The following is a 53,166-nucleotide window of genomic DNA, read 5'->3' as shown; positions in this document are numbered from 1 at the left end:
GATGGGTAACGGTTCAGGATGCCTCGGCTCAAGGCAGTGTTGATCTGCTGGATCCGCAAGACGGCGAAGCGATCCTCGATCTTTGCTGTGCGCCAGGCGGAAAAACCACACATATTCTCGAGGCTGCCCCTAAGGCTCACGTTTTAGCGGTAGATGTCGACAAGCAGCGTTTGCAACGTGTTCATGAAAACCTGCAACGCCTCGGCCTACATGCCGAAGTGAAACAGGGCGATGGTCGAGAGCCTCACGTTTGGGCTACCGGCAAGGTCTTCGACAAGATCCTGCTCGATGCACCTTGCTCGGCAACCGGCGTTATTCGCCGTCATCCTGATATTAAATGGCTGCGCAGAGACAGCGACATTACCGAGCTGGCGAGCCTGCAGGCGGAGATTCTAGAAGCAATTTGGCCTACGCTTAAACCACAAGGCACATTAGTGTATGCCACCTGTTCCATCCTCCCCGAAGAGAATAGCGAACAGATTACTGCCTTCCTTGCCCGTCATCCGGAGGCTAGACTGGTAGAAACCGGGGATATTGAGCGACCAGGCAAACAAAATCTCCCTGATGCAAACAGTGGTGATGGTTTCTATTACGCCAAGCTGATCAAAGGCTAACGTCATCTTGTTAAGTCGGCGGCCCTTGACGACATTTTAAGCAATACAGAGAGTGCTATGAAAATAATAATTCTCGGTGCTGGCCAGGTTGGCGGCACGCTGGCAGAAAATCTGGTCGGTGAGAACAATGATATTACTATCGTTGATACCAATACCTCTCGCCTGCGACAGTTGCAGGACAAGTTCGATCTGCGTGTCGTTCAGGGCCACGGTTCACATCCTCGTGTTCTACGTGAAGCCGGAGCAGAAGATGCCGACATGCTGGTTGCCGTGACCAGCTCTGACGAAACCAACATGGTAGCTTGCCAGATAGCCTACTCATTATTCAATACGCCTAACCGAATTGCCCGGATACGCTCGCCTGAATACATTCGTGAGTCCGAGAAGTTATTCCAGCCAGAAGCCGTGCCAATTGACCACCTAATCTCTCCCGAGCAGCTGGTCATCGACTACATCTACAAGCTGATTGAGTATCCTGGCGCATTACAGGTAGTGAACTTTGCCGAAGGTAAAGTCAGCATCGCGGCGGTAAAAGCCTATTACGGTGGCCCGTTAGTTGGCAGCGCGTTGTCAGCCATGCGTGAGCATATGCCGCATATTGATACCCGCGTGGCCGCGATATTTCGTCAAGATCGCCCAATTCGACCGCAGGGCTCTACCATTATCGAAGCCGGTGATGAAGTATTCTTCGTAGCGGCCTCTCAGCATATTCGTGCAGTGATGAGCGAATTACAGCGTCTGGAAAAACCCTACAAGCGCATTATGATTGTGGGCGGCGGCAATGTCGGTGCAGGTTTGGCCATGCGTCTTGAGAAAAACTATAGCGTCAAGCTAATCGAACGCGATCAGCAGCGTGCCGCAGAATTAGCTGAGTTGTTGCAAGATACCATCGTGTTTTATGGTGATGCTTCTGACCAGGAATTACTGGCAGAAGAACATATTGAGCAGGTCGACGTGTTTATTGCCATCACTAACGATGATGAAGCGAATATTATGTCCGCTATGTTGGCAAAGCGCATGGGCGCTAAAAAGGCGATGGTGCTTATCCAGCGTAGCGCCTACGTTGACCTGGTTCAGGGAAGCGTAATTGATATCGCCATCTCTCCACAGCAGGCAACAATTTCTGCCCTGCTGGGTCACGTACGTAAAGCGGATATAGTTAGCGTTTCCTCCCTTCGTCGCGGAGTTGCCGAAGCAATCGAGGCGATTGCACACGGTGATGAAAGTACTTCGAAAGTTGTCGGACGCACCGTTGAGCAGATAAAACTGCCACCGGGTACCACGATTGGTGCTGTTGTGCGCGGTAATGAAGTGATCATCGCAAACGGCATGACGCGCATTCAGCAAGGCGATCACGTAGTGATGTTTATTACCGACAAAAAATTCGTTCGCGATGTGGAAAGATTGTTCCAACCGAGCCCGTTCTTCCTTTAAAAATCAACTTAAGTTAAATTTAACACGAATTTAGGCAAATATTAATAACACCAGTAGCGCATCTGCTACAAATGGTCTTTACTTTGTTTGACATAATTAGTGGATTTGCCAAGGAGTTACATTATGAGTTTTGTGAAGGATTTTCGCGACTTTGCCATGCGCGGCAACGTGGTTGACCTAGCGGTTGGTGTGATCATCGGTGCAGCATTTGGTAAAATAGTTTCATCTTTGGTAGCCGATATTATTATGCCTCCACTGGGTTTGTTAATTGGCGGCGTAGATTTTAAATCTTTCCAATGGGTACTACGTGATGCTGTCGGAACAGCGCCTGCCGTAGTGATGCATTATGGTGTTTTCATTCAGAACATTTTTGATTTCGTCATCGTTGCCTTGGCTATTTTCTGTGCTATTACGTTAATAAGTAAATTGCGCAGGAAAGAAGAGGCCGCCCCGGCAGCCCCTCCAAAGCCAACTGCTGAAGAAATATTATTGACCGAGATCCGCGATCTGCTGAAAGAACAGCAAACCCCGCGTCTATAACCAAGAATTTAGATTAAAAAAGCCATCGGAGACGATGGCTTTTTTATTGTAGGAAATTAACTGACGAATTAGAGAGTTATCAGGAAAGCAGTGTTAAATGTTTTATACAATCATCAAATTAAAACGTTTAAGACTGCCTTCCCAATTTGCTCCTTTACCTTTTTTATCTTTGCGGCGATAGCTGCCTTTACCTTTCAAACTTTTTTCTACCCGTTGGCGGAACAGTGGATCATGCAGCAATGCTTGAATTGCATTGTCCTGAATCACACCTTTATTGTGTTTATACTGACTCATAGTCACCTCATTATATTGGCGTTTAGCAGCAATTATCGCTGCGGAGATAAATCTAGACCCTATTTTGTTAATTTGCAATATCGCCACTGGCACCGTTTTCCAGTGCCTCAATGATTGAGCAACTGCGACTGGTATGTGCCCCGCCACAACAAGCTGCACTAAGTCGTTGTAATGAATCACGCATGCGCAACAGCTCGCTCAACTTATGCTCAACCTCAGACAAGCGGCGGTCGACGATCGATTTTGACTCTTGGCAGGTGTGCTGTGCCGGATCGATGCGGATCGATAGTAATTCACTGATGGCTTCCAGCGTAAAACCCGTCGTTTTTGCATAGCGTATAAACCGCAGCCGCTGAAGATCATTCTCAGTGTAAAGACGGTAACCGGATTCACTCCGCACTCCCAATGACATCATGCCCTGCTTTTCATAATAACGGATGGTATCCGGCGTCACGTCGGCGAGTTTGGCTAATTCACCAATCTTAAACATTTTGTTCTCCAATGAACTGTTTTTGTAATCTGGCCTGATAATTAACCTCATTGAGGAAGTCAGTGCTCATGCCAGCCTGATGAAGACGAAGTCTTAGAATAGTTAACCGTTTCTCTGCCTTGAGGTAATCTTCAGAATCTGCGGCAATCTGTTTCAACAGTATCTGTAAATCAACCGCCTCTTTACGGTCCTGTATTTCAGGCGGCACATAACCGGCATTTTTGAGTATCCGATAAGCTACGCGCAGCTCTGGAGGGACACCACTATCGTCATCCATTACTAGCGGTGAACCTGCTCCAGGAAGGTTGTCGAACTCACCTTTAGCCTGTGCATCAAGAATATGTCTTTCGGCCCATTGATCACTCAGAAACATAGCGTCTCCTGCAGAATAAAATGAAAACTGATGGTTAGCATAGCGCGGTGAAAGATAAAAGCGTAGAGCGGGGCAATATCTACAAAGCTTGTCAGAAGTTAACTGACTGATATTGTTTAGATAGGCTATTGAAAGGGTAATAGAAGAAACTGTGGCGGAAAACAATTAATGAATAGGGCAAAATTTAAATGTAAAAAAACCGGGCTTTTGGCCCGGTCTTTTCATGCATCTACAGATTATTCAGCAGTTGCTACTTCTGCGCTTGACTCTGCACGATCAACGAGCTCGATGTATGCCATCGGCGCATTGTCGCCTGCACGGAAACCACACTTAAGAATACGAGTGTAACCACCGGCACGGCTCGCGAAACGCGGGCCCAGTTCATTAAACAGTTTTGCCACGATCTCGTTATCACGAGTACGGGCGAATGCCAGACGACGATTTGCAACGTTGTCGGTCTTGGCAAGAGTAATCAGCGGCTCAACAACGCGACGCAGCTCTTTCGCTTTCGGCAGGGTCGTCTTGATTATTTCATGACGAACCAAAGAGCCGGCCATGTTACGGAACATAGCCGTACGGTGGCTGCTGTTACGGTTCAGTTGACGACCACTCTTACGATGGCGCATGACCTTATCCTTCTCAGTAAAACCTTAACCTGTGATCCGGTTACTCGTCAGCAATACTTGCAGGTGGCCAGTTTTCCAGGCGCATGCCCAGAGACAAACCACGGGAAGCAAGTACGTCTTTAATCTCGGTAAGAGATTTTTTACCTAAGTTAGGCGTCTTAAGAAGCTCAACTTCGGTACGCTGTACCAGATCACCGATGTAGTGGATTGCTTCTGCTTTGAGGCAGTTAGCAGAGCGGACAGTCAATTCCAGATCGTCAACAGGGCGCAGCAGGATTGGATCGAACTCCGGCTTCTCTTCTTTGACTTCTGGTTGACGTACATCACGTAAATCAACAAAAGCTTCAAGTTGTTCAGCAAGAATGGTTGCCGCACGACGGATCGCCTCTTCAGGATCGATCGTACCGTTGGTTTCCATTTCGATAACCAGCTTGTCCAAATCAGTACGCTGTTCTACACGCGCTGCTTCAACATTGTAGGCAATTCGCTCTACAGGGCTGTAGCATGCATCTACTAACAGACGACCAATTGGGCGCTCATCTTCTTCCGAATGAATTCGGGCAGACGCCGGCACATAACCCCTACCGCGCTGAACTTTGATACGCATACTGATAGCAGCGTTTTCATCGGTCAGGTGGCAGATAACGTGTTGCGGCTTGACGATTTCGACATCACCATCATGGGTAATGTCGGCTGCAGTCACAGGGCCAATGCCAGACTTATTCAGGGTAAGAATAACTTCATCTTTCCCTTGAACTCTCACCGCCAGCCCTTTCAGGTTGAGCAGGATTTCCAGGATGTCTTCCTGTACGCCTTCTTTGGTGCTGTACTCATGCAGTACACCATCAATCTCAACCTCGGTCACCGCGCAACCCGGCATGGATGAAAGCAGAATACGGCGCAGTGCGTTGCCTAAAGTATGGCCAAAGCCACGTTCTAAAGGCTCAAGGGTCACCTTGGCGTGCGTCGAACTGACTTGCTCGATATCTACCAGGCGCGGTTTTAGAAACTCTGTCACAGAACCCTGCATTGTGTCCTCTCTTTGGTACTAAGCTTTACTTAGAGTAAAGCTCGACGATCAGGTGTTCGTTAATGTCAGCTGACAGATCGGCGCGTTCAGGATTACGTTTGAACTGACCTTCCATCTTAGCAGCATCAACTTCAAGCCAAGTCGGCTTTTCACGCTGTTCAGCCAACTCCAAAGCGGCCTTCACGCGAGATTGCTTTTTAGCTTTCTCACGGATGCTGACAACGTCATTCGGAGATACCTGATAAGAAGCGATGTTGACAACGCGACCGTTTACCATAACTGCTTTGTGGCTAACCAGCTGGCGTGACTCTGCACGCGTAGCGCCGAAGCCCATACGGTAAACAACGTTATCCAGACGACCTTCCAGAAGTTGCAACAGGTTTTCACCGGTGTTGCCCTTCAGGCGGGCTGCTTCTTGGTAGTAGTTACGGAACTGGCGCTCCAGAACACCGTAGGTACGGCGAACTTTTTGCTTTTCACGTAACTGCACGCCATAGTCAGACAGACGCGGTTTACGCGCACCGTGCTGACCAGGAGCTTGATCAATCTTACACTTGGTATCGATCGCGCGAACACCAGATTTAAGGAATAAATCTGTGCCCTCACGACGGCTAAGCTTGAGCTTAGGACCCAAATATCTTGCCATTTTCTCTCTCCAACAATCCTAAAAGCAGCGTTATACGCGACGCTTTTTCGGCGGACGACAACCGTTATGAGGGATAGGAGTCACATCAGTAATATTAGTGATGCGGAAACCAGCCGCGTTTAATGCGCGGATAGTAGACTCACGACCAGGACCAGGTCCTTTAACCATAACTTCCAGATTCTTGATACCGTACTCTTTCACTGCATCTGCACAGCGCTCTGCTGCAACCTGAGCTGCGAACGGAGTGGATTTACGAGAACCACGGAAACCGGAACCACCAGCTGTTGCCCAACCCAAAGCATTACCCTGACGATCGGTAATAGTCACAATGGTGTTGTTGAAAGACGCATGGATATGAGCCACGCCGTCAGAGACTTGTTTTCTTACACGCTTACGTGTACGAACAGGTGCCTTTGCCATTTATTCTATCACCCCGATTATTTCTTGATCGGTTTGCGCGGACCCTTACGGGTACGTGCGTTAGTCTTGGTACGCTGACCGCGTACTGGAAGACCACGACGATGACGCAAACCACGATAAGTTCCAAGGTCCATAAGACGCTTGATGCTCAGGGTGACTTCACGACGCAGATCACCTTCAACAATGAACTTGGCGACTTCGTCACGCAGCAATTCGATTTGCTCTTCAGACAGCTCTCTGATCTTAACATTTTCAGCAATACCAGACGCAGCACAGATAGCCTGTGAGCGGGTTTTACCGATACCGTAGATCGAAGTTAATGCGATCACGGTATGTTTCTGATCAGGAATGTTAATGCCTGCTATACGGGCCACTATGCACTCCTACTATTTATATACGGCAACACCATTCTGAAAAGCCCGTTTTCAGGATACTCAAATAGTGATGCAGCTTACATACAAAAGATTGGCTGGCTAATCTAGCCAGCTCAACCCAACTTTGCAAGAAAAATATGCGAGATAATCAGCCTTGACGCTGTTTATGCTTCGGCTCGGCGCTGCAGATTACGCGAACGACACCGTTACGCTTAACAATTTTGCAGTTACGACATAATTTCTTGACGGAAGCACGAACTTTCATTTTTACTCTCCGTTACTTCGCAAACACACCAGATTAGCGATTATTGCCTTTCAGGTTTGCTTTCTTCAGCGCAGACTCATACTGACTTGACATCATCAGAGTTTGCACTTGAGCCATAAAGTCCATGATGACCACAACTACGATGAGCAGCGATGTGCCACCGAAGTAGAATGGAACATTCATTGCGTCACGCATGAACTCCGGGATAAGGCAGATAAAAGTAATGTACAACGCGCCGACTAAAGTCAGGCGGGTCATTACTTTATCAATATACTTCGCCGTTTGCTCTCCCGGACGAATTCCTGGTACAAATGCACCGGACTTCTTCAGGTTATCTGCTGTCTCACGCGGGTTGAACACCAACGCAGTATAAAAGAAACAGAAGAAGATGATTGCAGTAGCATAGAGTAACACATAAAGCGGTTGCCCAGGCTGCAAATACAGCGAAATTGTTGTCAGCCAGTTCCAACCAGTTCCGCCACCGAACCATGATGCAATCGTGGCCGGGAACAGAATGATGCTGGAAGCAAAAATAGCAGGAATTACGCCGGCCATATTCACTTTCAACGGTAAGTGTGTGCTCTGTGCTGCATAAACACGACGACCTTGTTGACGTTTGGCGTAGTTAACGACGATACGACGTTGACCACGTTCCATAAAGATAACAAAGAACGTCACTGCAAACACTAATACTGCAACCAACAGCAACAGGAGGAAGTGCAGGTCGCCTTGTCTAGCCTGTTCGATAGTATGGCCAACAGCTGTCGGGAGACCCGCTACAATACCAGCAAAGATTATGATTGAAATACCGTTACCGATACCACGTTCAGTAATCTGTTCACCCAGCCACATCAGGAACATTGTCCCGGTAACCAGACTCACAACTGCAGTAAAGTAGAATGAAAGGCCTGGGTTTAACACCAGACCTTGCATACCAGGCATATTCGGTAAACCGGTAGCAATACCGATCGACTGGAATACGGCCAAAACCAGCGTACCGTAGCGGGTGTACTGGCTAATCTTACGACGGCCAGCCTCCCCTTCTTTCTTTATTTCTGCTAACGCTGGATGAACCACCGTTAACAGCTGGATAATAATCGATGCCGAAATATACGGCATGATTCCCAGAGCAAAGATCGAAGCACGGCTAAGAGCACCACCAGAGAACATGTTAAACATTTCAATGATGGTGCCTCTTTGCTGCTCGAGCATTTTAGCAAGTACAGTGGCATCAATACCAGGGATCGGAATAAAAGAGCCGATACGGAAAACAATCAGCGCACCGATAACAAACAAAAGTCTGCGCTTCAGCTCACCAAGTCCACCTTTAGCACTTTGAAAATCTAATCCCGGTTGCTTAGCCATCTGCTACTTATTCCTCTATTTTACCGCCAGCAGCTTCGATAGCAACACGAGCGCCTTTGGTGACACGCAGACCACGTACGGTTACCGGACGAGCAACTTCGCCTGAAAGGATTACTTTCGCGAACTCGATCTGGATACCAATTACGTTAGCGGCTTTCAGCGTGTTTAGGTCGATAACGTCGCCTTCAACAAGAGCCAGTTCAGACAGACGAACTTCTGCCGTGATCATAGCTTTGCGAGAGGTGAAGCCGAATTTCGGCAAACGACGATATAAAGGCATCTGACCACCTTCAAAACCACGACGTACGCCACCGCCAGAACGTGAGTTCTGACCTTTGTGACCACGGCCGCCGGTTTTACCCAGGCCAGAACCAATACCACGACCTACACGCCTTGGCGCCTGCTTGGCACCGTCAGCCGGAGACAGAGTATTTAAACGCATCTCTTACTCCTCAACCTTAACCATGTAGGAAACCAGATTGATCATGCCGCGAACAGAAGGTGTATCTTCACGTTCTACAGTGTGACCAATACGACGCAGACCTAAACCAGTCAAAGTTTGCTTGTGTTTCGGCAAACGACCGATGCTGCTTTTTGTTTGAGTTACTTTAATAGTCTTTGCCATGGTTATTTCCCTAGAATTTCTTCGACGGACTTACCACGCTTGGCAGCGACCATTTCTGGGGACTTCATATCTTCCAAAGCTGCGATAGTTGCACGAACCACGTTGATCGGGTTAGTGGAACCATAAGCTTTAGCCAATACGTTGTGTACCCCTGCGACTTCCAGGACGGCGCGCATTGCACCACCGGCGATAATACCGGTACCTTCAGAAGCCGGCTGCATGAACACGCGAGAACCCGTGTGAGCACCTTTAACAGGGTGCTGCAGGGTGCCGCTGTTCAGCGCGACGTTCAACATGTTGCGACGGGCTTTCTCCATCGCTTTCTGGATCGCTGCCGGAACTTCGCGTGCTTTGCCGTAGCCAAAACCAACGCGACCGTTACCATCACCAACTACTGTCAGTGCGGTAAAGCTGAAAATACGGCCACCTTTTACGGTTTTGGATACGCGGTTTACCGCGATCAGCTTTTCCTGCAGTTCGCCAGCTTGTTTTTCGATGTGTGACATCTTACACCTCTACCTTAGAACTGAAGGCCAGCTTCACGGGCAGCATCTGCCAGTGCCTGGACTCGACCATGATATTGGAAACCGGAACGGTCAAAGGATACTTTCGAAATCCCTTTTTCCAATGCGCGTTCTGCAATTGCTTTACCTACAGCAGTTGCGGCATCTTTGTTACCGGTATACTTCAATTGCTCAGTAATAGTTTTTTCTACTGTAGAAGCAGCAACTAATACTTCAGAACCGTTAGGTGCAATCACCTGTGCGTAAATATGACGCGGGGTACGATGTACCACCAGACGTGTCGCACCCAGTTCTTTGAGCTTGCGGCGTGCGCGGGTCGCACGACGGATACGAGCAGATTTCTTATCCATAGTGTTACCTTACTTCTTCTTAGCCTCTTTGGTACGCACGACTTCGTCGGCGTAACGGACACCCTTGCCTTTATAAGGCTCAGGACGACGGTAGGCACGTAAATCTGCAGCAACTTGACCAATCACCTGCTTATCAGCGCCTTTCAGCACGATTTCAGTTTGAGTTGGACATTCTGCAGTAATGCCTGCCGGCAGCTGGTGTTCGACCGGATGGGAAAAACCCAGGGCCAAACTCACCGCGTTGCCTTTGATAGCAGCACGGTAACCAACACCAACCAATTGAAGCTTTTTAGTGAAGCCGTCGGTAACACCTATAACCATTGAGTTCAACAGTGCACGAGTGGTACCCGCTTGGGCCCATGCGTTTGCGAAGCCTTCGCGCGGACCAAAGGTCAGAGCGTTATCTTCCTGTTTAACTTCAACGGCGTCATGGATAGTACGAGACAGCTCGCCGTTTTTACCCTTAATCGTAATAACCTGACCGTTGAGTTTTACCTCTACGCCGGTAGGAATGACGACGGGTGCTTTTGCAACACGAGACATGCTTTCCTCCCGATTAAGCTACGTAGCAGATAATCTCGCCACCAAGACCAGCCTGGCGAGCTGCACGATCAGTCATAACACCTTTAGAGGTAGAAATAACAGCGATACCCAAACCGGCCATAACCTTTGGCAGCTCATCTTTTTTCTTGTAGATGCGCAGGCCAGGACGGCTGATTCGTTGAATGCTCTCTACCACTGCCTTGCCCTGGAAGTACTTCAGTACTAATTCCAGTTCAGGTTTGGCGTCGCCTTCGATTTTAAATTCTTCAATGTAGCCTTCTTCTTTAAGCACGTTGGCAATAGCCAGTTTCAGCTTAGAGGAAGGCATGGTGACCGCAACTTTGTTCGCGGCCTGACCGTTACGGATACGGGTCAGCATATCCGCGATCGGATCTTGCATGCTCATCTGTCATTACTCCCGTGATTCAATTGGTGACAATTACCAGCTAGCCTTTTTAAGACCCGGAATTTCACCGCGCATAGCGGCTTCACGGACCTTAATACGGCTCAACCCGAACTTCCGCAAGAAAGCGTGCGGACGACCAGTTTGACGGCAGCGATTACGCTGACGAGACGGGCTGGAATCACGCGGCAGAGTCTGCAGCTTAAGAACGGCATCCCAACGATCTTCGTCGGAAGCGTTCACGTCAGAGATAGTTGCTTTCAATTCAACGCGTTTAGCGAAGAATTTATCTGCCAGTTTCACGCGCTTGACTTCGCGTGCTTTCATGGATTGCTTAGCCATTAGTAACCCTACCTTACTTACGGAACGGGAAGTTAAAGGCAGCCAGCAGAGCGCGGCCTTCATCATCGGATTTCGCAGTAGTGGTGATGGTAATATCCAAACCACGAACGCGATCGACTTTGTCATAGTCGACTTCCGGGAAGATGATCTGTTCACGCACGCCCATGCTGTAGTTACCACGGCCGTCGAATGACTTAGCGGACAAGCCACGGAAGTCACGGATACGTGGTACAGCAATAGTGATCAGACGCTCAAAGAATTCCCACATGCGTTCGCCACGCAGGGTTACTTTACAGCCGATCGGATAGCCCTGACGGATTTTGAAGCCTGCAACTGATTTGCGTGCTTTGGTGATGAACGGCTTTTGACCAGAGATAGCTGCTAAATCAGCTGCTGCGTTATCCAGCAGTTTCTTATCAGCGATCGCTTCACCAACACCCATGTTCAGGGTGATCTTCTCGACCCGAGGGACTTGCATGACAGAATTGTAATTAAACTCAGACATGAGTTTCTTTACGACATCGTCTTTGTAGTAATCATGCAGTTTCGCCATCGTACTACTCCAAATTACTTGATAGTTACGCTGTTAGACTTGAAGAAACGGACTTTTTTGCCGTCTTCGAATCTAAAGCCTACACGGTCAGCCTTACCGGTTGCCGTGTTGAAGATTGCAACGTTAGAAACTTGAACAGCAGCTTCTTTTTCAACGATGCCGCCTGGTTGGTTCAGAGCCGGTTGAGGCTTCTGATGTTTCTTAACCAGGTTGATACCTTCAACAATGACCTTGCCAGAAGACAGGACATTTTTTACTTTACCACGCTTACCTTTATCTTTGCCGGTAAGCAGGATAACTTCGTCATCACGACGGATTTTCGCTGCCATGGTTCGCTCCTTAGAGTACTTCTGGTGCCAGAGAGATAATTTTCATGAACTTCTCATTACGCAGTTCACGAGTTACCGGCCCAAAAATACGCGTGCCGATTGGCTGCTCGCTGTTATTATTTAAAATAACGCATGCATTGCCATCGAAGCGAATGACAGAACCGTCCGGGCGACGAACACCCTTCTTGGTGCGCACCACTACCGCCTTCAGCACGTCGCCTTTTTTCACCTTACCGCGAGGAATTGCTTCCTTGATGGTAATTTTGATGATATCGCCAACGCCTGCGTAGCGACGGTGCGAGCCACCCAGAACCTTGATACACATTACGCGACGTGCACCGGAGTTGTCGGCCACGGTCAGCATAGTCTGTTCTTGGATCATGTTAGTGCTCCGCTAATGTCAACTACAACTTATAAGACCTAACAATAGGCCATATAGAAATCCCCACAAATGAGGGCGCAGCATTATAACACTGCTTATTCATTATGGGTAGAAAAAATAAACGGCCCAGGTCTCCATGAGCCGTTTATTCATTTTCGAGAACGCGATTCTATTACAGAATTGCTTTCTCTACAACGCGAACCAGTGTCCAAGACTTAGTCTTTGACAGCGGACGGCATTCGCTAATTTCAACGACGTCGCCGATACCGCATTCGTTGTTCTCGTCATGTACGTGCAGCTTAGTCGTACGCTTGATGAATTTACCGTAGATTGGGTGCTTCACGAAACGCTCAATCGCAACAACGATAGATTTTTCCATCTTGTCACTGATCACACGACCTTGCAGAGTACGGATCTTGTCACTCATTACGCGCCCGCCTTCTCAGTCAGTAAAGTCTTAACACGTGCAACATCACGACGCACTTGCTTCAACGTGTGTGTTTGCTGCAGCTGGCCGCTGGCCGTTTGCATGCGCAGGTTAAACTGCTCACGCAACAGGTTCAGAAGCTCAACGTTCAGCTCTTCCACGCTCTTTTCACGCAGCTCTTTTGCTTTCATTACATCACCGTCTTAGTTACAAAGGTGGTTTTAATAGGCAGTTTCGCTGCTGCAAGCTGGAATGCTTCACGCGCCAGCTCTTCAGGCACACCGTCCATTTCGTACAGGACTTTACCAGGCTGGATCAGGGCAACCCAATACTCCACGTTACCCTTACCTTTACCCATACGAACTTCAAGTGGCTTCTCGGTGATTGGTTTGTCCGGGAATACACGGATCCAAATCTTACCTTGACGCTTAACTGCACGGGTCATCGCACGACGTGCTGCTTCAATTTGACGAGCAGTCAGGCGACCACGGCCAACAGCTTTCAGACCGTAAGTGCCGAAGCTCACATCCGTACCTTGCGCAAGGCCACGGTTGCGGCCCTTGTGCACCTTACGGAATTTTGTACGCTTTGGTTGTAACATCAGCGACTCTCCTTACTTGCGGCCTTTACGCTGCTGCTTTTTAGGTTGAGCAGCCGGTTCCGGTTGTTCAACTGCAGCCATACCACCCAGGATCTCACCTTTGAAGATCCATACCTTAACGCCGATTACACCATAAGTGGTGTGCGCTTCAGATGTGTTGTAATCGATATCCGCACGCAGAGTATGCAGTGGAACACGACCTTCACGGTACCATTCGGTACGCGCGATTTCAGCACCGCCAAGACGGCCGCTTACTTCAACTTTGATACCTTTAGCGCCAAGACGCATTGCGTTCTGAACTGCACGCTTCATAGCACGACGGAACATAACGCGACGTTCCAGCTGTGAAGTGATGCTGTCAGCAACCAATTTTGCGTCAAGTTCCGGTTTACGGATTTCGGCGATGTTAATCTGTGCAGGAACGCCAGCGATATCCGCTACGACCTTACGCAGTTTTTCGACATCTTCACCTTTCTTGCCGATAACGATGCCAGGACGAGCGGTGTGAATAGTCACACGGATGCTCTTCGCTGGACGCTCGATAACGATGCGAGAAACGGAAGCTTTCGCCAATTCTTTAGTCAAGAACTGACGAACTTTAAAGTCGCTGTCCAGGTTGTCAGCGAATTCTTTGGTATTTGCGTACCAGGTAGAATTCCAAGGTTTGACAATACCTAGGCGAATACCATTAGGATGTACTTTCTGACCCATTGCTAGTCTCCAGAGTCTCAGCGATCGGACACAACCACAGTAATGTGGCTGGTGCGCTTCAGAATGCGATCTGCACGACCTTTAGCACGCGGCATAATACGCTTCATGCTTGGGCCTTCGTCTACGAAAATCTTCGAGACTTTCAGATCATCGATGTCAGCGCCATCGTTGTGTTCTGCGTTAGCAATGGCAGACTCCAGCACCTTCTTAACCAGACCAGCAGCTTTCTTGTTGGTGTAGGCCAGAGTTTCCAGAGCTTGCGACACTTTCTTACCGCGGATCAGGTCTGCAACAAGGCGAACCTTCTGAGCAGAAGAACGAGCGTGGCGATGTTTAGCTATAGTTTCCATCTCTTCCTCCTACCTTAGCGCTTTTTAGCTTTTTTATCAGCCGCATGGCCGCGATAAGTACGAGTCGGCGCGAATTCACCCAGCTTGTGACCGACCATTTCATCGGAAACAAACACTGGTACGTGCTGACGACCATTATGGACAGCGATGGTCAAACCGATCATGTTAGGAAAGATCGTTGAACGACGGGACCAAGTGCGCAAAGGCTTCTTGTCTCCGCTTTCCACCGCTTTCTCTACCTTCTTCAGCAAGTGCAGGTCAATAAAAGGACCTTTCTTGAGAGAACGTGGCATGGCTTATCCTCTAATTATTTTTTGCTACGGCGACGTACAATGAACTTGTCAGTACGCTTGTTGCTACGGGTTTTCTTACCTTTGGTCTGAACGCCCCATGGTGTTACTGGGTGTTTACCAAAGTTTTTACCCTCACCACCACCGTGTGGGTGATCGACTGGGTTCATCGCAGTACCGCGAACGGTAGGACGAATACCACGCCAACGTGCAGCACCTGCTTTACCCAGAACGCGAAGCATATGTTCAGAGTTACCAACTTCGCCCATGGTAGCGCGGCAGTCGATCTGAACTTTACGCATTTCGCCAGAGCGCAGACGCAGAGTTACGTAGGAACCATCACGAGCAACGATCTGAACGTAGGCACCAGCAGAACGAGCCAGCTGGCCGCCTTTACCTGGTTTCATTTCTACGTTATGAACCGTTGAACCAACTGGGATGTTGCGCATCGGCAGGGTGTTACCCACTTTGATTGCAGCATCAACGCCAGATTGGATCTGGTCACCCACTTTCAGGCCTTTCGGCGCCAGGATGTAACGGCGTTCGCCGTCTTTGTACAGAACCAGCGCGATGTTCGCGGAACGGTTCGGATCGTACTCCAGACGCTCAACCACTGCAGCTAAACCGTCTTTGTTGCGTTTGAAGTCAACCAGACGATAATGTTGCTTGTGGCCACCACCGATATGACGGGTGGTGATTCGGCCATTGTTGTTACGGCCACCGCTTTTGCTCAATTTCTCAAGCAGCGGAGCAAAAGGTTTACCCTTGTGCAGCTCAGGGTTAACCACTTTAACAACGTGGCGACGGCCCGGAGATGTAGGTTTACATTTAACAATTGCCATTGTGCTTACTCCTCCGACTTACTCTGCGCCGCTGATGAAGTCCAGATTCTGGCCTTCTTTCAGGGTGACGTAAGCTTTTTTCCAGTCGCTACGACGACCAACACGCTGACCGTGACGTTTAGACTTGCCTTTAACCAGCAAGGTGTTAACGTCTTCGACTTCGACTTCAAACAGTTTCTTAACCGCAGCTTTGATTTCTGCTTTAGTCGCGTCGAGGGCAACTTTGAGTACGATGGTGTTGTTCTTTTCCATCGCGGCGGATGCTTTTTCAGAAACGTGCGGCGCGCGCAGCACTTTCAGCAGACGTTCTTCACGAATCATGCCAGCATCTCCTCAACTTGCTTAACTGCGTCAGCAGTCATAACGACTTTGTCGAAGGCGATCAGGCTTACTGGATCGATACCTGCTACGTCGCGAACGTCAACCTTGTACAGGTTACGCGCGGCCAGGAACAGATTCTCGTCGACTTCGCCAGTTACAATCAGCACGTCTTCCAGAGCCATGTCTTTCAGTTTCTGTGCCAGCAGCTTAGTTTTAGGCGCTTCTACAGAGAACGTCTCGACAACGATCAAACGATCTTGACGTACCAGTTCGGACAGGATGCTTTTCAGCGCGCCGCGGTACATCTTTTTATTTACTTTTTGACTGTGGTCCTGTGGCTTGGCAGCAAAGGTCACACCACCCGAACGCCAGATTGGGCTCTTTACAGAACCTGCACGCGCACGGCCAGTACCTTTCTGACGCCATGGTTTTTTACCGGAACCAGTTACTTCAGCACGGGTCTTCTGAGCGCGAGTACCTTGACGGGCACCTGCTGCATAAGCAACAACAACCTGGTGTACCAGCGCTTCATTGAAATCACGCCCGAAGGTAGTTTCGGAAACAGTCAGCGCGCTCTGCGCGTCTTTCACTACTAATTCCATTCCTATCTCCTCGACGTTAAGCCTTAACAGCAGGTTTAACGATCAGGTTGCCACCGGTAGCACCCGGAACAGCACCCTTGACCAGCAGCAGGTTGCGCTCAGCGTCAACACGTACTACGTCCAGGCTTTGAACGGTTACACGCTCGTTACCCAGTTGGCCTGCCATTTTCTTGCCTTTGAACACTTTGCCCGGAGTCTGGTTCTGACCGATAGAACCCGGAACGCGGTGAGACAAGGAGTTACCGTGTGTAGCATCTTGAGTACGGAAGTTCCAGCGTTTAACAGTACCCGCGAAACCTTTACCTTTAGATGTACCAGTAACGTCTACTTTCTTAACGTCTGCGAAGATCTCAACGCTAATTTCTTGACCTGCAGTGAACTCTTCGCCTTCTGCAAGACGGAATTCCCACAGACCACGGCCAGCTTCTACGCCAGCTTTAGCGAAGTGGCCCGCTTCTGGTTTAGTTACACGGTTAGCTTTTTTGCTACCAGTAGTAACCTGCACAGCGCGGTATCCGTCGTTTTCCAGATCTTTGATCTGAGTAACGCGGTTGCCTTCAATCTCGATAACAGTAACTGGAATAGAAACGCCGTCTTCTGTGAAGATACGTGTCATACCCAATTTCTTACCGATTAGGCCAATCTTTTTCTTTTCTAAAGTACTCATCGTTTCAACCTCTCAATCGCTCGATGACCCGATTAACCCAGGCTGATCTGCACGTCTACACCAGCAGCCAGATCCAGACGCATCAGAGCATCAACGGTTTTCTCGGTTGGCTCAACGATGTCAACCAGACGCTTGTGAGTGCGAATCTCATACTGATCACGCGCATCTTTGTTGACGTGCGGAGAAATCAGAATGGTAAAGCGCTCTTTGCGGGTCGGCAGCGGAATTGGACCACGAACTTGCGCACCAGTGCGCTTCGCGGTCTCAACGATTTCCGCGGTTGATTGATCAATCAGACGATGATCAAACGCTTTCAGGCGGATACGGATTCTTTGGTTCTGCATGAGACCAGAGCTCCAATTATTTTAAACGTAAAATGATTACTCCTCGGTCCCATTTCGATTGATGGGAGAGTGTAATCGTTCTTCACATAACCCCCATATCGGGAGTATTGTTTGCCAGGCGGTTACTTTACCTGACAACTAATTCATATCGAATTAGGCTTACCAAGATTAGGTAAGCCCGCGCATTATACGTAACTCAGGAAAGTAAGCAACCCCTGCTGGCAATAAAGTGTGTTTATTTCGTACACGTTCCCCTCCCCCAACATTCGTTGCAAGCCGTTTTGTGCAGCATCACTCAAAGCTAAAAGCTTGTTCCATTGAACTCTTTTTTAGGATTGTTTGCCGCCGCTAAAGCTCTATCCTCGCAGCTAACGATATTTTTCTTTAAGAACATCAGGAAAATTAAATGTTTAACCAGTTTTATCAACTTGGCCTCTTGCATGGCTATTCCATTATTACCTCTGCAATATTTGTGAGTTACTTATTGGCGCTGAGTTATATCGACGTGATTCGCTTTCAGCTGCCCGACTGGCTTACTCTTTCACTGCTTTGGGTTGGTTTGCTGTTGCATGCTATTTTCACCCCGCAATATCTGGTCAGTGGAGTAATTGGCGCGGCTGCGGGTTACCTAGGCTTTTGGGCTATCTATTGGCTGGGAAAATGGCTGTTCAAAAGAGAGGGGCTTGGCTATGGGGATTTCAAACTCATGGCAGCGCTGGGTGCCTGGATGGGCTGGGAGTGCCTGCCTTTTGTAGCAGTATATGCCTCGATTGGTGGAGCGATATTTTATGTTTTAAGATTCTGTTTCTATCGCACCCGGGGGGAGATTCCTTTTGGTCCTTTCCTGGCAACTGTCGGCGGGGTTATCTATGTCAGCCAGCAAATACTCAGCCTGGCTGATCCTAGATGCGTGTTCTGCGTGATCATTAAGATATAGTTTTAGATTAGAGCTAATGTGACGCTTTTTTAGATTCTTCTTTAATCTGGGTCTGGATGTAGTTCTGGATACCAACTCGGCTAATCAGATCGACTTCGGTTTCAATCCAGTCAATGTGATGTTCTTCATCGGCCAGAATAGTGATCATGATATCGCGGCTAACATAGTCGTGGATTGAATCGGCATAGGCGATGGCCTCACGCAAATCCTTAGCGCCGTCGAGCTCGAGCACCAGATCGGACTTAAGCATTTCCTCAACGTCTTCGCCGATATTGAGTTTGCCGAGATCTTGCAGATTAGGGATGCCTTCAAGGAATAGGATACGCTCGATATAGATATCAGCGTGTTTCATTTCATCGATGGATTCGTGGTATTCAATGCCATTGAGCCGCATTAAACCCCAATTTTTGAACATTCTGGCGTGGAGAAAATACTGATTGATGGCAACGAGCTCATTTCCTAGCAGCTTGTTGAGGTGCGAAATCATTTTGGTATCGCCTTTCATAGTAATGCCCTCCGCTATAGGTCCTATGAAGTGTAGAACCACTTAGCAAAGAGTGAAAGGAATAACCTTACTATTTATCAGGCAACTTCAATAATGTAGGTAATGTTATCTTGTTCCTCTACCAGGATCTCCCTGGCCTGTCTGATGCATTTACCACAGTCGGTTCCAATAGGGCAAATTTGGCGAAGCTCTTTCATCGTTTGTGGCTGATGCTGCCGGATGACTTTACGAATCACTTTATCTGTGACCGCATTACACAAACACACGTACATACACGAACTCAATATTTAACCAGTTCATATAACTGTAAATGAGAATAATTTCTATTTCAATTGCGATTTAAAAAATTTACATTGAGCCGTACACAGAAAACAGGCATAAAAAAAGGGTGCCTTAGCACCCTCTTTTATATTCCTAAATTTATCAGCGATTAAGCGATAACTTTAGCAACAACACCAGCACCAACGGTACGGCCGCCTTCACGGATTGCGAAACGCAGACCGTCATCCATCGCGATTGGGTGGATCAGGGTAACAACCATGTTCACGTTGTCACCAGGCATTACCATCTCAACGCCTTCTGGCAGTTCGATAGTACCGGTCACGTCAGTTGTACGGAAGTAGAACTGTGGACGGTAGCCTTTGAAGAACGGAGTATGACGGCCGCCTTCATCTTTGCTCAGGATATACACTTCTGAGTCAAATTTGGTGTGTGGTTTGATTGAACCTGGTTTAGCCAGAACCTGACCACGTTCGATGTCTTCACGTTTGATACCACGCAGCAGAACACCAACGTTCTCGCCTGCACGACCTTCGTCAAGCAGTTTACGGAACATTTCAACGCCAGTACAAGTTGACTTGACAGTGTCCTTGATACCCACGATTTCAACTTCTTCGCCAACTTTAACGATACCGCGCTCTACACGACCGGTAACAACTGTACCACGGCCGGAGATGGAGAATACGTCTTCGATTGGCAGCAGGAATGGCTTGTCAATTGCGCGCTCTGGTTCTGGGATGTAAGAATCCAGGTAGCCAGCCAGCTCAATGATTTTAGCTTCCCACTCAGCTTCGCCTTCCAGTGCTTTCAGCGCTGAACCACGAATAACTGGCAGGTCATCACCAGGGAAGTCATAAGCAGAAAGAAGTTCACGAACTTCCATTTCTACCAGTTCCAGCAGCTCTTCATCATCAACCATGTCACATTTGTTCATGAATACGATGATGAAAGGAACGCCAACCTGACGACCCAGCAGGATGTGCTCACGAGTCTGTGGCATAGGGCCATCAGTCGCAGCAACAACCAGGATAGCGCCGTCCATCTGAGCAGCACCGGTGATCATGTTTTTAACGTAGTCGGCGTGCCCTGGGCAGTCAACGTGCGCGTAGTGACGTGCAGGGGTATCGTATTCAACGTGAGAAGTGTTGATGGTGATACCACGTGCTTTTTCTTCTGGTGCGTTATCGATCTGGTCGAATGCACGAGCAGAACCGCCGTAGGTTTTAGCCAGAACGGTGGTGATAGCAGCAGTCAGGGTAGTTTTACCGTGGTCAACGTGGCCGATAGTACCAACGTTGACGTGCGGTTTGGAACGTTCAAATTTTTCTTTAGACACGGATTTATTCCTTACTATTGTGCTCTCCCCTCAAGGAGAGAGCACGGGATCATTGTGTTAAAACCTAGGCTTATTTACCACGAGCTTCGATTACAGCCTGGGCAACGTTGCTTGGCGCGTCATCATACTTCAGGAATTCCATGGAGTAAGATGCACGACCTTTGGTCAGTGAACGCAGCTGAGTCGCATAACCGAACATTTCGGAAAGCGGAACTTCAGCATGAATCACAACGCCAGTAGCGTTAGATTCTTGGCCTTTCAGCATACCACGACGACGGCTAAGGTCACCGATCACGTCACCAGTGTTCTCTTCTGGAGTTTCTACTTCAACCTTCATGATCGGCTCAAGCAGAACTGGTTTCGCTTTCTTAAAGCCATCTTTGAAGGCGATAGAAGCGGCCAGTTTAAACGCCAGCTCAGAGGAGTCAACGTCATGGTAAGAACCGAAGTGCAGACGCACGCCGAGATCAACCACTGGGTAACCAGCCAACGGACCTGCTTTCAGCTGTTCCTGGATGCCTTTGTCAATCGCACCGATGAATTCACCAGGAATCACACCGCCTTTGATTTCGTTGACAAACTCGTAGCCTTTCGGATTCGAGCCAGGCTCCAACGGATACATGTCGATCACAACGTGACCGTACTGACCACGACCACCAGACTGCTTGGCGTGTTTACCTTCAACGTCGGTAACTTTGGCGCGAATCGCTTCACGGTAGGCTACCTGCGGCTTACCAACGTTAGCTTCAACGTTGAATTCGCGACGCATACGGTCAACCAGGATATCCAGGTGAAGCTCACCCATACCTGCGATGATTGTCTGACCAGATTCTTCATCAGTCCAAACGCGGAATGATGGGTCTTCTTTAGCCAGACGGCCCAGAGCCAGACCCATTTTTTCTTGGTCAGCTTTGGTTTTTGGTTCTACAGCTACGGAGATTACCGGCTCTGGGAATTCCATACGCTCAAGAATGATCACGTTATCCGGATCACACAGGGTATCACCAGTAGTCACGTCTTTCAGACCGATTGCTGCAGCGATATCGCCTGCACGGACTTCTTTAATTTCTTCACGCTTGTTAGCGTGCATCTGAACGATACGGCCCAGACGTTCGCGCTGAGATTTCACTGGGTTAAATACAGTGTCACCTGAGTTGACGAGACCGGAATAAACACGGAAGAACGTCAAGTTACCCACGAATGGGTCAGTAGCGATTTTGAACGCCAGAGCAGAGAACGGCTCTTTGTCGTCAGAATGGCGAACTGCTGGAGTGTCTTTACCGTCATCCAACATACCGTTGATAGCTTCAACGTCAGTTGGTGCTGGCAGATACTCGACAACAGCATCCAGCATTGCCTGTACGCCTTTGTTTTTAAACGCAGAACCACAGGTAACCAGGATAACTTCATTGTTCAGAACGCGCTTACGCAGAGAAGTTTTGATTTCTTCTTCAGTCAGCTCTTCGCCACCAAAGAATTTCTCCATCAGCTCATCAGAACCTTCAGCAGCGGCCTCAATCAGTTTCTGATGCCATTCTTCAGCCAGTTCTTGCATGTCAGCCGGGATCTCTTCGTATTCGAAGGTCACGCCCTGATCTGCTTCGTTCCAGTTGATTGCTTTCATCTTCACCAGGTCAACGATACCGGTGAATTTCTCTTCAGCGCCGATAGCCAGCTGCAGAGGAACCGGAGTTGCACCCAGACGTTGTTCGATCTGACCAACAACTTTCAGGAAGTTAGCACCCATACGGTCCATTTTGTTAACGAACGCGATACGAGGAACTTTATATTTGTTAGCTTGACGCCAAACGGTTTCAGACTGTGGCTGAACACCGCCAACAGCACAGTAAACCATTACAGCGCCATCAAGAACACGCATAGAACGCTCAACTTCGATGGTGAAGTCAACGTGTCCCGGGGTGTCGATGATATTAATGTGGTGTGGTTCGAACTGCTTAGCCATACCAGACCAGAAACAGGTGGTCGCAGCGGACGTGATGGTAATACCACGTTCCTGCTCCTGCTCCATCCAGTCCATGGTAGCTGCGCCGTCGTGAACTTCACCGATTTTGTGGTTTACACCGGTGTAGAACAGAACACGTTCGGTCGTCGTCGTTTTACCGGCGTCGATGTGAGCACTGATACCAATGTTACGGTAACGCTCAATGGGTGTTTTACGAGCCATTTGATTCCTCTATTACTAGGGCGTTCAAGTTCAGTTAATCCAAACGGGCTAACTGTTGCCAGCGCCCGCTTGTTTAGCATATACCCGCAATATTTCAAATCGCAGATGCGTAAGCTGTTTCGCTCACCCCGGTCAATTACCAATGTAAATTCCCGGGGGTCTTTCAACTGCCTTCTTCCGGAGTTGAAATCTTGGGGTATCTACAACTGGTAATTACCAGCGGTAGTGGGCGAACGCCTTGTTGGCTTCGGCCATACGGTGAACGTCTTCACGTTTCTTAACAGCAGTACCTTTGTTGTCTGCTGCATCAGAAAGTTCGTTCGCCAGGCGGAGAGCCATGGATTTATCACCGCGTTTACGAGCAGCTTCAACGATCCAACGCATTGCCAGGGCATTACGACGAACCGGACGTACTTCAACTGGAACCTGATAAGTAGAACCACCAACGCGGCGGGACTTAACTTCCACGGTCGGACGGACGTTGTCCAGAGCGACTTCGAAAGCTTCCAGGCTGTCTTTACCGCTACGTTGAGCCAGGGTCTCAAGTGCGTTGTAGACGATTGCTTCTGCAGTAGATTTTTTACCATCTACCATCAGGATATTTACAAATTTAGCCAGCAGCTCGGACCCGAACTTAGGATCTGGCAGGATTTTACGTTGACCAATGACGCGACGACGTGGCATGGGAATACTCCGTTGTTAATTCAGGATTGTCCAAAACTCAATGAGTTTATTTTGACAGTAATGTAAAAATGTTTGGCCTTACTTAACGGAGAACCATTAAGACTTCGGCTTTTTAACGCCGTATTTAGAACGAGACTGCTTACGGTCTTTAACGCCTGAACAGTCCAGTGCGCCGCGGACGGTGTGGTAACGCACACCTGGCAAGTCTTTTACACGACCGCCACGGATCAGGATCACGGAGTGTTCCTGCAGGTTATGACCTTCACCGCCGATGTAGGAGGTAACTTCAAAACCGTTAGTCAAACGTACGCGACATACTTTACGCAGTGCGGAGTTTGGTTTTTTTGGAGTGGTGGTGTACACACGGGTACAAACGCCACGTTTCTGCGGGCAAGCTTCCAGCGCTGGAACGTTGCTTTTAACAACCTTCGTAGAGCGTGGTTTGCGTACCAGCTGATTAATTGTTGCCATTAAAAAGCTCCTGGATTTTGTTTCGTAAACTACTTTGTAAACACGTGATAAATCGACCCACGATTGGCAGATGCCAATATGGGACGCAGAATTTTATTGCTGACCAGCGAAAGTGTCAAGAAATATACAGCATATCGCGAAATCACCATGCAAGGTGCTGGCTGTGCCGCTCGGTCAAATCAACGAATCCAGTATAGTCGATCAGTGTCATTTTGTGTGAAATTTGACCAACCAACCCTCTGGCCTGTAAATCTTCACTGAGCACATAAACCGGGCAGCTCAGAACTGATAGATGGGACTGCGCCACGCTGTTTTCAAGGGCGGCCAGCACACCGTCCTGCATCAGCAATAACGCATCATTCTGGCCTATCAAACGAATAAGCGCTGAGATATCACATTGTTGAGGTGAATGAGCAAGCGTAAAAAGCATTATCCGTTCTCGATTAAAAGGTCATTACTACGTCATAATTACCGAGTTTCTGGCGCAAGTCTTCAGGCTTTAGAGGCTCGACATCAAGCACCCACTCATTGAATTGTGCCAGTCCCCGCTCATTGACAGACGCTTCACAGATAAAACATTGCTCAATATCGTACAGGGGTAAAATGCCGTAGGTCGCGATATAATTTCGCGCTAAAATTTTTTCTGGCTGTTGCCCTGGCAGCAGTTGTAAAACGCCATCAGAGACAAAAAACACGCCGATATCTTCCGTCAGAGCAGAAGTTGCCAGCAAGGCATCAAGCCCTTCCCGACCCGCAGAAGTGCCATGCGGCCCGTGTGAAAACACAAAGGCGACTCTCTTTGACTGATTTTCTGGCTTCATGATGCTGTCAGTTTCCATCGCTAAAATTGTACCAGGCGATCGCAAGTGAGCGAGGCCTCCGCCAGGCTGCCTAATCCGGTCAGGGAGAATCCTTCCTGAAGGTTGGCCTCCAATTCCTGGCGCTGTGCGGCTTCAACGTTATCAATAACGCCGCGACGTAACGCCGCTGCCACGCAGACATTCAAATTTACCTGATGTGCGACGGAAAGTTGCTGCCACGCGCGGACCAAATCAAACTCGTCCGACGCTGGAGAAGAAAGCTGATTGCCGTTTAGCACGCCTTCGCGATAGAAGAATACGCTCACTAACTGATGCCCACGGGCTAGCAGCGCCAGCGCAAACTGATACGCTGCGCTTGCCTGTTGAGTGCCGTACGGCGCGCCGGTAACCAAAATACTGTATTGCAATGCCAACCTTAATTCCCCAACGGTTCGCCGCTTTTAAACTGACGAATGTACAAATAAACCGTGTGCTTGGAAATATTCAGACGATCCGCAACCTGGTTAATCGCATCTTTAATATCAAAAATGCCTTTCTCGTAAAGGTTAAGCACCACCTGACGATTCTTGGCATTGTTGGTGACATTGCGATCCGCATTCACTTCTTCAATGGTAAATTCCAGCGTTTGCGCGACCAGATCATCAACTGAAGAGGCAAAGTTCACCGAAGGTGACACATCCTGAGTTTCAGGCGGAATAAAGGTTTGCATGATTTGCGAGAAAGGAACGTCGAGGTTCATATTGATACACAATAGACCCACCACGCGCTGATCGCGATTGCGGATAGCAATAGTCACCGATTTCATCAGCACGCCACTTTTCGCCCGGGTAAAATAGGCTTTGGAAACATTGCTGTCGGCGCCGGTCATGTCATGCAGCATGCGCAGGGCTAAATCGGTAATTGGCGAACCAATCTTGCGACCCGTGTGTTCCCCATTGGCGATGCGAATTGCCGAGCATTTCAGATCTTCCAGAGAATGCAGGACAATTTCACAGTGTTGACCAATCAGCATCGCCAATCCGTCAACCACGGCTTCGTATGAAGCCAGGATTTCATGGTCGGTTGCACTAAAAGGACGTTGGTCCAGCAAATCCAGATCACCGGTTTCGCCATTTAGAAGCGAATTAGACATTGAAGCTACCACCCTCTACATCGGGGCCTACTCATCAGCTGGAGTAAGGCTCACCGTTAAATCAATCTCATCAGGCCCTACTGTAACAAAGGCACAGTAAAAAGGTCCCTACGATTATTCAAGGTATTGACGTTAAGCTTGAGCGATAAACTCGTCAAGTTATCATCATAGAGTAACCCCGGTAAAAATGGGGGGGAAGCGATCACAAAGCTGAAGGTAAAAAAAAACCGCCGCATAAGCGACGGTTTTCTAAAGCATTAATCAGACAGTATTATTCTGATTTTGCTGCTGCATCAGCATCTGCTGGCTTGGTTGCATCTTTTGCATCAGCCTTAGGTGCTGGTTTGATGTCCAGCAGCTCTACTTCGAATACCAGAGTAGAGTTGGCAGGGATGCCTGGGACGCCAGTTTTGCCGTAAGCCAGAGCCGGTGGGATCACCAGCTTGATTTTACCGCCTTTCTTAACGTGCTTGAGGCCTTCGGTCCAGCCTGGGATCACGCCATCAAGACGGAAGGACAATGGCTCGCCGCGAGTATAAGAGTTATCAAACTCGGTGCCGTCTACCAGAGTGCCTTTGTAGTTAACGACTACGGTATCACTGTCTTTAGGAGTCGCGCCGGTACCTGGTTTTTCAACCTGATACAGCAGGCCTGATTCGGTTTTCTTCACGCCTTTTTCTTTGGCGAAGTCTGCACGGAACTTGTCGCCTTTCTCATCGTTGGCTTTAGCGTCTGCTTCCATTTTCTGCTGAGCAGAAGCTTTTACTTTAGCTTCGAAAGATTGCAGCGTTTTCTCGATGTCGGCATCAGAAAGCTTACTTTTGTTGGCGAACGCGTCCTGAACACCGGCGATCAGCTGGTCTTTATCCAGTTTGATACCCAGTTTTTCTTGTTCTTTCAGGGAATTGTCCATGTAACGACCTAATGAAGCACCCAGCGCATAGGCGGCTTGCTCATCGTCGTTCTTGAATTGCGCATTGGTGGTTGCTGGTGCTGTAGCCGCTGGTGCAGCCGCAGTAGAATCAGTCGCTTTTGCAGCATCAGCTGCCATGGCCTGAGTTGCACCCAGGGCAAGAGCCATCGTGGTAGCCAACAGCGTTACTTTAAACAATGATTTCATCCATTTCTCCAAGACTTGAGGCTCTTACCTCAAGTAACAATTACGAAAGTTCGCCGGTTAATATAACTGTCCCTGTCAACGCATGACAATCGCTATACTTCCCGAACGCGCATAAATAGGACCTTTTTTGCTTCAATAAGTTTCTGAAGGCGGCAGAAAACGGCTAACTCTGAGTTTTTTCCGACTTTTGCGGGTAGAATATGGCGCAAATTCTGTCGCACCGACAGACAATCCTCACCGAACGGCACTAAAGGCATAAAATATGGAACAAAACCCTTTCGAACAGCGGATTGAAGCTCTGGAAAGCAAACTGGCTTTTCAGGAAGTCACCATTGAAGAGCTGAACCAGATTGTGACGTCGCACCAGCTCGAAATGAGTCGCCTGCACGATCACCTGCGTCTGCTAACCGACAGACTGCGCGCGTCGCAGCCTTCGATGATTGCCGATGCCTCAGAAGAAACGCCGCCTCCGCATTACTAAGTTTCAAGCAAGTCTGCCGCAGCGTGGATTTAACCGCGCAAAATAGTGCTCATCGTTAAGCTTTAACCTCGATGATTGATGCTTTATGCCTACAATAAAATTAAATATGTTTCCCGGAGACCCGCGTATGAAAGAAGGCCCATTAAACGAGAAAGAGCTGGAGTGGCTTGAAGAGATTCTGGAAAAATACGGCAACGAGCGATCTGTTATCGACGTCGCCGAGCTTGATGGCTTACTGACGGCGATCCTTTCCGGCCCGGTGATGATTGAACCAAGCGAATGGCTGGTTGCGCTGTGGGGCGGCCAGGAACATATCCCTAAATGGTCGAACGAGCGCGAACTCAAGCGCTTTATGGATCTGACCTTCCAGCATATGAACGACATCTCAGACCGACTGACAGAGTATCCGGATCAGTTCGAGCCGCTGTTCGGCGTTCAGGACATTGATGACGAGGAATACACCGTCGCCGAAGAGTGGTGCTATGGCTACATGCGCGGATGGTCGTTAAGTGACTGGTCAACATTGCCTCAAGAGCTGGAGCCCGCACTTAAAGCCATTGCTTTGCACGGCAGCGAAGAAAATGTTCCCGTGCTGGAGCAGATGTCTAACGACGAAATTGAAGCAAGCATTGAGAAAATCAAACCTGCGGCGCTGGCCTTGCATGATTATTGGCTGGCAAAGCAGCCAGAAGCAGCCGCGACGCCCTCTTCTATGCCAATTGTTGTAGCGCCAAAAACAGGACGCAACGATCCTTGCCCGTGCGGCAGCGGCAAGAAGTATAAAAACTGCTGTCTGCACTGATTAATAGAGTCCGCCAATAGCAAACGGCCACATCCCCGCTGGCCGATTGCTATTATTTGGGCTGAATCAGCCGTTGCGGAAAATATAGCTATAGGCGCTGAGCGCTGGGGCACCACCAAGATGCGCGTACAGAACCTTTGAACCGTCAGGGAACTCCCCATTGCGCACCATATCAATCAGGCCGTGCATGGATTTTCCCTCGTAAACTGGGTCAGTCAACACGCCTTCCGTGCGTGCACAAAGGCGGATGGCTTCCAGTGTACCTTCACTTGGCAGACCATATTCCGGGCCACCGTAACGAGTATCCAGCACCACATCTTCTTCCGTAATTTCCCGCCCCAGCTCAACAAGATTGGCAGTATTTTGCGCGATACGCAGGATTTGCGCCTTGGTTTGCGCCGCTTTTGCCGAGGCGTCGATGCCGATAACATTGCGTGAACGCCCATCGGCTGCAAATCCGACCACCATGCCAGCCTGGGTACTGCCGGTCACCGAACACACCACGATATAATCAAATTTAAAGCCTAATTCCTGCTCCTGCTGGCGCACTTCTTCTGCAAAGCCGACAAATCCCAGCCCGCCGTAAGGGTGCTCGGAGCATCCCGCTGGAATAGGGAAAGGTTTACCGCCATTTTGTGCAGCCTCTTCCATTGCCTGTTTCCAACTTTCGCGGATACCGATGTCAAAACCGGCGGCATCGAGGCGTACATCTGCGCCCATAATGCGCGACAGCTCAATGTTGCCCACGCGATCGTAAACAGTATCGGAATAGTTGACCCAGTTTTCCTGCACCAGAATACATTTCATTCCCAGATGCGCGGCAACGGCGGCAACCTGGCGGGTCTGGTTCGACTGAATTCCGCCAATCGATACCAATGTATCGCATCCTTGAGCCAATGCCTCGGGGATCAAATATTCCATTTTGCGGGTTTTATTGCCGCCAAATGCCAGCCCGCTGTTGCAGTCTTCTCGTTTGGCGTAAATATCAACCTTTCCTCCAAGCGTGGCGCTCAGACGTTTCATAGGCGTAATTGGGGATGGACCAAAAGTCAGCGGGTAGCGTGGGAATTTTTCCAGGTTCATAATGCCTCTCCAGATAACAGGGTTGCGTCATAAGTTGCTGAGCAAAATAGTGTTTGTGCATACCCTTCAACAATACATCAGACCTGAAAATAATAAATTTCGTTTTATCATGGATAAATTTTATTAAAAAAACATAAAATCATAAAAAACTGATTAAAGTTGCCATTTATTAAATATTTGTGGAATAAAATTAATAAAAAAACTTTATGACTGCACCAGAAGCAAAACGCTTTTAGAAAAAAGTCATTCAATATAGATAGTTAAAAATTAGTGGGCATCATCAGCAGATAATAGAAAATAAAAAACCCGCAAATTGCAGGTTGATTAATTAATTTGAAAATAAAAGCGATGGCAGTGATATGAGTTAATAACGCTTAGAGGGGAATTTGAGTGGTAGAAAATATTTCGCGTAAACCAATAAAAGATCTAATCTGCCTGACGCCAGGCAAAAATAATAACTGCTCGGCATGAAGTTTATTAAAGCTTTGGTTATCTGCCGTGCGAATTAGCATAACAAAATCAAATTCGCCGCTCACCATATGACATTCCATGCAGCCTTTGATTTTCTTTACTGCTGACTCGAAGTCCTTGAAAGAATCGGGGGTAGACCTGTCGAGCACCACACCAATAATAACCACCAGCCCGACATTCAGCGCCTGCGGGTTAAGTAAGGCGACATAGTTTTGGATATACCCAAGCTGTTTCAGGCGTTCAACACGCCGCAGGCTGGCAGGAGGGCTAAGGCTAATTTTGGAAGAAAGCGCCACGTTTGAAATCGAACTGTCTTGCTGCAGGATACGCAGTATGGCGAGGTCATACTTGTCCAGCGCCTTTTCGCTTCCAGCATCCTTATTCGCTCTCTGCTCCATAACAACAGTCCTTATATAATATAAAAAACTTATGGCTATAAAAGAAAATATTATACTTCGGGAAATGTCATTATTTCCCTGCTTGCATCCTGTCATTGCAACTTAAAAAAATCAATAATTACAGAAACAGCTTTCTAAATAAAAGACAATAAAAAAGGCGGCCATTGCCGCCTTTCTCATTTTCTTTATATCGGAAACTACTTAGAGAAACAGTTCCAATTAGTGGCTGCAACCGCAACCGCCGGTACCGCAACCACCTTGACCGTGGTCATGGCCGTGATCGTGGTCATGGTCGTGACCGTGCTCACCGTGAACGTGGCCGTGAGCCAGTTCTTCTTCTGTTGCTTCGCGGATCGCCACAACTTCAACGTTGAAGTTCAGGTTCTGACCAGCCAGCATGTGGTTACCGTCAACCACAACGTGGTCGCCGTCAACTTCAGTAATTTCTACAGGAACTGGACCCTGATCGGTGTCAGCCAGAAAACGCATACCCACTTCCAGCTCGTCAACACCCATGAACACGTCTTTAGGAACGCGCTGTACCAGGTTCTCGTCGTAGTTACCATAAGCTTCGTTAGCGCCTACATGCACGTCAAAACGATCGCCCACCGCATGGCCTTCCAGCGCGCTTTCCAGACCGGAAATCAGCGAACCGTGACCGTGCAGGTAGTCCAGTGGTGCACTTACCGGCGACTCGTCAACCAGCACACCATCTTCAGTACGAACCTGATACGCAACGCTGACAACCACGTCTTTAGATACTTTCATGATAACTCCTACCGTTTGAAAACTGTAATTTCGTCAAATACCGTATTTTGGCGAAGATTGTAGCGGAAAACCGCGCGTCTGTACCCCTAAGCATAAAAAAAGGCACAGCATAACGCTACTCTGGATGAAAGATACCGATCACCTGCTCTTCAGGACGAACATGCTTGGTGACCTGTTCATCGGTCTGGCGCTTGTGATGCCCGCACTTGGCGCACTCCACGACCTCAACCTGGTCTTCTTGCCATAACATCAGTGTATCCAGTGCCTTACACTCAGGGCATACGGCACCGGCGATAAAACGTTTACGAGTTGTAGCCATTCTCAGCCTCTCATTGATTTCAGCCGCGAGCCGCTATTACCTGCTTCGCCGTATGAAATCCTTTACAAAAAAATATTCGGAAACTTCTGTTACCCCGCGCCGTGAGACGCTATTCCTCGTCGTCCCAACCATCGAGCTGGCGACGTTCGTTATGCATTTCGCTTTGGAAGATATCCTCCAGCTCGCGTCGAGCCTCTTTAACACGCGATATTTGCGCCACATCACCTTGCACTTGTGGTACCAGTTCACGCAGCATGCGCATATCCAGACGGCGAAAGTGCTGCTGGGCGCGATAGGCGCTGTGCGGATGCATACCAAGCGTAATCAGTGCTTTTTTACCCAGCTCCAGCGCGCTGGAGAAGGTTTCGCGGGTAAAGTTCTCGACACCAGCCTGCAACAGTTCATGCGCCTCGACGCGGCCGCGCGCGCGCGCCAGGATATTCAGGTGCGGAAAGTTTTCCTGACAAAGCCGCACAATTTCCATCGTGTCTTCCGGCTCATTACAGGTGATTACGATGGATTTGGCCTTTTCTGCCCCGGCAGCGCGCAGCAGTTCCAGCCGCGTTGCATCGCCGTAATACACCTGATAACCATAGCTGCGCATCAGCCCAACGGCGCTGATATCGCGTTCAAGCACAGTAATACGCATCTTGTTGGCCATCAGTAAACGCCCGACGACCTGCCCAAAACGACCAAAGCCGACCACAATCACCTGCGGCTCGTTATCTTCGACGAAATGTTTCTCGTCACTTTCTTCCTGAGCGTTATAGCGGCGCACCAGAATGCTGTCGACGTATTTCAGCAACAGCGGTGTGGTCATCATCGAAAGTGTGACCACCACCAAAAGCTCTGCCAATTGGCCCGACGAAATCACCTTGACCGCACCGGCTGCCGAGAACAGCACGAAAGCAAATTCTCCGCCCTGACTGAGTACCGCGGCAAACTGCAACCGCACCGAAGTTCGCAGATCAAAGAGTCGCGCAAGCAAATAAAGCACGCCGCCCTTGACTACCACCAACACAATCACGCTTATCAACACCATCAAAATGTGGGTATAAAGCACACCCAGATTCAATGCCATGCCAACAGATATAAAGAACAGACCGAGTAATAATCCCTTAAACGGCTCGATAGCGATTTCCAGTTCGTGCTGATATTCACTTTCTGCCAGCAATATCCCGGCGATAAAAGTGCCCAGCGCCATCGAAAAGCCCAGCTCTTGCATAAACAGCGCTGCGCCCAGCACCACCAAGAGCGCCGCCGCGGTAAATACTTCCCTGACTCCCGAGGCAACAATCAGGCGGAAAATGGGCCGTAACAGATATCTTCCGCCGACCAGCATGCCGACAAACGCCAGCACTTTCATACCAATCAAAGGCCAGTTATTACCGCCCGAAGAAGCGCCAGCCAGCACGGGGATCAGCGCCAAAGCCGGGATCACCGCGATATCCTGAAACAGTAGCACAGCAAAACCTAGCTGCCCGCCTTCGTTGCGGGTCATGCCTTTGTCCTGCATCAGCTGCAACGCCATTGCGGTGGAAGACATCGCCAAACCAATACCGCCAATCACCGCCGCCTGCCAGGCAAAATGCGTCATATAGAGCAATCCACCCAGCACCATCGCGGTGAGGATCACCTGACCCGCACCGACGCCGAATATCTGCCGCCGCAGCTGCCACAGTTTGCCGGGGTTTAGCTCCAGCCCAATGATAAACATCAGAAATACGACGCCAAGTTCGGAGAAATGCAGGATCTCGTCGACGTCGTTGATAAAACCTAGTCCCCACGGGCCAATGGCAATCCCGGCCAGCAAATAGCCCAATACCGCGCCAATCCCGAGGCGTTGAGCAATGGGTACCGCCACCACGGCGGCAAATAGAAACAGCAGGATAGCTGTGGGTAAATTCGAACTGTCGATGATTAAATCCCTCCGTGTGGCATGGGAGATTGAAGCCATTCACCATAGGCTTGGGCGTGGCTTGCTAAAACCTCAGGCTGCTGGCGACGCGCCCAGTAGATCACAATCGGCGTGAGCCAGTGCATGTGACACATACCGGCGGTGAGCTCAAAGGGTCGCAGAATTTCACTCATTTTGTAGCGATTATAGCCGCCTGGACGAAAGGCCCCTTCCGGTTCGCCGGTAGTTATCACCGAACGCCAATATTTTCCGTTTAACGCCGTGCCGCCGGCACCGCTGGCAAATCCGCGCGCCAGCACGCGATCCATCCACTCTTTCAGCAGCGCCGGGCAGCTATAGGTGTATAAAGGATGCTGAAAAACGATGATCTTATGCTCGCGTAATAGCTGCTGCTCGCGGGGAACGTCGATAAAAAAATCAGGATAGTTGGCATAAAGATCGTGGACAGTCACGTGTTCAAGCTGTCGCGCCCGGTCAAGCAAGATGCGATTGGCGACCGAATCGGGTGATTCCGGGTGAGCGTAAAGCAGCAAAACCTTGGGTGGCTGCGACATCAATACCTCCAAAGCGTCGTCAGGGTGCAATTTTTCAGCTACCATGCTCCGCAAATACCAAATGGGACGTTTCACACGTCTTGTTTAACTTAGAATAATGACAATCAATTTAACATACTCTCAACTACACGGCGCTTTATGATAGTTTTCTCATCGTTACAAATCAGGCGTGGCACCAATGTCCTGCTTGACAATGCATCTGCCACTATTAATCCGGGCCAGAAAGTCGGATTGGTAGGTAAGAACGGCTGCGGCAAATCGACACTGATTTCCCTGTTGAAAAACGAAATGAGCGCCGATGCGGGCAACCTGACGTTTCCATCAAACTGGGCGCTGGCCTGGGTTAATCAGGAAACTCCTGCCCTTGACGTGCCCGCTATTGAGTATGTTATCGACGGTGACCGCGAATTTCGGCAGCTTGAATCTGAATTGCACGACGCCAATGAACGCGACGACGGCCATGCCATCGCTACCTTGCACGGCAAACTCGATGCTATTCAGGCCTGGACCATTCCTGCCCGCGCCGCCAGCCTGCTCAGCGGTTTAGGATTTACCCAAAGTCAGCTGCAACAGCCGGTAAAATCTTTCTCCGGCGGCTGGCGCATGCGCCTTAATCTGGCACAGGCCTTGATCCTGCGCTCTGATTTGCTGCTGCTCGATGAACCCACCAACCACTTGGATTTGGACGCGGTGATCTGGTTGGAGAAATGGCTGAAGAACTATGACGGTACACTGGTGCTGATTTCCCACGACCGTGATTTCCTTGATCCGATTGTCGACAAGATCATGCATATCGAACAGCAGACGCTGAATGAATACACCGGTAACTATTCATCGTTTGAACGCCAGCGCGCCACTAAACTGGCACAGCAGCAGTCACTGTTTGAACACCAGCAGGAGAAAGTTTCGCACCTGCAAAGCTACATCGACCGTTTCCGCGCACAGGCCACCAAGGCCAAGCAGGCGCAGAGCCGTATCAAAATGCTGGAACGCATGGAGCTGATTGCCCCGGCTCACGTCGACAATCCTTTCCAGTTTAGTTTCCGCTCGCCGGAAAGTCTGCCCGACCCACTGCTGCGCATGGAAAAAGTCAGCGCAGGTTACGACGATAATGTGATCCTCGACTCGATCAAGCTGAACCTGGTTCCCGGCTCGCGCATCGGGCTGCTAGGTCGCAACGGCGCAGGTAAATCGACACTGATTAAACTGCTGGCCGGCACCATGCCACCGTTGAAAGGTGACGTCGGGCTGTCAAAGGGCGTTAAGCTTGGATACTTTGCCCAGCATCAGCTCGAATTTTTGCGTGCTGAAGATTCACCGTTGCAGCATCTGGTGCGTCTGGCCGACAGGCAAACCGAACAGCAGCTACGCGATTATCTCGGCGGCTTCGGCTTCCAGGGCGATAAGGTTACTGAAAAAACCGAGCGTTTCTCCGGCGGCGAAAAAGCCCGTCTGGTGCTGGCGTTAATCGTTTGGCAGCGCCCTAACCTGCTGCTGCTCGATGAACCGACCAACCATCTGGATCTCGACATGCGGCAGGCGTTGACCGAGGCGCTGATCGACTTCGAAGGCGCCATGGTAGTGGTTTCGCATGACCGCCACTTACTGCGCTCGACTACCGACGATCTGTATCTGGTTCACGGCGGCAAGGTGGAACAGTTTGACGGCGACCTCGACGATTACCAGCAATGGCTGGTAGATATTCAACGTCAGGAAAGTCAGCAGGACGCGCCCGAGAAAGATGCGGGCGTTAACAGCGCCCAGTCGCGTAAAGATCAGAAACGTCGTGAAGCCGATTTCCGTAACCAGACTCAGCCGCTGCGCAAGCAAATCGCGACCTGGGAAAAGCAGATGGAAAAGCTCAGCAGCGAATTAGCCAGTGTAGAAGAGAAGCTCGCAGATTCCGCTATTTACGACAGCAGCCGCAAGGCCGATTTGACCGCCTGCCTGCAACAGCAGATTAAGGTTAAGGGCGAGCTGGAAGAGGTTGAAATGAACTGGCTCGACGCTCAGGAACAGCTTGAGCAATTGGCGCAGGAATTTAACGCCTGATCAAGCGCGGGTCCGGTATCACGCTACCGGCCCCGGCTCTATCCGATCCCCGTAGGCAGTAAAAAGGCCGCCTTAGCATCGGCGGCCTGTTTTCAGTCCTCTGACAGCCATCAAGCCCGGAAATAAGGCTTGTCCCCGAGAATGGTGGCGCGGTGCATAATGCGGCGCTGCGGCAAATAGTCCGCATTGGCATAATGCTGAGTAACGCGGTTATCCCAGATAGCGATATCATTTTCCTGCCAGCGCCAGCGCACCTGGAACTCCGGCCTGGTGATATGTCGGAACAGGAAATCAAGAATGGCCGCGCTTTCTTTCTCTTCCAGTCCAACAATCCGCGTCGTAAATCCTTCATTCACAAACAGCGCCTGCTTGCCCGATACCGGATGAGTGCGGATTACCGGATGCAGCAACGGTGGGTTCTTTTCCTTGGCCGTTAGCCACTGCTCATGCTCTTGCGGCGTTTTCCGATATTTCCATTCCTGGAACGATTTGGTGAAATCATGCTCGGCCTGCAAACCGGCCAACAGCTTGCGGAAAGGTTCGGACAGCGCCTCATAGGCCGCAATACCGCTGGCCCACAGGGTATCGCCACCGGTAGAAGGCAGCTGTTTTGCCGCCAGAATCGCGCCCAACGGCGGCGTTTCGATAAAGGTCACGTCGGTGTGCCAGTTGTCGTTGTCCGGCGGATTATTGTCGTTGGTATCGAAAATAATAATTTCTTGTGCTTCCGGCGTCTGTGGATAGACCGGGTGAATGTGCAGATCGCCAAAGCGTGCCGCCAGCGCGCGCTGTTCAACCGGAGTAATCGGCTGATTACGGGCAAACAGCACCTGGTGTTTCAGCAATGCATGATAAAGCTGCTCAAACTGTGCGTCGGATAGCGGACGGTTAAGCGATACATCCTCCACCAGCGCGCCAATGTGCGGGCCAAGCGGGGTAATTTTCAGACGTTCGTTCATTGTTGCTCTCCGTGCCAGGGGGTGAGTTTGCGCTGCAAATAGCGCAGGCCCAATTCGAGCGCACAGGCAATCAGCGCGATGACGCTGATCCCGGCGATGACCACATCAGTTGCCAGAAACTCACCGGCTGACTGAACCATAAATCCTAAACCACGTGTAGCGGCGATAAGCTCGGCGGCAACCAGCGTTGACCAGCCCACGCCCAAGCCTATGCGCACACCGGTTAAAATTTCCGGCAGCGCGCCAGGTAAAATCACGAAGCGCAATACCTGCCCACGGCTGGCTCCCAGCGCCTGTGCCGCGCGAATGCGGACTTTAGAGGCACTGCGCACACCGGCTAATGCGGACATCGCCACCGGAGCGAAAATCGCCAGGTAAATCAGCAGAATTTTCGACGTTTCGCCAATGCCGAACCAGATCACCATCAACGGCAAATAGGCCAGCGGCGGCACTGGGCGATAAAGCTCGATCAGCGGGTCCAGAATGCCGCGCAGCGTTTCATTCAGCCCCATCGCAATGCCGACCGGCACACCGATCACCACGGCGGCGAACAGTGCAATGATGATGCGCGTCAGGCTGGCTGCAAGATGCTGCCACAGCGTGGCATCCATAAACCCCTGCGGGCTGGCGATTGTGATTAACTGATGCAACACCTGCTGCGGCGCAGGAAGAAACAGCGGCGGAATCAGCTTCAACGCCGTTACCGCCCACCAGATGACCAGCAAAGTCACCAGCGTACCGATACTCAGACGGACGTTGCGCGGGAGGCTCCAGCCTTTTGCAGCAGATTTCTCGCGTGTCAGAGTTTTTACTACCGGTTCTGCACTCACAGCAGACCTCCACGATGTTCAAATACCTGACCCAGCACATACTCACGCTGGCGGATAAATTCAGGATCGGACTTTATGCTGCGGCAAGATTCGCCGTCAGCGTAGCGTTTGCCGAATTCCAGAGGGATGCGTTCCAGCACTCGTCCCGGTCCTGGAGAAAGCAGCAACAGTTCGCTGGCGAGAAAAATAGCCTCCTCGATGTCATGAGTGATCAGGAAAATCTGCTTGCCGGTATCGCGCCAGATAGTCAGCAGCAGCTCTTGCATTTGTTCGCGGGTAAAAGCATCCAGCGCGCCAAAAGGTTCGTCGAGCAACAGCAGGCGAGGATCCGCCGCCAGAGCGCGGGCAATCCCAACACGCTGGCGCATCCCTCCAGAGAGCTGCCATAGTTTATGATTTTCATAACCCGACAGCCCCACCTTGGCGAGCATGCGCTCCGCCGTTTGTCGACGCTGACGTTTCTCAATGCCTGCCAGCTGTAAACCAAATTCAACGTTGCCGAGCACATCACGCCACGGCAGCAGGCCCTCATTCTGAAACACTACCCCGCGTTCGGCCCCCGGACCTTCGACCAGCGAACCATCAAGGCTGATAGAGCCACCGCTCGGCGTTGTAAATCCGGCAATCAAGTTAAGCAGAGTGGTTTTACCGCATCCGGAAGGACCCAGCACCACCACCAGTTGTCCGGCGTCAATCTGCAACGAGATGTCGTGCAATACCGGATTACCCTGATATTCGGCAGACAGTTGAGAGACCTGTAACATGGCGTTCTCCTTAAGATTGCGGGCTAGCTTCTACGGCTTTGACAAACTTGTTGGTCACATAGCTGCTGTAGTCAGCATCTACCTGATCCACCTTGCCCTGCTCTTTCAGGAAGCTGGCCGTGTCTTTAATTGCTTTATCAACGGGTTGCCCCAGCTGAGTGACCTGCTCGTTCACTGGCAGGTAACGATTACCTTTGACCAGCACGGCGATTTGGTTATCCGGCACGCCGCTTAAACGGGACAGCGTATTCAGGTTCGACGTATCCTTCAGCCATTGATCCGGGTTTTGCAGATAAGATTTCTGCGCGGCCAGCGCGGCGCGTGCAAAAGCGGTAACCACTTCCGGATGTGCCTGCGCGAAGTCTTTACGCACCACCCAGACGTCAAGCGTTGGTGAACCCCATTTGCCAACCTGTGAGGAATCGGTCAGCACCTTGCCGGTTTTCTCCAGCTCGTTCACCGCTGGCGCCCAAACGTAGGCACCGTCGATATCGCCGCGCGCCCAGGCGGCAGCAATGGCCGGCGGTTGCAGGTTCACGATGGTCACTTTCTTCGGATCGATATTCCAGTGCTTGAGAGCCGCCAGCAGGCTGTAGTGGGTCGTAGAAATAAACGGTACCGCAATGCGCTTACCGATCAGATCCTGAGGCGTTTTGATGCTATTTTTCACCACAAATGCTTCAGAACTGCCCAACTCGGAGGCCAGTAAAAAGGCTTCGATAGGTAATTTCTGGCTCGCTGCTACAGCCAGCGGACTGGAACCGATATTGCCGATTTGAACGTCACCGGAGGCCAATGCGCGCAACACGCTGGAGCCGCTATCAAATTTTCGCCAATCAACTTTCGCACCGGATTCTTTGGCAAAGGTATTTTCTGCCTGCGCGATTTTCGCCGGTTCAGCCGACGTCTGGTAAGCCACGGTAACATCCACCGCATAGGCGCTGAGGACAGACATTGAAAGCAGCAGGGCCGCGCTGCGTAATAAGAAACGTTTTGCCATCGGTGAATGCTCCAAAGAGGGTGAAGGGTTATTTGAGGTGAATCGCTGTTTTTTTGGCTTGAAGGAATTTTTAGCCGAGGCGAGATGTTATTTAAAGTAATTAAAAATTACCTTTAATAACTAAAAGGAATATATGAGCATTATTGAGAGGTTGATAGGCCTTAAAAACAAAACGGCCACCTCGCAGGATGGCCGTCTTTTTTACCCAGTGATAAGCCGGAGCTTATCTGCCGAACTTTGTTATCTCCAGATCAGCAGCACGCAGGCGGCGGTCAGCAATCCCATGGCAATATTAAAGGTGTACCAGGCGCGACGGCTGCTTAACAGTCGGCCAATCACGGTGCCAAAGCCAAGCCAGATGACTCCTGAGACCAGATTGACGATAAACACGCCCAGGCTTATTGCTGCAACCGAGTGATTATACTGCGCACCGGCAAGGCTAAAACTGGCCACCGCGCCCAGCCCCATCAGCCAGGCTTTCGGATTCAGAAACTGCAACAGCCAACCCTGATAGAGGCGAATAGGCCTGACCTGCTTCGCATCGGTTTCCAGCGTTTCATAGGCCGAAGTGGCAATCTTCCACGCCAGCCACAGCAGATACAAACTCCCCAGCACCTTGAGAATAGTGTGCAGCGCGGGATACAGCAGGATCAACCCGCCTACGCCAAACGCCACCAGCAGCACGATACTCTGCATGCCAAGCATGATCCCCAGCATCAGCCACAGCGAGCGCATAAAACCGAAATTCGCCCCTGAAGTAGTTAACAACATATTATTCGGGCCGGGCGTAATCGCAGCGACCCACAAAAATCCCAGCATCGAAAGAAATAAACTAAGTTCCATTTAAACAGGTGCTCCTGGCCCTAAACTATTGTGTAATTAGCTGAGAAGCTATCAGTGTGGTATTGGTAGTACAAGCATCCTTCATGAGATTTTTTATCGCAAAATGGCTGAAAATTTTCATCCCCTGCGCGGTGCTAGCAATCCGCATCTGCAAACCCTGTTACCACGACTGGTCCGACGGCACGTAAAGCTTAAGCCGGTTTGGCAAAGGCTGGATTTACCCGACGGTGATTTTATCGACCTGGCCTGGAGTGAAGACCCGGAAGCAGCCAAACACAAACCGCGCATGGTACTGTTTCACGGCCTCGAAGGCAGCTTTACCAGCCCTTACGCCCACGGTCTGTTAGAGGCCTGGAAGAACAAAGGCGGACTCGGCGTGGTGATGCATTTTCGCGGCTGCAGCGGCGAGCCAAATCGATTGCAGCGCATCTATCACTCCGGTGAAACGGAAGACGCGCGTTACTTTCTCAGCTGGTTGAGTGAAACCTACGGCGATGCGCCAACTTCGGCAGTAGGTTTTTCGCTGGGCGGCAATATGCTGGCCTGCTATCTCGGGCAAGAGGGCGAAAACTGTCGGCTTCAGGCCGCGGTGATTGTCTCGGCGCCGTTGATGCTTGAACCCTGTGCTTACCGACTGGAGCAGGGAAGTTCACGAATCTATCAGCGCTACTTGCTCGATCAGCTCAAGGCCAACGCCCGCCGCAAGCTGATAAAATATCCCGGCACGCTGCCGGTGACGTTGGAGCAATTGAAATCAATGCGCCGTATTCGCGAATTCGACGACGCGATCACCTCGAAAGCTCACGGTTTCCAAAACGCGATAGACTATTACCGACGCTGTAGCGGTATGCCGCTGCTGCCGAGGGTCAAGATCCCGCTGTTGATTATTCATGCCAAAGACGACCCGTTTATGACCGATGCGGTGATCCCCAACGCGCAAGATCTGCCGCCTGAGGTAGAATACCAGCTCACCGAACACGGCGGACACGTTGGCTTCGTGACGGGCAATTGGTTAAACCCGGTGATGTGGCTTGAACAGCGTATTCCCGACTGGATTGCTGCCCGGCTGTCGCCCAAACCTTAGATTGAGAAAAGAAACACAATGATTATTCCCTGGAAAGAGTTACCGCCAGAAACGCTGGACAGCGTGATTGAAGGTTTTGTGCTGCGTGAAGGCACCGATTACGGCGAGCAGGAACGAACGCTCGAGCAAAAAGTTGAGGACGTGCGCCGCCAGTTGAAAAGTGGCGACGTGGTATTGGTCTGGTCCGAACTGCACGAAACGCTGAACATCATGCCGCGTGGCCAATTCCGCGCCGGTGAAGAAGAAATTGAAAGGCCAGATTACTAAGCTTATCCCCTGTTTTATTGAGCGGTGGCTCAAACAACTCCGCCGCTGCTGACAGTTCGCGTGAGGGGAAATCGCAGGACCCCTGAGGATTTAAAACGTGCTGGCCCGCCAAGGCCGGCGTTTAAAGCGATCGCTTCCTGCACGTTCGGCAAGGCTGTTGGCCGCCAGTTTTGAGCGCAGCAATACTTCGCGCTCATTGACTCGGGTAAACTTGCCTTCGCGCAACAGCGGTTCGCCATCGACAAACACGTCTGTCACCTCATGACCCAATGCCGAATAGACCAATGAAGAAACCGGATGATGTACCGGAGTCATTGCCGGATGATCAGTGCCAACCACCACAATATCGGCCTTTTTCCCCACCTCAATCGAACCAATCAGATGGTCGAGGCCAATAGCTCGTGCGCCATCGATAGTTGCCATCTCCAGCACTTTTTCAGCAGTCATAATCGTCGGATCACGATGCACGCCTTTCTGCACCAGAGCAGCCATTTTCATCGCCTGAAACAGGCTGTGATTATTGCTGCTGGCTGGCCCGTCGGACCCTAATCCCACGGTGATACCCGCCGCCAGCATCTCAGGGATCGGCGCTACACCTGAGGCCAGATACATATTGCTGCACGGGTTGTGCGACACGCGAACGTCATAATGTTTCAGCGCGCGGATATCACGGCGGCTGCATTGCACACAGTGAACGGCGAGCACGTCAGAGCCAAGAAAGCCTATTTCGCTGAGGAACTCGGTATCGGTGCTCTGAAAACGCAGCTGCGATTGCGAAATCTCAAAATCGGTTTCCGCAACGTGGATGGTGATCAGCGCGCCGGTTTCGTTGGCCAGCTCGCGGGTGCCGCGTAATACTTTTTCGTCCAGCGCCCAGATCATGCTCGGCGCAATCCCTACTTTGACCCGGCTGTCCGGGCGGTTGTACTGATAAATCAGTCTCTTGGCGTCATCCAACGCCTGTTCCGGCGTTTCAATCAGTCGGGAGGGAATGCCATGCTCCTCGCCGGTGGTAAGAAATCCGCGACACACGTGACCGCGAATGCCGGTGGCATGAAAAGCTTCCAGCACTTTGGCCGTTAATCCCGGCCGCGGATGGGCATACATAAAATCCACCAGCGAAGTCACGCCGGAGCGCAGCGATTCCACACAGCCGTGCATTGCCGCCGCCGAAACATCTTCTTCAGTCAACTCAACCGCGCTCGGCCCGGTCATGCAGGTAAACCATTTTTTCAGCACCATGTCATCGCCCAGCCCTTTTAACAGCGTCTGGAACAGATGAGTATGGGTGTTGACCATGCCGGGAATAATGATTGATTCGTGACAGTCGATCACTTCGCATTCCGGGTTACTGGCCACCAGCTGCTGGCGCGTGCCAACAGCGGCAATCATGTCTCCCTCGATTAAAATGCTGGCTTCTTCCAGCACCTCGCGCCGAGGGTTCATGGTGACCACCCAGCCGTCTGCCAAAATGTATCCCATCAATACTTTCCTCTGTCGAACAATTTCAGAGCAGTTGGCTAATCAATTGCTCTGAATCGGAAACAAAGCCAAAGCATTGGCGAACGTTATACAGCGTGGCGTCCATACAATACTTTGGCGACGTGGTGGCGCAGCAGTCTTGCAACAGCAAACAGTCGTAGCCGTGAAAATTGGCGTCCTGCAAGGTGCAAAGCACGCACTGATCGGCATTGACTCCGGCAAACAGCAACGTTGTGACATTCAGATTGCGCAGAATGCTGTCCAGCTCAGTATCCTGAAATCCCGACATCCGGTATTTATTGACTCGAATATCGCCCGGCAACGGGGCCAACTCATCCACCACTGCTGCTGCCCAACTACCGGATTCCAGCACCGGTTCGCCAGATATCGGCAGCGGATCGCCCAAACCTACACCTGTACCGTTGGGTTTATAAACGTGCAGCACCGCTGGACTCAGATTGAGCCGGTCTGGCCGATTGCCCCAGTTAAGCCACACTATTGGCATCTCGGCCTGACGCGCTTCGGGCAACAGCCGCTGCAACGGCGCAATCGGCGCTCGGGCCGGAGTGACATCAACGCCAATATGGCCCAGCCAGCCTTCGGGATGGCAAAAGTCATTTTGCATATCGATGACAATCAATGCCGTGCGATTCAAGTCGAGCTGAATACGCCGCTCACCGTCGTGCAACGTGGCGAGTTGCGGTGGCACACAGTCACGCACCAAATCGACTTCTTGAGCCGATACATGCCAGGCATTGCGCGGGCTGGAGCCGAGTGCTATCAGACTCTCGGATCGTTGACTCATACCGCCGGACTCCCATTCACCCCACTCAGAACGCGCAAGTCCTCTTCATCCAGCTCCACCGGCTCTCCGCTGCGGATAAGCTCGGCAAAGCCTTCATTCGGCGTCATCACCGTCAGGGTATACAGTTTGCTGCTGCCGGTATTGCGGATCACGTGTTCGTTGCCGGGATTCAGGAGCAGAGCTTTGCCTTTGCTTAACGGCAACTCTTTGCCACCACAGACAGCCACGCCCTGACCTTCCAGCACGTAGAAAAATTCGTGTGCGTGAGCGTGCTCATTCGGCGGCGTCGCTCCGCCAACCTTGAAAATCTCGATCACAAAGATGTGGTCGATCTGGTCCTGCTCTTTGTCGAACAGGATGGCGAAATAGTTGGTGTCCGTTGGGCTGATACGAAAAGCCGGAGCGGACAGAGCGTCGGTAGCGCGAAAAATCGTGGTCATAGCTATCTCCAAAATTTCCAGACAGTGGGAGGTCCACTGCTAATCCTTGCGGTATGGCTGCGTCAAAGCGCCCGGCTGTACCGTTTTTCCTATCACTCCAGACATCGCCAGAATGGTTAACAGATACGGCAGCGCAAGCAGTACCTGCGCCGGGAGGATGTTATTAAACAACTGCAACGACAGCTGTAATGCGTCGGCAGCACCAAAAATAAAGGCGGCAAACAGCGCTTTTAGCGGACTCCAGCGACCAAAAATCACGATCGCCAGTGCGATAAATCCTTGCCCGCTGACAATGTTGTCGCGAAACAGCCCGATTTGCGCAGTGACCAGATATCCGCCTGCCAGACCGCCGCCCAGACAGGAAAGCATCACCCCGTAGGTGCGGATCCTTTGTACGTTAAGCCCGGCGGCGTGCGCAGCTTTAGGGTTTTCGCCCACAGCGCGCAGCGAAAGTCCGAAACGGGTATGAAACAGCACCCATTGGGCAAGTACCACCAGCCCGAGCGTGAGGTACAGCGGCCACGGCTGGTTAAAGAAAATGGGTCCGATATAGGGAATTTTTTGCAGCAAAGGCACAGGCAACGCGTTAAACATATCTACCGTCGGCGACATTTTATCGCCAATCACCAGGCTGTAGATGTAGGTCGCCAGCCCGCCTGCGAGGATGTTAAACACCATACCGACCACGACCTGGCTGGCCAATGCCCGCAAGTAGAAGAAGGACAGCAGCAGGCTGACCACCAGTCCGCCCACACCACCGGCAAAAAAGCCCAACACGGCTGAACCGGAGTAAATCGATACCAGATAACTCGACAGCGCGCCCATCAGCAGCGTGCCTTCAAGGCCAATATTGAGCACGCCGGAACGCTCGGCATAAATCTCGCCCAGCGACGCCAGCAGCACGGGTCCGGCAAGACGAACCGCGGCCGCCAGCCAGGTAATGAAAAATGCGGCATCAAGATGTGACCACAGGTTCATGATTGAGTCTCCGAAGCAGCTTCAGCCACGGATGGACGCCCCCGCCCCGGCCAACGCAGGCGGTAATAGCGCAGGATATCGCCGGCTAAAATCAGCAGCACCACCAGGCTTTCAAGAATAAAGATCACCGAGGTCGGCAAACCACTTTCGCGCTGCATTGCACTGCCGCCAACCTGTAAACCGCCATAGAGAATAGCTGTAGGGATCACCACCAGCGGATTGAGCCGCGCCAGCAGCGCAACAATGACGCCGACAAACCCCACACCGCCCGATAAACCGTCCATCAACCGATGCTGCACACCGAGAACCATGCAAAGTCCGGCCAGCGCTGCCATACCGCCGCCCAAAAACACGGCCAGCATCTGGCGACGAATAACATTGATTCCGCCATAGCGCGCCGCTTTGGCATTCATTCCGCTGACAATCATTTCATAACCGATTGGCGTTTTACGGATAAGCACCCAGACCAGCAGCGAGCAAATCAGAGCGATGAGCAACCCCATGTGCGCCCGCGAACCGTGCATGATAAACGGCAGCCAGCTTTGCATCGGCAGCAGCGGCGTTTGCGGTAAATCGCCAACTGCGCGCATTGGACCGGAGACCAGATACTGCACCAGAAACGCCGCCACATAGTTGGCCATCAGTGAAATCAGCACATCGTTACCGCCAAAGCGCACGCGCATAATGCCGACGATTCCGGCCCATAACGCCCCGGCCATAAAAGCAACTACCAGCACGATTGGCCAGAAAGCCCAGAGCGGCAACATGATCCACATTCCCTGCGGCGTTCCGCCCAGCGCGACCCAGGAAGCTGCAGCGGCACCGATGGTGAAGCACCCTTCGAAACCGATATAGCCCATGCCCGATCGCCAGATAACGATGGTTGCCTGAGCAATCAGGATTAATGGTATGGCCTGCACCAGTGTCTGGCCAAAACCGCGTAGCGATCCAAACGCCTCGCTGAACAGCTCGATAAAGGCAGTAAAAGGGTTGGCGCCGAAGGGAATAAACAGCACACCGGCAATGATAAACGCCAGCAGCAGCGCTAACACGGTGATGCCGCCAGAGGCCAGCGAAGAGTCGGCCGGGACAGCACGTTTCTCGAGCAAAGATTTCATTACGCCTCCCGCTCCAGTTTGCCACCGGCCATCAGGTCGCCGATTTGCTCCAGCGTGGCTTCAGCCGCACTCAACACCCCGGCGATTTGCCCCGCGTACATCACCGCAATGTTGTCGGATAAATTCATTATTTCTTCCAGCTCCGCAGAAATCATCACAATGGCGCAACCCTGTTGACGTGCTTCGAGCAGCCCCTGCCACACCGCCTCGACTGCACCGACGTCCAGCCCGCGCGTTGGCTGCTCCACCACCAATACGCGCGGCTTGCGCATGACTTCACGTCCAAGAATGAGTTTCTGCAAATTACCGCCGGAAAGTTTTCCTGCTTCAAACTCTACGTCGTGGGCAATCACGTTGAAGTGTTTGACGATCGCCCTGGCTTTGTCGGCTATCGCTTTCGGACTGAGGAACCATCCACGGGCAACGGTGTGCTGATGCTGAGCGCCGAGAATCGCGTTATCGGCGATTGACATGCCGGTCACTGACCCAACCCCGCGCCGGTCGGCAGGAATAAAGCCCATGCCCGCAGCGCGTCGCTGTGCCGGAGACAGCCCGGAAATATCTTTACCGCCCAAAAGAATTCTGCCCGCTTCGATTGGCCGCAGATTAAGTAATGCCTCCGCCAGCTCGGACTGACCGTTGCCGTCGACGCCCGCAATACCTAAAATTTCTCCTGCGCGAACCTTCAGCGCTACGCGCCAGATTTTCTGGTTTCCGGCTTCGTCGCGCATGGCGATGTTGTCAATATTCAACACCTCGTCGCCGGGCTGCTGTACTGGTTTTTCGACTCGCAGCAACACGTCGCGCCCCACCATGCGACGCGCCAAATCAGTTTCAGAGGTGTCTTCTACCGCCACGCTCTCGACCATTCTGCCGCTGCGCATTACCGAGACGCTGTCAGCCACTGCCATGATTTCATAGAGTTTATGGGTCACAATAACGATTGAACGCCCTTCTTGCTTCAGAGAAGTCAACGTGGCGAACAGACCGTCTTTTTCGCGCGGCGTCAGCACCGCCGTGGGTTCATCGAGGATTAGGACTTTGGCGTTGCGATAAAGCAGCTTGAGGATTTCGACCCGTTGCTGCACGCCAATGGGCAGGTGTTCGACTCTCGCCCAAGGATCAACCGCCAGTCCGTGGCGGTCAGAAATCTGCTGTAAACGTTTTGCGGCGGCGTGCAAGTCAAGATAGCCGCTGCGATTTTCTTTCAGGCCGAGGATCACGTTTTCAACCACTGTCATCGGCTGTACCAGCATAAATTCCTGATGAACCATGCCGATACCCAGAGCAATGGCATCCCCCGGATCGCGAATACTGACTTTTTGCCCGCCGACCCAAATTTCCCCTTCATCAGCCTGATACATGCCGTAAAGGATCTGCATCAGGGTACTTTTACCCGCGCCGTTTTCACCCAATAACGCGACAATTTCACCCTCGCCGATCGACATGTTGACGTGGTGATTGGCGGTGATTTTACCGAATCTTTTGGTGATGCCTTTCAGCTCAATCATCGACACAATTCCTCATCTCGCATTAACTCAGGCTTTAACCAGGGACTGTACGTCGATTTTGCCTTCCGAGAGTTGGGTCCAGATATCCTGAAATTTGGCCCACTGATCGGCAGTAATCAGCTTGCTGTTGTAGGCTGTGTCGCCGTAAATCGGTAACCAGCCTTTAGAAACCGGCGGGTGAAACTCTTGGCCACCGAGGAATTTTTTATCCTGTACGCTGTGCGCAACCTGCTCAATGACCCACGGCAGATTGGTCTCGAAACTGGTGGCGATAAATTCTGGCGCAATGCTTTTCTGGTCGGCGTAGCAGCCGATAGCTTTGACTTTTGCCGCTGCTGCGCCCTGAATCGCGCCCAGACCGGTAACATCTGCGGTGTGCCAGATAACATCGGCCCCGTTGCCTATCATGGTGCTGGCGGCCTCGCGACCTTTCGCAGCATTGTTATAGTCGCCGGTCACGATGCCCAAACCGGTGATGCCCGGCCGCGTTTTTTCGGCTCCGGCAATAAAAGCGTGCATCATGCCGTTTTGGCTAGGATTATCACCGCCGCCGACATAGCCGACCGCTTTGCCTTTTTCGGAAATTATTGCTGCCAGCGCACCAGCGCCATAGGCCGCATTCATATAGGCCAGATTCATAAACTCGGTGTTATCCGGCGCTTTTTCGGAAGGCTTAAAAGTCGTGGCAAAGAAATAGGTGTCTGGATACTGCGGCCCAACCTGTTCGAACTCGGAACCGTACTCAAAGCTGTGGCCAATAATCAGGTTGTATCCGTCATCGGCATAGCCACGAGTCACCTGATCCATCTGCGCCTGCGGTACGCTTTCGCTAAAGGCAACTTTGAAGCCTTGAGATTTCAGCGTTTGCAAACCTTGATAGGCTAGCTGGTTCCAGCCACCGTCAGCCACGGAACCAGGCAAAATCAGAGCAATTTTCACTTCGTCGCCAGCCGCAAACGCACGACGGGAAAACAGCGGTGCAGCGAATGGAATCAACATCATGCTTGCCAGACCTGTGGCAAATTTACGGCGCGAAATACCAGACATAAGCTTTACTCCCCCCAAGATTAGGCCTTCAGTTATGCCTAGAATTTCGTTACCTTAAAAGCACAGTTTTTCGTACTCAGCGATGCTTTTTAAGCAACGCTTGCTGAAAATAGCGTCATTTGTCTTTGCGGAGATCATTCATGCTGCAACACCGGTTGTTGATGTATCTCGATCAGGTCGCCCGTGCTGGCTCCATTCGTAAGGCTGCGGCCCGGCTGCATATTTCTGCCTCGGCGATTAACCGGCAGATTTTGGCGCTGGAGGACGAACTGGGCACGCCGCTGTTTCAGCGACTGCCGAGAAAAATGGTGCTCACCGCCGCCGGAGAGGTTTTGATCCATCACGTCCGCCAGAGTTTTAAAGAGCTGGAATGGGCGCAGGTTAAAATTGAAGAATTAAAGGGACTGCGGCGCGGTGAAGTGACGATCGCGATGATGAGCGGGCTGGCAGCGAATCTCATCCCGCGCATGGCCAGCGAATTTCGCCGGGCTAATCCACGAGTAAAACTGATTTTGCGTCAGTTGACTGACGGCGACGATATTATGGCCGCTGTGGAATCAGGCGAGGCGGATTTGGGACTGGGATTCGATTTCGACTTGCCGCCAACGCTGCGAATTATTTCTAGCGTTAGCGGGCGACTGGGCGCGGTAGTAGCTCCGGGGCATCCGCTGGCAGATAAAACCAGCCTGCGCATCAGCGACTGCATTGCCTATCCGATCATTATCGCCGACAAAAGCACGGTGATTCGCCCATATTTGAACGACGTGTTTGCCAAGGCGCTGGTCACTGTCCAGCCGGTGATTGAAACCAACTCGATTGAAGTGATGCGCCACGCGGCAATGGTCGATCAGGGGCTGACTTTCCTGACGCCGTTCGACATCGAGTTTGACCAGCGCGCGGGCAGGCTTATCTATATTCCGGTCAGAGAACTGGCGCAGCAAACCCAGCGCCTGATGCTGATTGGGCACGACCGAGGCACCAGCGCGATTGGCAGCGTGCTGGCGGAAACGGTAAAAGGGATGATGTCGGAAGCCGGTTAACGTGCCAATTTCTTTCTATTTTGCATTAAATCGCGTGGACTGAGTGACGTTGCTTAGCGGATAGCGGGTGACTTCACCAACCAACGCTACCAATGCCAGAGCAGCGCGTTCAACTTGCTGTTTTCCGCGTTCTGCGTCGGCTGCGGCCGCATTACCGGTGACGCCCGCGGGATGCAGATCCTGCGCCTGCCAGCCAAAGCCGACACCGCCTTCAGGCGTGAGAATCCCCCCCTGCTCTGCCAGCGCCTGTGCCGCCGAGACAAAGTTTTCAGCCTTGTCCATCGCCACCAAATCAGGATGCAGGTGCAGCATCACGCTGGTTTCCGCTTCGCCACCGTGGATACCGAATTCCAGCTCGTTACTGCTATACAAATCACTGCTATCGATGGTGCGGGACCACGTTGCGCCGACGGCAAACATGCCCAGCTCAACGCGCAATTGACGGCAAACAATTTCCATCAGCTGCGGTTGACCGCCGTGGGAATTCCAGAAAATAATTTTGCGCGCACCGGCTCGCCAGGCACTTTTCGCCACTTCAAACCATACTTTAGCCAGCACCTCGAAAGGTAGCGTTAGCGTGCCGGGGTATTCCAGATGCTCGTCAGATTTGCCAATCGGCAAGGCGGGCAGTACCAGCGCAGGCTGGTTGTCAGGGAGAAGTTCGACCGCTCGGGCGACAATCCCGGCGTTAATTGCCGCATCCACCCGCACTGGAAGATGAGGCCCGTGCTGTTCGACCGCGCCAATCGGCAGGATCACCACCACATTTTCCATGTCTAGCTGGCTAAATTCCAGCGTGGATAAATCCCACCACCAGCGAGAGGAAGGCATAATCATCAGCAAATTCTCCAAAAGCATTGCACGAAATCGACAAGGGTATGAAGCCCAGTGTAGAGAATTAGCGATGAGATTAAAGCATCAAAAAGTTGTCACTATGTTGCTTTTTAGGCATCACTTTCGCTCAAATGGCTAAAAATCTTCCCTGCCGACACCCTATAAATTAGCGCATAGATATGGTAACAATAAGCTTAATTATGCGTATTAGCCTTCCCCAATAGATTCCTGGTGCAGATGCGTTGACTGCAATTTGAAAGATGAAGGGATTACCATGTCAGCTAAACATCCAGTTATAGCCGTGACCGGCTCAAGCGGCGCAGGAACCACGACCACCAGCCTGGCTTTCCGCAAGATATTCCAGCAGCAGGGCCTGCACGCTGCCCAGCTTGAAGGTGACAGCTTTCACCACTTTACTCGTCCAGAAATGGATGCCGCGATCCGCAAGGCTCGCGATCTCGGTCGTCATATCAGCTATTTTGGCCCGGAAGCCAACGATTTCACGCTGCTGGAGCAGAGTTTTATTGAATACGGTAAAACCGGCACCGGCCGTTCGCGCAAATATTTGCATACTTATGATGAAGCCGTGCCTTACAACCAGGTTCCCGGCACCTTTACGCCGTGGCAAGCGCTGCCCGAGCCCACGGATATTTTGTTCTACGAGGGGTTACATGGCGGAGTCGTGACTAATCAGGTGGATGTCGCCAAACATGTCGACCTGCTGGTTGGCGTGGTGCCCATCGTCAACCTCGAGTGGATACAAAAACTGGTGCGCGATACCGGTGAACGCGGCCATTCTCGCGAGGCGGTAATGGACTCGGTGGTCCGTTCAATGGACGACTATATCAACTACATTACTCCTCAGTTTTCACGTACCCACATTAACTTCCAGCGCGTGCCGACCATTGACACCTCTAACCCGTTTGCCGCCAAGGCCATTCCTTCACTGGATGAAAGTTTTGTGGTCATTCATTTTCAGGGATTGGACCAGATTGACTTCCCTTACCTGCTGGCAATGTTGCAGGGATCTTTTATTTCGCATATCAACACGTTGGTGGTACCTGGCGGGAAAATGGGTCTGGCAATGGAGCTGATCATGGGGCCGCTGGTGCAACGGCTGATGGAAGGCAAGAAGATCGAATAAGCCTATTCTGCGCCGCGTTAATCGTGTTAAAAGCGCGGCGCAGAAATCATGTTATTCGGCCATCAGCAGTTGGCGAATAAATCCAACGTGCAGCTGAACGCCGATAGCCAGAGCATCTTCATCCAGTTTAAATCGCGGATGATGCACACCGTGAGTCGCCCCTTTGCTCTCGTTACCGCTGCCGATAAACACGAAGCAGCCTGGAATTTTTTCCTGATACGACGAGAAATCCTCACTGCCATAAATCGCCGAAGTCACCTCAATGAATGCCTCTGCGCCTCTTTCCTGTTTAATGACGCGGCGAGCAATGGCGCAGGCTTCAGGATGGTTATTGCCGATGGCATAGCCTTTAGTCCATTTCACCTCAACTTCTGCGCCGTGGGCATAGGCAATCCCTTTGACGGTTTGTTCCACCAGCAACGGAACCCTGGCCCGAACTTCAGCGCTGTGAGTGCGCAGCGTCCCCGCCAGACGTGCGGTATCAGGGATCACGTTATACACCTCGCCGGCCTGAAACACGGCAACAGTCAACACTGGCGCGTGCAGCGGGTCCAGCTTGCGCGCGACAATCTGCTGCATTGCCGTCACCATTTCTGCGCCGATGGTCACCGGATCGATACACATGTGCGGCATCGAGCCGTGGCCGCCACGCCCTTTGAGCAGGATGTCAAAATTGTCGCTCGACCCGCTGAATACGCCCTCTTTCAACGCAATCTGTCCGGTCGGATAATTCGGCAACACGTGCAGTCCAAAGATCATGTCCACACCGTCGAGCACGCCAAGCTTGACCAACTCTTGAGCACCGCCCGGAGGCGCTTCCTCCGCGTGCTGGAAGATAAAGCGCACGGTTCCTTTCAAAGAAGAACGACACTGTGACAGCACCTTCACCGCGCCCAGCAGCATGGCGGCGTGGGCATCGTGACCACAGGCGTGCATCACGCCGGGGTTGGTGGAACGCCATTCTTCGTCAGTCTCTTCCTGAATAGGCAAGGCGTCGATATCGGCACGTAACGCATAGATCGGCCCA

73 protein-coding genes (2 of these 73 running past the window's edge) are annotated in these 53,166 nt (G+C 51.1%); 11 read left to right on the top strand and 62 right to left on the bottom strand.

The annotated features are described in order from the left end of the window. From rsmB to mscL, 3 genes are all read left to right on the top strand, one after another. Positions 1–614, top strand: partial view of a 16S rRNA (cytosine(967)-C(5))-methyltransferase RsmB gene (gene rsmB / locus AB3G37_RS01965; protein WP_369790870.1) — the 3' end only. 676 nt of this gene lie to the left of the window's left edge; only the last 614 of its 1,290 coding nucleotides appear in the window; its start codon lies off the left edge, out of view; the stop codon is at positions 612–614. Between the two features lie 57 nt (positions 615–671). After that, positions 672–2,048, top strand: a complete 1,377-nt coding sequence (gene trkA / locus AB3G37_RS01960; protein ID WP_369789545.1) for a Trk system potassium transporter TrkA — start codon at positions 672–674, stop codon at positions 2,046–2,048. Between the two features lie 123 nt (positions 2,049–2,171). Then, positions 2,172–2,588, top strand: a complete 417-nt coding sequence (gene mscL / locus AB3G37_RS01955; protein WP_369789544.1) for a large-conductance mechanosensitive channel protein MscL — start codon at positions 2,172–2,174, stop codon at positions 2,586–2,588. 102 nt (positions 2,589–2,690) lie between these two features. On the opposite strand, the gene AB3G37_RS01950 is transcribed toward mscL, so the two are convergent. The 31 genes from AB3G37_RS01950 to rpsJ form a co-directional block, all read right to left on the bottom strand. Beyond that, positions 2,691–2,882, bottom strand: coding sequence for an alternative ribosome-rescue factor A (locus AB3G37_RS01950; RefSeq protein WP_369789543.1), 192 nt, complete (start codon positions 2,880–2,882; stop codon positions 2,691–2,693). Between the two features lie 67 nt (positions 2,883–2,949). Then, entirely contained in the window at positions 2,950–3,372 is a 423-nt protein-coding gene (zntR, locus tag AB3G37_RS01945) for a Zn(2+)-responsive transcriptional regulator (RefSeq protein ID WP_009639200.1), read from the bottom strand. Next, complete coding sequence (locus AB3G37_RS01940; protein ID WP_369789542.1) at positions 3,365–3,745, bottom strand: DUF1992 domain-containing protein; 381 nt, start codon at positions 3,743–3,745, stop codon at positions 3,365–3,367. Before AB3G37_RS01940 ends, zntR begins: the two co-directional genes overlap by 8 nt. Before the next feature lie 236 nt (positions 3,746–3,981). Further along, the gene (gene rplQ / locus AB3G37_RS01935) at positions 3,982–4,371 is read right to left on the bottom strand and encodes a 50S ribosomal protein L17 (RefSeq protein ID WP_009639198.1); all 390 of its coding nucleotides are present in this window, start codon (positions 4,369–4,371) and stop codon (positions 3,982–3,984) included. A 40-nt stretch (positions 4,372–4,411) separates the two neighbouring features. Further along, entirely contained in the window at positions 4,412–5,401 is a 990-nt protein-coding gene (gene rpoA, locus AB3G37_RS01930) for a DNA-directed RNA polymerase subunit alpha (RefSeq protein ID WP_002919219.1), read from the bottom strand. Positions 5,402–5,426: 25 nt separating this feature from the next. Further along, entirely contained in the window at positions 5,427–6,047 is a 621-nt protein-coding gene (gene rpsD, locus AB3G37_RS01925) for a 30S ribosomal protein S4 (RefSeq protein ID WP_009639197.1), read from the bottom strand. A 30-nt stretch (positions 6,048–6,077) separates the two neighbouring features. Continuing rightward, positions 6,078–6,467 carry a 30S ribosomal protein S11 gene (gene rpsK, locus AB3G37_RS01920; RefSeq protein ID WP_004929731.1) on the bottom strand — a complete coding sequence of 130 codons (390 nt, stop codon included), beginning with the start codon at positions 6,465–6,467 and terminating at the stop codon, positions 6,078–6,080. A 17-nt stretch (positions 6,468–6,484) separates the two neighbouring features. After that, positions 6,485–6,841, bottom strand: coding sequence for a 30S ribosomal protein S13 (rpsM, locus tag AB3G37_RS01915; protein ID WP_009639196.1), 357 nt, complete (start codon positions 6,839–6,841; stop codon positions 6,485–6,487). 148 nt (positions 6,842–6,989) lie between these two features. Continuing rightward, positions 6,990–7,106 carry a 50S ribosomal protein L36 gene (rpmJ, locus tag AB3G37_RS01910; RefSeq protein WP_002227352.1) on the bottom strand — a complete coding sequence of 39 codons (117 nt, stop codon included), beginning with the start codon at positions 7,104–7,106 and terminating at the stop codon, positions 6,990–6,992. A 33-nt stretch (positions 7,107–7,139) separates the two neighbouring features. Then, positions 7,140–8,471: a preprotein translocase subunit SecY gene (secY, locus tag AB3G37_RS01905; protein WP_009639195.1), complete on the bottom strand. Its 1,332-nt coding sequence runs from the start codon at positions 8,469–8,471 to the stop codon at positions 7,140–7,142. A 7-nt stretch (positions 8,472–8,478) separates the two neighbouring features. After that, positions 8,479–8,913 carry a 50S ribosomal protein L15 gene (gene rplO / locus AB3G37_RS01900; protein ID WP_009639194.1) on the bottom strand — a complete coding sequence of 145 codons (435 nt, stop codon included), beginning with the start codon at positions 8,911–8,913 and terminating at the stop codon, positions 8,479–8,481. 3 nt (positions 8,914–8,916) lie between these two features. Then, positions 8,917–9,096 carry a 50S ribosomal protein L30 gene (gene rpmD, locus AB3G37_RS01895; RefSeq protein WP_009639193.1) on the bottom strand — a complete coding sequence of 60 codons (180 nt, stop codon included), beginning with the start codon at positions 9,094–9,096 and terminating at the stop codon, positions 8,917–8,919. Between the two features lie 2 nt (positions 9,097–9,098). Next, positions 9,099–9,602 carry a 30S ribosomal protein S5 gene (gene rpsE, locus AB3G37_RS01890; RefSeq protein WP_009639192.1) on the bottom strand — a complete coding sequence of 168 codons (504 nt, stop codon included), beginning with the start codon at positions 9,600–9,602 and terminating at the stop codon, positions 9,099–9,101. A 14-nt stretch (positions 9,603–9,616) separates the two neighbouring features. Beyond that, on the bottom strand, positions 9,617–9,970 hold the full coding sequence (rplR, locus tag AB3G37_RS01885) for a 50S ribosomal protein L18 (protein WP_009639191.1): 354 nt from the start codon (positions 9,968–9,970) through the stop codon (positions 9,617–9,619). Positions 9,971–9,979: 9 nt separating this feature from the next. Then, on the bottom strand, positions 9,980–10,513 hold the full coding sequence (rplF, locus tag AB3G37_RS01880; RefSeq protein ID WP_009639190.1) for a 50S ribosomal protein L6: 534 nt from the start codon (positions 10,511–10,513) through the stop codon (positions 9,980–9,982). Between the two features lie 13 nt (positions 10,514–10,526). Next, positions 10,527–10,919 (bottom strand): 30S ribosomal protein S8, encoded by a 393-nt coding sequence (gene rpsH, locus AB3G37_RS01875; RefSeq protein ID WP_009639189.1) that lies wholly within the window; start codon positions 10,917–10,919, stop codon positions 10,527–10,529. 33 nt (positions 10,920–10,952) lie between these two features. After that, on the bottom strand, positions 10,953–11,258 hold the full coding sequence (rpsN, locus tag AB3G37_RS01870; RefSeq protein ID WP_009639188.1) for a 30S ribosomal protein S14: 306 nt from the start codon (positions 11,256–11,258) through the stop codon (positions 10,953–10,955). Positions 11,259–11,271: 13 nt separating this feature from the next. Then, positions 11,272–11,811 carry a 50S ribosomal protein L5 gene (gene rplE / locus AB3G37_RS01865; RefSeq protein ID WP_009639187.1) on the bottom strand — a complete coding sequence of 180 codons (540 nt, stop codon included), beginning with the start codon at positions 11,809–11,811 and terminating at the stop codon, positions 11,272–11,274. Positions 11,812–11,825: 14 nt separating this feature from the next. Continuing rightward, entirely contained in the window at positions 11,826–12,140 is a 315-nt protein-coding gene (rplX, locus tag AB3G37_RS01860; protein ID WP_009639186.1) for a 50S ribosomal protein L24, read from the bottom strand. A 10-nt stretch (positions 12,141–12,150) separates the two neighbouring features. Next, positions 12,151–12,522 (bottom strand): 50S ribosomal protein L14, encoded by a 372-nt coding sequence (gene rplN / locus AB3G37_RS01855; RefSeq protein ID WP_008457164.1) that lies wholly within the window; start codon positions 12,520–12,522, stop codon positions 12,151–12,153. Positions 12,523–12,694: 172 nt separating this feature from the next. Continuing rightward, on the bottom strand, positions 12,695–12,949 hold the full coding sequence (gene rpsQ, locus AB3G37_RS01850) for a 30S ribosomal protein S17 (protein WP_009639185.1): 255 nt from the start codon (positions 12,947–12,949) through the stop codon (positions 12,695–12,697). Beyond that, positions 12,949–13,140: a 50S ribosomal protein L29 gene (gene rpmC, locus AB3G37_RS01845; protein ID WP_009639184.1), complete on the bottom strand. Its 192-nt coding sequence runs from the start codon at positions 13,138–13,140 to the stop codon at positions 12,949–12,951. Before rpmC ends, rpsQ begins: the two co-directional genes overlap by 1 nt. Continuing rightward, a complete protein-coding gene (gene rplP, locus AB3G37_RS01840; protein ID WP_009639183.1) occupies positions 13,140–13,550 on the bottom strand; it encodes a 50S ribosomal protein L16 in 411 nt (136 codons plus the stop codon). Before rplP ends, rpmC begins: the two co-directional genes overlap by 1 nt. 12 nt (positions 13,551–13,562) lie before the next feature. After that, on the bottom strand, positions 13,563–14,261 hold the full coding sequence (gene rpsC / locus AB3G37_RS01835; protein ID WP_009639182.1) for a 30S ribosomal protein S3: 699 nt from the start codon (positions 14,259–14,261) through the stop codon (positions 13,563–13,565). A gap of 17 nt (positions 14,262–14,278) precedes the next feature. Then, positions 14,279–14,611 (bottom strand): 50S ribosomal protein L22, encoded by a 333-nt coding sequence (gene rplV, locus AB3G37_RS01830; protein ID WP_009639181.1) that lies wholly within the window; start codon positions 14,609–14,611, stop codon positions 14,279–14,281. Positions 14,612–14,625: 14 nt separating this feature from the next. After that, a complete protein-coding gene (rpsS, locus tag AB3G37_RS01825; protein ID WP_004929772.1) occupies positions 14,626–14,904 on the bottom strand; it encodes a 30S ribosomal protein S19 in 279 nt (92 codons plus the stop codon). 14 nt (positions 14,905–14,918) lie between these two features. Further along, positions 14,919–15,743 carry a 50S ribosomal protein L2 gene (gene rplB, locus AB3G37_RS01820; RefSeq protein ID WP_369789541.1) on the bottom strand — a complete coding sequence of 275 codons (825 nt, stop codon included), beginning with the start codon at positions 15,741–15,743 and terminating at the stop codon, positions 14,919–14,921. 18 nt (positions 15,744–15,761) lie between these two features. Continuing rightward, entirely contained in the window at positions 15,762–16,064 is a 303-nt protein-coding gene (gene rplW, locus AB3G37_RS01815) for a 50S ribosomal protein L23 (protein ID WP_009639178.1), read from the bottom strand. Further along, on the bottom strand, positions 16,061–16,666 hold the full coding sequence (gene rplD, locus AB3G37_RS01810; protein ID WP_009639177.1) for a 50S ribosomal protein L4: 606 nt from the start codon (positions 16,664–16,666) through the stop codon (positions 16,061–16,063). Before rplD ends, rplW begins: the two co-directional genes overlap by 4 nt. Before the next feature lie 16 nt (positions 16,667–16,682). Further along, on the bottom strand, positions 16,683–17,333 hold the full coding sequence (gene rplC / locus AB3G37_RS01805) for a 50S ribosomal protein L3 (RefSeq protein ID WP_009639176.1): 651 nt from the start codon (positions 17,331–17,333) through the stop codon (positions 16,683–16,685). 32 nt (positions 17,334–17,365) lie between these two features. Then, positions 17,366–17,677: a 30S ribosomal protein S10 gene (gene rpsJ / locus AB3G37_RS01800; protein ID WP_009639175.1), complete on the bottom strand. Its 312-nt coding sequence runs from the start codon at positions 17,675–17,677 to the stop codon at positions 17,366–17,368. Between the two features lie 406 nt (positions 17,678–18,083). On the opposite strand from rpsJ, the gene AB3G37_RS01795 reads away from it, so the two are divergent. Further along, on the top strand, positions 18,084–18,614 hold the full coding sequence (locus AB3G37_RS01795) for an A24 family peptidase (RefSeq protein ID WP_009639174.1): 531 nt from the start codon (positions 18,084–18,086) through the stop codon (positions 18,612–18,614). A gap of 13 nt (positions 18,615–18,627) precedes the next feature. Here AB3G37_RS01795 and bfr read toward each other — a convergent pair whose 3' ends face one another. The 11 genes from bfr to fkpA form a co-directional block, all read right to left on the bottom strand. Further along, entirely contained in the window at positions 18,628–19,119 is a 492-nt protein-coding gene (gene bfr / locus AB3G37_RS01790) for a bacterioferritin (RefSeq protein WP_009639173.1), read from the bottom strand. Between the two features lie 77 nt (positions 19,120–19,196). Continuing rightward, complete coding sequence (gene bfd / locus AB3G37_RS01785) at positions 19,197–19,391, bottom strand: bacterioferritin-associated ferredoxin (protein ID WP_009639172.1); 195 nt, start codon at positions 19,389–19,391, stop codon at positions 19,197–19,199. Positions 19,392–19,549: 158 nt separating this feature from the next. Beyond that, a complete protein-coding gene (gene tuf / locus AB3G37_RS01780) occupies positions 19,550–20,734 on the bottom strand; it encodes an elongation factor Tu (RefSeq protein WP_369789171.1) in 1,185 nt (394 codons plus the stop codon). A 70-nt stretch (positions 20,735–20,804) separates the two neighbouring features. Next, positions 20,805–22,919, bottom strand: coding sequence for an elongation factor G (gene fusA, locus AB3G37_RS01775; protein ID WP_009638961.1), 2,115 nt, complete (start codon positions 22,917–22,919; stop codon positions 20,805–20,807). A gap of 213 nt (positions 22,920–23,132) precedes the next feature. Further along, positions 23,133–23,603, bottom strand: coding sequence for a 30S ribosomal protein S7 (rpsG, locus tag AB3G37_RS01770; RefSeq protein WP_009638962.1), 471 nt, complete (start codon positions 23,601–23,603; stop codon positions 23,133–23,135). Positions 23,604–23,699: 96 nt separating this feature from the next. Then, the gene (rpsL, locus tag AB3G37_RS01765) at positions 23,700–24,074 is read right to left on the bottom strand and encodes a 30S ribosomal protein S12 (RefSeq protein WP_009638963.1); all 375 of its coding nucleotides are present in this window, start codon (positions 24,072–24,074) and stop codon (positions 23,700–23,702) included. 142 nt (positions 24,075–24,216) lie between these two features. Then, the gene (gene tusB / locus AB3G37_RS01760; RefSeq protein WP_369789540.1) at positions 24,217–24,504 is read right to left on the bottom strand and encodes a sulfurtransferase complex subunit TusB; all 288 of its coding nucleotides are present in this window, start codon (positions 24,502–24,504) and stop codon (positions 24,217–24,219) included. 13 nt (positions 24,505–24,517) lie between these two features. Beyond that, positions 24,518–24,895 (bottom strand): sulfurtransferase complex subunit TusC, encoded by a 378-nt coding sequence (gene tusC, locus AB3G37_RS01755; RefSeq protein WP_369789539.1) that lies wholly within the window; start codon positions 24,893–24,895, stop codon positions 24,518–24,520. Positions 24,896–24,915: 20 nt separating this feature from the next. Then, a complete protein-coding gene (gene tusD, locus AB3G37_RS01750; RefSeq protein WP_192807970.1) occupies positions 24,916–25,308 on the bottom strand; it encodes a sulfurtransferase complex subunit TusD in 393 nt (130 codons plus the stop codon). Between the two features lie 2 nt (positions 25,309–25,310). After that, positions 25,311–26,027, bottom strand: coding sequence for a transcriptional regulator (locus AB3G37_RS01745; RefSeq protein WP_009638967.1), 717 nt, complete (start codon positions 26,025–26,027; stop codon positions 25,311–25,313). A 271-nt stretch (positions 26,028–26,298) separates the two neighbouring features. Continuing rightward, positions 26,299–27,147 (bottom strand): FKBP-type peptidyl-prolyl cis-trans isomerase, encoded by an 849-nt coding sequence (gene fkpA / locus AB3G37_RS01740; RefSeq protein WP_009638968.1) that lies wholly within the window; start codon positions 27,145–27,147, stop codon positions 26,299–26,301. Positions 27,148–27,409: 262 nt separating this feature from the next. Here fkpA and AB3G37_RS01735 point away from each other — a divergent pair, with 262 nt between their 5' ends. After that, entirely contained in the window at positions 27,410–27,628 is a 219-nt protein-coding gene (locus AB3G37_RS01735; protein ID WP_009638969.1) for a protein SlyX, read from the top strand. A 127-nt stretch (positions 27,629–27,755) separates the two neighbouring features. Further along, positions 27,756–28,430: a YecA family protein gene (locus AB3G37_RS01730; protein WP_369789538.1), complete on the top strand. Its 675-nt coding sequence runs from the start codon at positions 27,756–27,758 to the stop codon at positions 28,428–28,430. A gap of 66 nt (positions 28,431–28,496) precedes the next feature. On the opposite strand, the gene AB3G37_RS01725 is transcribed toward AB3G37_RS01730, so the two are convergent. The 6 genes from AB3G37_RS01725 to kefG form a co-directional block, all read right to left on the bottom strand. Then, on the bottom strand, positions 28,497–29,513 hold the full coding sequence (locus AB3G37_RS01725; RefSeq protein ID WP_369789537.1) for a 1-aminocyclopropane-1-carboxylate deaminase: 1,017 nt from the start codon (positions 29,511–29,513) through the stop codon (positions 28,497–28,499). Between the two features lie 374 nt (positions 29,514–29,887). Continuing rightward, the gene (locus tag AB3G37_RS01720) at positions 29,888–30,382 is read right to left on the bottom strand and encodes an Lrp/AsnC ligand binding domain-containing protein (RefSeq protein ID WP_009638972.1); all 495 of its coding nucleotides are present in this window, start codon (positions 30,380–30,382) and stop codon (positions 29,888–29,890) included. 219 nt (positions 30,383–30,601) lie between these two features. Beyond that, on the bottom strand, positions 30,602–31,150 hold the full coding sequence (gene slyD / locus AB3G37_RS01715) for a peptidylprolyl isomerase (RefSeq protein WP_055776239.1): 549 nt from the start codon (positions 31,148–31,150) through the stop codon (positions 30,602–30,604). Positions 31,151–31,265: 115 nt separating this feature from the next. Then, positions 31,266–31,469: a YheV family putative zinc ribbon protein gene (locus AB3G37_RS01710; protein WP_369789536.1), complete on the bottom strand. Its 204-nt coding sequence runs from the start codon at positions 31,467–31,469 to the stop codon at positions 31,266–31,268. A gap of 109 nt (positions 31,470–31,578) precedes the next feature. Continuing rightward, positions 31,579–33,426 (bottom strand): glutathione-regulated potassium-efflux system protein KefB, encoded by a 1,848-nt coding sequence (kefB, locus tag AB3G37_RS01705; RefSeq protein WP_369789535.1) that lies wholly within the window; start codon positions 33,424–33,426, stop codon positions 31,579–31,581. Then, positions 33,390–33,941, bottom strand: a complete 552-nt coding sequence (gene kefG, locus AB3G37_RS01700; protein WP_369789534.1) for a glutathione-regulated potassium-efflux system ancillary protein KefG — start codon at positions 33,939–33,941, stop codon at positions 33,390–33,392. The genes kefB and kefG overlap by 37 nt, the downstream gene beginning before the upstream one ends. A gap of 138 nt (positions 33,942–34,079) precedes the next feature. Between kefG and AB3G37_RS01695 the strand changes: the two genes are divergently transcribed. Continuing rightward, positions 34,080–35,993 (top strand): ABC transporter ATP-binding protein, encoded by a 1,914-nt coding sequence (locus AB3G37_RS01695; RefSeq protein ID WP_369789533.1) that lies wholly within the window; start codon positions 34,080–34,082, stop codon positions 35,991–35,993. Between the two features lie 110 nt (positions 35,994–36,103). On the opposite strand, the gene tauD is transcribed toward AB3G37_RS01695, so the two are convergent. The 5 genes from tauD to AB3G37_RS01670 form a co-directional block, all read right to left on the bottom strand. Further along, positions 36,104–36,952 (bottom strand): taurine dioxygenase, encoded by an 849-nt coding sequence (tauD, locus tag AB3G37_RS01690; RefSeq protein WP_369789532.1) that lies wholly within the window; start codon positions 36,950–36,952, stop codon positions 36,104–36,106. Then, positions 36,949–37,755 carry a taurine ABC transporter permease TauC gene (gene tauC, locus AB3G37_RS01685; protein ID WP_369790869.1) on the bottom strand — a complete coding sequence of 269 codons (807 nt, stop codon included), beginning with the start codon at positions 37,753–37,755 and terminating at the stop codon, positions 36,949–36,951. The genes tauD and tauC overlap by 4 nt, the downstream gene beginning before the upstream one ends. 23 nt (positions 37,756–37,778) lie before the next feature. Next, positions 37,779–38,546, bottom strand: a complete 768-nt coding sequence (tauB, locus tag AB3G37_RS01680) for a taurine ABC transporter ATP-binding subunit (RefSeq protein ID WP_369789531.1) — start codon at positions 38,544–38,546, stop codon at positions 37,779–37,781. A 10-nt stretch (positions 38,547–38,556) separates the two neighbouring features. Further along, positions 38,557–39,546, bottom strand: coding sequence for a taurine ABC transporter substrate-binding protein (gene tauA / locus AB3G37_RS01675; RefSeq protein ID WP_369789530.1), 990 nt, complete (start codon positions 39,544–39,546; stop codon positions 38,557–38,559). Positions 39,547–39,786: 240 nt separating this feature from the next. Beyond that, complete coding sequence (locus AB3G37_RS01670; protein ID WP_009638982.1) at positions 39,787–40,389, bottom strand: LysE family translocator; 603 nt, start codon at positions 40,387–40,389, stop codon at positions 39,787–39,789. Between the two features lie 103 nt (positions 40,390–40,492). Between AB3G37_RS01670 and AB3G37_RS01665 the strand changes: the two genes are divergently transcribed. Both AB3G37_RS01665 and AB3G37_RS01660 read left to right on the top strand, forming a co-directional pair. Then, on the top strand, positions 40,493–41,473 hold the full coding sequence (locus AB3G37_RS01665) for a hydrolase (protein WP_369789529.1): 981 nt from the start codon (positions 40,493–40,495) through the stop codon (positions 41,471–41,473). Between the two features lie 18 nt (positions 41,474–41,491). Further along, positions 41,492–41,740 carry a YheU family protein gene (locus AB3G37_RS01660; protein WP_009638984.1) on the top strand — a complete coding sequence of 83 codons (249 nt, stop codon included), beginning with the start codon at positions 41,492–41,494 and terminating at the stop codon, positions 41,738–41,740. Between the two features lie 90 nt (positions 41,741–41,830). On the opposite strand, the gene AB3G37_RS01655 is transcribed toward AB3G37_RS01660, so the two are convergent. From AB3G37_RS01655 to AB3G37_RS01625, 7 genes are read right to left on the bottom strand one after another with little or no spacing between them, the layout of a single operon-like run. Continuing rightward, on the bottom strand, positions 41,831–43,222 hold the full coding sequence (locus AB3G37_RS01655) for an amidohydrolase family protein (RefSeq protein ID WP_369789528.1): 1,392 nt from the start codon (positions 43,220–43,222) through the stop codon (positions 41,831–41,833). A gap of 25 nt (positions 43,223–43,247) precedes the next feature. After that, positions 43,248–44,027 carry a cysteine hydrolase family protein gene (locus AB3G37_RS01650; RefSeq protein ID WP_009638986.1) on the bottom strand — a complete coding sequence of 260 codons (780 nt, stop codon included), beginning with the start codon at positions 44,025–44,027 and terminating at the stop codon, positions 43,248–43,250. Further along, positions 44,024–44,467 carry a cupin domain-containing protein gene (locus AB3G37_RS01645; protein WP_009638987.1) on the bottom strand — a complete coding sequence of 148 codons (444 nt, stop codon included), beginning with the start codon at positions 44,465–44,467 and terminating at the stop codon, positions 44,024–44,026. The genes AB3G37_RS01650 and AB3G37_RS01645 overlap by 4 nt, the downstream gene beginning before the upstream one ends. A 39-nt stretch (positions 44,468–44,506) precedes the next feature. Beyond that, entirely contained in the window at positions 44,507–45,445 is a 939-nt protein-coding gene (locus AB3G37_RS01640; protein WP_369789527.1) for an ABC transporter permease, read from the bottom strand. Continuing rightward, a complete protein-coding gene (locus tag AB3G37_RS01635; protein WP_369789526.1) occupies positions 45,442–46,563 on the bottom strand; it encodes an ABC transporter permease in 1,122 nt (373 codons plus the stop codon). Before AB3G37_RS01635 ends, AB3G37_RS01640 begins: the two co-directional genes overlap by 4 nt. After that, the gene (locus tag AB3G37_RS01630; protein ID WP_369789525.1) at positions 46,563–48,074 is read right to left on the bottom strand and encodes an ABC transporter ATP-binding protein; all 1,512 of its coding nucleotides are present in this window, start codon (positions 48,072–48,074) and stop codon (positions 46,563–46,565) included. Before AB3G37_RS01630 ends, AB3G37_RS01635 begins: the two co-directional genes overlap by 1 nt. Before the next feature lie 27 nt (positions 48,075–48,101). Next, a complete protein-coding gene (locus AB3G37_RS01625; protein ID WP_369789524.1) occupies positions 48,102–49,121 on the bottom strand; it encodes a BMP family protein in 1,020 nt (339 codons plus the stop codon). Positions 49,122–49,261: 140 nt separating this feature from the next. On the opposite strand from AB3G37_RS01625, the gene AB3G37_RS01620 reads away from it, so the two are divergent. Further along, positions 49,262–50,161 carry a LysR family transcriptional regulator gene (locus AB3G37_RS01620; protein WP_009638992.1) on the top strand — a complete coding sequence of 300 codons (900 nt, stop codon included), beginning with the start codon at positions 49,262–49,264 and terminating at the stop codon, positions 50,159–50,161. A gap of 15 nt (positions 50,162–50,176) precedes the next feature. Here the strand turns inward: AB3G37_RS01620 and AB3G37_RS01615 are convergent, their stop codons facing one another. Continuing rightward, on the bottom strand, positions 50,177–50,998 hold the full coding sequence (locus tag AB3G37_RS01615; RefSeq protein ID WP_369789523.1) for a creatininase family protein: 822 nt from the start codon (positions 50,996–50,998) through the stop codon (positions 50,177–50,179). Between the two features lie 271 nt (positions 50,999–51,269). On the opposite strand from AB3G37_RS01615, the gene AB3G37_RS01610 reads away from it, so the two are divergent. Next, positions 51,270–52,139: a phosphoribulokinase gene (locus tag AB3G37_RS01610; RefSeq protein ID WP_009638994.1), complete on the top strand. Its 870-nt coding sequence runs from the start codon at positions 51,270–51,272 to the stop codon at positions 52,137–52,139. A 51-nt stretch (positions 52,140–52,190) separates the two neighbouring features. On the opposite strand, the gene AB3G37_RS01605 is transcribed toward AB3G37_RS01610, so the two are convergent. Further along, on the bottom strand, positions 52,191–53,166 hold the 3' portion of the coding sequence (locus AB3G37_RS01605) for an amidohydrolase (RefSeq protein ID WP_369789522.1). 206 nt of this gene lie beyond the right edge of the window; the window shows 976 of its 1,182 coding nt (coding positions 207–1,182); its start codon lies off the right edge, out of view; its stop codon occupies positions 52,191–52,193.

Source organism: Rouxiella sp. WC2420, assembly GCF_041200025.1.
Lineage (GTDB): Bacteria > Pseudomonadota > Gammaproteobacteria > Enterobacterales > Enterobacteriaceae > Rouxiella.
The sequence above is the reverse complement of the archived record's forward strand: the minus strand, read 5'-3'. Positions and strand labels throughout refer to the sequence as shown.

What these genes read in the sequence shown, in the direction of transcription:
- AB3G37_RS01720 (WP_009638972.1), bottom strand. Translation starts at nt 30,382, where the DNA reads ATGGAGCAGAGAGCGAATAAGGATGCTGGAAGCGAAAAGGCGCTGGAC.
- slyD (WP_055776239.1), bottom strand. Translation starts at nt 31,150, where the DNA reads ATGAAAGTATCTAAAGACGTGGTTGTCAGCGTTGCGTATCAGGTTCGT.
- zntR (WP_009639200.1), bottom strand. Translation starts at nt 3,372, where the DNA reads ATGTTTAAGATTGGTGAATTAGCCAAACTCGCCGACGTGACGCCGGAT.
- AB3G37_RS01635 (WP_369789526.1), bottom strand. Translation starts at nt 46,563, where the DNA reads ATGAAATCTTTGCTCGAGAAACGTGCTGTCCCGGCCGACTCTTCGCTG.
- tauA (WP_369789530.1), bottom strand. Translation starts at nt 39,546, where the DNA reads ATGGCAAAACGTTTCTTATTACGCAGCGCGGCCCTGCTGCTTTCAATG.
- rpsN (WP_009639188.1), bottom strand. Translation starts at nt 11,258, where the DNA reads ATGGCTAAGCAATCCATGAAAGCACGCGAAGTCAAGCGCGTGAAACTG.
- AB3G37_RS01620 (WP_009638992.1), top strand. Translation starts at nt 49,262, where the DNA reads ATGCTGCAACACCGGTTGTTGATGTATCTCGATCAGGTCGCCCGTGCT.
- AB3G37_RS01710 (WP_369789536.1), bottom strand. Translation starts at nt 31,469, where the DNA reads ATGGCTACAACTCGTAAACGTTTTATCGCCGGTGCCGTATGCCCTGAG.
- trkA (WP_369789545.1), top strand. Translation starts at nt 672, where the DNA reads ATGAAAATAATAATTCTCGGTGCTGGCCAGGTTGGCGGCACGCTGGCA.
- rpsE (WP_009639192.1), bottom strand. Translation starts at nt 9,602, where the DNA reads ATGTCACACATCGAAAAACAAGCTGGCGAACTGCAGGAAAAGCTGATC.
- AB3G37_RS01625 (WP_369789524.1), bottom strand. Translation starts at nt 49,121, where the DNA reads ATGTCTGGTATTTCGCGCCGTAAATTTGCCACAGGTCTGGCAAGCATG.
- tusB (WP_369789540.1), bottom strand. Translation starts at nt 24,504, where the DNA reads ATGCTTTTTACGCTTGCTCATTCACCTCAACAATGTGATATCTCAGCG.
- tauB (WP_369789531.1), bottom strand. Translation starts at nt 38,546, where the DNA reads ATGTTACAGGTCTCTCAACTGTCTGCCGAATATCAGGGTAATCCGGTA.
- rplP (WP_009639183.1), bottom strand. Translation starts at nt 13,550, where the DNA reads ATGTTACAACCAAAGCGTACAAAATTCCGTAAGGTGCACAAGGGCCGC.
- AB3G37_RS01795 (WP_009639174.1), top strand. Translation starts at nt 18,084, where the DNA reads ATGTTTAACCAGTTTTATCAACTTGGCCTCTTGCATGGCTATTCCATT.
- kefB (WP_369789535.1), bottom strand. Translation starts at nt 33,426, where the DNA reads ATGGCTTCAATCTCCCATGCCACACGGAGGGATTTAATCATCGACAGT.
- rplW (WP_009639178.1), bottom strand. Translation starts at nt 16,064, where the DNA reads ATGATTCGTGAAGAACGTCTGCTGAAAGTGCTGCGCGCGCCGCACGTT.
- AB3G37_RS01615 (WP_369789523.1), bottom strand. Translation starts at nt 50,998, where the DNA reads ATGATTATGCCTTCCTCTCGCTGGTGGTGGGATTTATCCACGCTGGAA.
- rpmC (WP_009639184.1), bottom strand. Translation starts at nt 13,140, where the DNA reads ATGAAAGCAAAAGAGCTGCGTGAAAAGAGCGTGGAAGAGCTGAACGTT.
- rplQ (WP_009639198.1), bottom strand. Translation starts at nt 4,371, where the DNA reads ATGCGCCATCGTAAGAGTGGTCGTCAACTGAACCGTAACAGCAGCCAC.
- tusC (WP_369789539.1), bottom strand. Translation starts at nt 24,895, where the DNA reads ATGAAGCCAGAAAATCAGTCAAAGAGAGTCGCCTTTGTGTTTTCACAC.
- AB3G37_RS01640 (WP_369789527.1), bottom strand. Translation starts at nt 45,445, where the DNA reads ATGAACCTGTGGTCACATCTTGATGCCGCATTTTTCATTACCTGGCTG.
- AB3G37_RS01660 (WP_009638984.1), top strand. Translation starts at nt 41,492, where the DNA reads ATGATTATTCCCTGGAAAGAGTTACCGCCAGAAACGCTGGACAGCGTG.
- rpsS (WP_004929772.1), bottom strand. Translation starts at nt 14,904, where the DNA reads ATGCCACGTTCTCTCAAGAAAGGTCCTTTTATTGACCTGCACTTGCTG.
- rplC (WP_009639176.1), bottom strand. Translation starts at nt 17,333, where the DNA reads ATGAGTACTTTAGAAAAGAAAAAGATTGGCCTAATCGGTAAGAAATTG.
- fusA (WP_009638961.1), bottom strand. Translation starts at nt 22,919, where the DNA reads ATGGCTCGTAAAACACCCATTGAGCGTTACCGTAACATTGGTATCAGT.
- rplE (WP_009639187.1), bottom strand. Translation starts at nt 11,811, where the DNA reads ATGGCGAAACTGCATGATTACTACAAAGACGATGTCGTAAAGAAACTC.
- AB3G37_RS01730 (WP_369789538.1), top strand. Translation starts at nt 27,756, where the DNA reads ATGAAAGAAGGCCCATTAAACGAGAAAGAGCTGGAGTGGCTTGAAGAG.
- rpmJ (WP_002227352.1), bottom strand. Translation starts at nt 7,106, where the DNA reads ATGAAAGTTCGTGCTTCCGTCAAGAAATTATGTCGTAACTGCAAAATT.
- rpsG (WP_009638962.1), bottom strand. Translation starts at nt 23,603, where the DNA reads ATGCCACGTCGTCGCGTCATTGGTCAACGTAAAATCCTGCCAGATCCT.
- mscL (WP_369789544.1), top strand. Translation starts at nt 2,172, where the DNA reads ATGAGTTTTGTGAAGGATTTTCGCGACTTTGCCATGCGCGGCAACGTG.
- rplB (WP_369789541.1), bottom strand. Translation starts at nt 15,743, where the DNA reads ATGGCAATTGTTAAATGTAAACCTACATCTCCGGGCCGTCGCCACGTT.
- AB3G37_RS01950 (WP_369789543.1), bottom strand. Translation starts at nt 2,882, where the DNA reads ATGAGTCAGTATAAACACAATAAAGGTGTGATTCAGGACAATGCAATT.
- rpsQ (WP_009639185.1), bottom strand. Translation starts at nt 12,949, where the DNA reads ATGAGTGACAAGATCCGTACTCTGCAAGGTCGTGTGATCAGTGACAAG.
- rpoA (WP_002919219.1), bottom strand. Translation starts at nt 5,401, where the DNA reads ATGCAGGGTTCTGTGACAGAGTTTCTAAAACCGCGCCTGGTAGATATC.
- AB3G37_RS01670 (WP_009638982.1), bottom strand. Translation starts at nt 40,389, where the DNA reads ATGGAACTTAGTTTATTTCTTTCGATGCTGGGATTTTTGTGGGTCGCT.
- AB3G37_RS01645 (WP_009638987.1), bottom strand. Translation starts at nt 44,467, where the DNA reads ATGACCACGATTTTTCGCGCTACCGACGCTCTGTCCGCTCCGGCTTTT.
- rpsJ (WP_009639175.1), bottom strand. Translation starts at nt 17,677, where the DNA reads ATGCAGAACCAAAGAATCCGTATCCGCCTGAAAGCGTTTGATCATCGT.
- bfd (WP_009639172.1), bottom strand. Translation starts at nt 19,391, where the DNA reads ATGTACGTGTGTTTGTGTAATGCGGTCACAGATAAAGTGATTCGTAAA.
- AB3G37_RS01650 (WP_009638986.1), bottom strand. Translation starts at nt 44,027, where the DNA reads ATGAGTCAACGATCCGAGAGTCTGATAGCACTCGGCTCCAGCCCGCGC.
- rpsC (WP_009639182.1), bottom strand. Translation starts at nt 14,261, where the DNA reads ATGGGTCAGAAAGTACATCCTAATGGTATTCGCCTAGGTATTGTCAAA.
- AB3G37_RS01745 (WP_009638967.1), bottom strand. Translation starts at nt 26,027, where the DNA reads ATGTCTAATTCGCTTCTAAATGGCGAAACCGGTGATCTGGATTTGCTG.
- fkpA (WP_009638968.1), bottom strand. Translation starts at nt 27,147, where the DNA reads ATGAAATCATTGTTTAAAGTAACGCTGTTGGCTACCACGATGGCTCTT.
- AB3G37_RS01665 (WP_369789529.1), top strand. Translation starts at nt 40,493, where the DNA reads ATGGCTGAAAATTTTCATCCCCTGCGCGGTGCTAGCAATCCGCATCTG.
- tauD (WP_369789532.1), bottom strand. Translation starts at nt 36,952, where the DNA reads ATGAACGAACGTCTGAAAATTACCCCGCTTGGCCCGCACATTGGCGCG.
- secY (WP_009639195.1), bottom strand. Translation starts at nt 8,471, where the DNA reads ATGGCTAAGCAACCGGGATTAGATTTTCAAAGTGCTAAAGGTGGACTT.
- bfr (WP_009639173.1), bottom strand. Translation starts at nt 19,119, where the DNA reads ATGAAAGGCGATACCAAAATGATTTCGCACCTCAACAAGCTGCTAGGA.
- rplR (WP_009639191.1), bottom strand. Translation starts at nt 9,970, where the DNA reads ATGGATAAGAAATCTGCTCGTATCCGTCGTGCGACCCGCGCACGCCGC.
- rplO (WP_009639194.1), bottom strand. Translation starts at nt 8,913, where the DNA reads ATGCGTTTAAATACTCTGTCTCCGGCTGACGGTGCCAAGCAGGCGCCA.
- rplF (WP_009639190.1), bottom strand. Translation starts at nt 10,513, where the DNA reads ATGTCTCGTGTTGCAAAAGCACCCGTCGTCATTCCTACCGGCGTAGAG.
- rplN (WP_008457164.1), bottom strand. Translation starts at nt 12,522, where the DNA reads ATGATCCAAGAACAGACTATGCTGACCGTGGCCGACAACTCCGGTGCA.
- AB3G37_RS01725 (WP_369789537.1), bottom strand. Translation starts at nt 29,513, where the DNA reads ATGAACCTGGAAAAATTCCCACGCTACCCGCTGACTTTTGGTCCATCC.
- rplX (WP_009639186.1), bottom strand. Translation starts at nt 12,140, where the DNA reads ATGGCAGCGAAAATCCGTCGTGATGACGAAGTTATCCTGCTTACCGGC.
- rplD (WP_009639177.1), bottom strand. Translation starts at nt 16,666, where the DNA reads ATGGAATTAGTAGTGAAAGACGCGCAGAGCGCGCTGACTGTTTCCGAA.
- rpsL (WP_009638963.1), bottom strand. Translation starts at nt 24,074, where the DNA reads ATGGCAACAATTAATCAGCTGGTACGCAAACCACGCTCTACGAAGGTT.
- AB3G37_RS01695 (WP_369789533.1), top strand. Translation starts at nt 34,080, where the DNA reads ATGATAGTTTTCTCATCGTTACAAATCAGGCGTGGCACCAATGTCCTG.
- rpsK (WP_004929731.1), bottom strand. Translation starts at nt 6,467, where the DNA reads ATGGCAAAGGCACCTGTTCGTACACGTAAGCGTGTAAGAAAACAAGTC.
- AB3G37_RS01940 (WP_369789542.1), bottom strand. Translation starts at nt 3,745, where the DNA reads ATGTTTCTGAGTGATCAATGGGCCGAAAGACATATTCTTGATGCACAG.
- AB3G37_RS01610 (WP_009638994.1), top strand. Translation starts at nt 51,270, where the DNA reads ATGTCAGCTAAACATCCAGTTATAGCCGTGACCGGCTCAAGCGGCGCA.
- rplV (WP_009639181.1), bottom strand. Translation starts at nt 14,611, where the DNA reads ATGGAAACTATAGCTAAACATCGCCACGCTCGTTCTTCTGCTCAGAAG.
- AB3G37_RS01735 (WP_009638969.1), top strand. Translation starts at nt 27,410, where the DNA reads ATGGAACAAAACCCTTTCGAACAGCGGATTGAAGCTCTGGAAAGCAAA.
- kefG (WP_369789534.1), bottom strand. Translation starts at nt 33,941, where the DNA reads ATGTCGCAGCCACCCAAGGTTTTGCTGCTTTACGCTCACCCGGAATCA.
- rpmD (WP_009639193.1), bottom strand. Translation starts at nt 9,096, where the DNA reads ATGGCAAAGACTATTAAAGTAACTCAAACAAAAAGCAGCATCGGTCGT.
- AB3G37_RS01655 (WP_369789528.1), bottom strand. Translation starts at nt 43,222, where the DNA reads ATGGGATACATTTTGGCAGACGGCTGGGTGGTCACCATGAACCCTCGG.
- rpsD (WP_009639197.1), bottom strand. Translation starts at nt 6,047, where the DNA reads ATGGCAAGATATTTGGGTCCTAAGCTCAAGCTTAGCCGTCGTGAGGGC.
- AB3G37_RS01630 (WP_369789525.1), bottom strand. Translation starts at nt 48,074, where the DNA reads ATGATTGAGCTGAAAGGCATCACCAAAAGATTCGGTAAAATCACCGCC.
- rpsH (WP_009639189.1), bottom strand. Translation starts at nt 10,919, where the DNA reads ATGAGCATGCAAGATCCGATCGCGGATATGCTGACCCGTATCCGTAAC.